Origin of the sequence: Streptomyces sp. NPDC088747, from assembly GCF_044751025.1 — a bacterium.
GTDB lineage: Bacteria > Actinomycetota > Actinomycetes > Streptomycetales > Streptomycetaceae > Streptomyces.
Genome location: NZ_JBIVKZ010000015.1, coordinates 1 through 49,611 on the forward strand (window position 1 = coordinate 1; position 49,611 = coordinate 49,611).

Sequence of the window (49,611 nt, forward strand, 5' to 3'; positions counted from 1 at the left end):
CTCGACGAGCCGGATCCGGTCGTCCGCGAGGACCTGCGCGCGGACGGTCGCGTCGAGGAGGTCGCGGCTGCCGAGGATCATGTAGTGGGACTCGTTCCAGCGGCGGAACCAGCCGTGCGGCGACAGCGCGACCATGTCGGTGGTGAGCGCCAGGCGGTGTGCCCCGGCCTCGGCGAGCCGTGCGGTGAAGCCGGGGAGGAGTTCCTCGATCGCCCGCGCGCCGCCGGACCACAGTCCGTGCGGATGCTGGGCCTGGGGCAGGCTCCTACGGGGCTCCGGGCCCTCGGGCAGCGCGTCGCGCTCGACGATCGTGACGAGGTCCGCGGACTCGGCGAGTGCGCGGGCCGCGAGCATGCCGGCGAGGCTGCCGCCGAGGACCACGGCGGACCTCACGGGCCGTGCGCCACCGGGCCGTTCGCTCAGGGGACCGGCGCTCGGGGTACTCGTACTCATGTGGCTGGCACGCTCTCTGCAGCGGCGGCCGCTCGCTCGCGGACCGCCCGGATGTCTTCGGTGTGGCGGAGAGCCCGGGACACGTCCTCGATCCCCTCCAGCAGTCTCTCCATGTCGGTGCTGTCGAGGGGGAAGCCGGCGTCACTCTCCCGGGACCGTCGCCTGGACTCGATGGCGTCCTGGATCACCACGACCCGGGCCAGCGTTCTCGCCCGGTCGGCGTCCCTGCCCAGGCCGAGGGCCGCGTCGTACGCCCGTCGGCCCAGATCCTCGTCGACGTACCGGCCAAGACGCAGCAGCGCGTCCCTGATGAACGTCTCGCGGCGCGTCAGCCGCAGTTCGGGGGTGGACCGGAGCTTGAAGGGCACGCTCTCGCCCGTGCCGGCGCGCACCAGTTCGTACAGGGGCCGCAGCCGCCGGTGGCCGCGCCGGGTGCGGCCGCGGCGGTGCAGGTACTCGCCCGCGTACGGGAAGACGAAGCCCGCCGCGATCAGGACGGCGGACACGCAGACGACCGGCGGCGCCAGGTGGGTGCTCAGCCAGTCCAGGTCGTGGCCGGTCCAGCGGGCGAGGACCGCCGTGAGTTTGGTGGCGGCGAACAGCAGATTCGTGGCGTAGCCGGCGCCCAGCAGTTTGAGGCCGCCGCGCAGCCACACGTCGAGGTTCCCGGTGCGGATCCAGCTCCAGATGAGTCTGGAGGTGATCAGACAGGCGACGGTGTGCGCGAGGAGGTAGAGGACGATCTCCTCGCGCATGAAGAGCGTGGTGGCGTAGTACGTGTCGAGGTCCCGCGGCCTCTCGGTCTCGACGTCGGCGAGCGCGAAGAGCACCCACAGCGCGACGATGACGGCCGAGTAGCCGGTGATCACCCAGCGCATGGCCCGGCGGGTGGCGGGCGAGCGGTCGGAGACGCCGTTGCGCCAGGCGATGATCAGCAGCAGGCAGGCCCCGGAGAACGCGGTGATGAGGCTGTAGACCAGCGGTGCCGAGATGTTCGGCACGCCGGTGACGCGGTTGGTCCAGGCGACGGTCGGCGGCGCCGCGAAGACGAAGATGGCGCAGGCCAGCGCCAGCAGGCCGCCGACGGCCCGGAGGAAGGGGTCCCGCCAGAGTTTGACGATGCTGGGCAGCTTGACCGCCAGGGCGGCGGTGAGGACGACCACCGGCAGCCAGAAGGCGAGGTAGGGCCCGGCGAGGAAACGGAAGGGGGTCATCGCCGGTCAGTCCCGGGGGCCGCGATAGCCCAGCGACGCCTGGATGGCCCGCCCGACGGGGTCGGCGGGCCCCTGCCGCTCGGCGCCGGGACCGGTCACCCACGAGCGGAACACGCTCGCCAGGTGCAGTCCGAAGTCCTCCGCCTCGGCCTCGTGACCGGCGTGGGATCCGTTGCGGGCGGCGACGGTGAGGGCGATCTCCTGCCAGGCGGCGCCGTGGGAGAGGGCGCTGGCGGCGGCGGTGGCGTCGACGTGCCGGTTGTGGTGGCCCTGCCGCATGTGCCACAACTCGTGTCCCAGTATGACCAGTTGCTGCACCGTCTCGGCGCGCTCCTCGATGACGACGAGGTCGAAGTCGTGGAACTCCATCCACAGTCCGGTGACCTCGAACTCGTCGGGGAAGCGCTCGAAGCGGAGCTGCACGGGACGGCCGTCGCGGCGCCCGCTCACCTCCTCGCACAGGGCGCGGGCCAACTCCCGTACGTCGACCGGGGTGTCGACCCTCCTGCGCAGCGCGCGGCCGAGATCCACCGCGAGACGCCGCATCTCGGAGTCGGCTCCGGCGGGCCGCAGCGCCGCCGTGAAGGCGCGGATCCGGCGGCCGAGGCTCATCGCCGCCCGCCGTTCTCTACGTGGCCGTTCTCTACGTGGCCGTTCTCGACGGAGTTGGTCCCGGCGTCGCTGCTCTCGGCGCGGTCCGGGCGCTCCCGGGCGATCCGCGCGTCGGAACGCGCGAGGGTCTCGGCAGGAGGCGGGGACTCACTCACCAAGGGGCTCCCGGCAGTTGACTCGTCAAGTTCTCGCACTGGCGCCGAGACTACGTGGCCGGGTCGGGGCGGCGCCACGGTTTCCGTACGATACTTCCTGGCCAGGGGTGTCCGGGCTTCCTGGCCGGGGGTATCCGGACTTCCTGGCCGGGGGTGTCCGGCCGCTACCCCCTGTTCACCGTGCGGGTCACGCCCGCGAGCACGGCCGTGGTGAGCACCCAGCCGGCGGCAATCAGCCCGTACGCCAGCCACTGCGGGCCGGTGTCCGCCCAGTACCAGTTCGTCCGCTGGCCGAGGCCGCCGATGGGAATCAGCAGGTCGAGCGTGTAGACGAACGGCTGGAACGGGGCTCCTCCGTTCCCCTCGACCTGAGTGGGGTCATGGGCCGTGAAGACCAGCGTGCCGAGCAGGACCAGTGAGAGGAGCCAGGCGCCGGCCAGCCACGGCCGGTAGCCGTATCCCACGGTGGCGTCCAGGACGTGTCCCCAGGCGCGTCCGGCCGGGCTCAGGGTGCGGCGCCGGTGCCGTTGTTTCGCCAGGAGCACCCGGCGGGCGTCGTCGTCATGGCCCACCCGCCGGTAGCAGTCGGCGAGTTGCTCGTAGGGCTGGGGGCTGTAGCCGGGGCTTCTGCCGATCCATTCCACCCGGCGGACCACGCCTTCCCGGCGGCCCACCGCCTCGGGCCGCCGCCCCGCGCCGGTCATCTCGATGGCGCCGTAGACGAAGCCGTCGAGTTCCACCACGTCGGGCCAGCTGTGCTCGTTCTCGTGGAGGAAGGAGACCTGGGCGCCCCGCACGTCGATCGCGCCGGTGGGCGGTTCGGCGAGGGACAGGTCGAGGTCGGTGGCCTGCGCCTGGAGGCAGACCAGGGAGGGTTCCGCCGCGCCGTCGCGCGCGCCCTTCAGCCGGGCCCGCGCGAAGTTCAGGTTGTCGGAGATCCGGGCGCCCCGCAGCCGTACGGTGCCCTCCGCGGTGAACCCCTCCGACAGGTCGAGCGTCGACGCCGTCACGCTGTCCGCGGCCAGTGCGACCCCGTCGGGGCTGCTGATCCGCGCCCCCCGCATGAACAGACCGCCGGGCAACTGCGCGCCCGGCAGCCGCACTCCGCCCCGCGTGGTGAGGTTCGTGCAGAAGACGCCGCTCTCCATGACCAGGCCGCCCGCGAACACGGCCCACTTCCCGTCGGCGGCTATCCGTGCCCCGTTGAGGCTCAACTCCCCCACCACATGGGCGTTGACGAGCGAGAGGCGCCCGCCTTCCAGCACCGAGCGCTTCAGGTCGAACCGGCCCTGGACGCGGGCGAGTCCGGCCTCGATGCCGGGCAGCCGGCTGTCCTTGACGCCGATCGTCCGGGTCGACGCCCCGTACAGGCTCAACGGCTCCTCGATGAAGCAGTGTTCGAGCCAGAGGACATGGTTGATCTCCGCGCCGTCGAGGTCGAGCGGGCCGGTGATCCGTGCGCCGGTGAGGCGCAGGGACGCGACGGCGGCGGACGGCTCGGGGTTGCCGCCCAGCAGCAGCGCGGCCAGTACGGCGGCCCTGACCGTGCGGTCGGCGCCCCACCGGTCGCCGCGCGCCGGATCGTCGGCCTCGGCCTCGCCGGTGCGCAGATCCACCGGCCGGCCCTCGGGAAAGGCGTCCCACACCCGGCGCTCCGGGGGCGTCAAATCGATGTCTGGCAGCACACGGGCACAGTAACGATCGACTCCGCGGGACGGTGAATCCGTACGGCGACTCGTGCGGACGGTTTCCGCCGCGCTGGTGTAGGAACAGTTCAGATGGTGCCCGCACGCTCGCATGCCCGCAGACAGTCCCCGGCTTCCGCGCGAAGCCGCCTACGACCAGGAGTACGCGTGACCTTCCTCTTTCCGGCCCTGGTGGGCGGCTCGGTCGCGGAACGGCCCGCGCTGCGGTTCGGCGAACGGTCCCTGACGTACGCGGAGCTCGCCGACGCGGCGGGGGGTCTGGCGGGCCGGCTCGACGGGGCCGGGCGGGTCGCCGTCTGGGCGACGCCGACCCTGGAGACCGCCGTCGCCGTGGTCGCCGCACTGCTCGCCGGCGTGCCCGCCGTGCCGCTCAACCCCAAGTCCGGCGAGAGCGAACTGGGCCACATCCTGACCGACAGCCGACCGTCGGTGGTGCTGGTGGAAGCGGGAGTGGAACTCCCCGACTCCCTGCGGGGGTTGGAGCGCATCGACGTGGAGGTGCGGGCGGGGGACGGTGGGGATCGGCGGGGCGCCCGGGGGGCTGGGGAGGACGTGGGGGGCTCCGGGGGGCCGGAGGGCTCGGGGGTATCGGGGGGCTCTGGGGGCTCTGGGGGTCTGGAGAGTCCGGGGGTTTCCGGAGGCCCGGGGAGCCGGGGGGATTCGGGAGGCCCGGAGAGCCCGGAGGTTTCCGGAGGCCCGGAGGTTTCCGGAGGCCCGGAGGTTTCCGGAGGCCCGGAGGTTTCCGGAGGCCCTGGGGGTCCGGGAACCCTGGAGGCTTTGGGGCGGCCGGGGTTGTCGGTGAGCCCGAAGGCTCCGGGCGCCCTGGAGGTTCCGGGGCGCTCGGGAGTATCGGGACGCCCGGAGTCCCCGGAGTCGGAGGTCCCGGGAAGCCCGGCGAACCCGGAGGTTCCCGGAGGCGCGGGGTCTCCCGAAGCCCCGGAGGCTTTGGGGCGCCCGGGGTTGTCGGTAAGCCCGGAGGTTCCGGGAGCCCCGGAGGTTACGGGACGCCCGGGAGTATCGGGACGCCCGGAGTCCCCGGCGTCGGAGGTCCCGGAGTCCCCGGCGTCGGAGTCCCCGGAGGCCCCGGAGTTCCCCGACGGCGCCGCCGCCCTCGTCGTCTACACCTCCGGTACCACCGGCCCTCCGAAGGGTGCCGTCATCCCGCGTCGGGCGATCGCGGCGACGCTCGACGCGCTGGCCGACGCGTGGCGGTGGACCGGTGACGACGTTCTGGTGCACGGGCTGCCGTTGTTCCATGTGCACGGGCTGATCCTGGGCGTGCTGGGGCCGCTGCGGCGCGGCGGATCGCTGCGGCATCTGGGGCGGTTCAGCGCGGAGGGCGTGGCGCGGGAGCTGAACGACGGCGCCACGATGCTGTTCGGGGTGCCGACGATGTACCACCGGCTCGCGGAGGCCCTGGAGGAGGACGTGGAGCTGGCGAAGGCGCTCGGCCGGGCCCGGCTCCTGGTGTCCGGGTCCGCCGCGCTGCCCGTGCACGACCACCGGCGGATCACGGCCGCGACCGGACGGCGGGTCATCGAGCGGTACGGCATGACGGAGACCCTCATGAACACCAGCGTGCGGGTGGACGGCGAGCCCCGGCCCGGCACCGTCGGCGTACCGCTGCCCGGCGTCGGGCTGCGGCTCGTCGAGGAGGACGGATCGACGATCGCCGCGTACGACACCGACGGCGTCCCCACCGGCGCGCACGACGGAGTCAGCGTGGGCGAGATCCAGGTCCGCGGACCGAACCTCTTCACCGAGTACCTGAACCGGCCCGACGCCACGGCGGACGCCTTCACCGAGGACGGCTGGTTCCGCACCGGCGACATGGCGGTCCTCGACGCCGACGGACACGTCCGCATCGTCGGCCGCAGGGCCACCGACCTGATCAAGAGCGGCGGCTACAAGATCGGCGCCGGGGAGATCGAGAACGCGCTCCTGGAACACCCCGCCGTGAAGGAGGCGGCCGTCACGGGCGAGCCCGACGACGATCTCGGCGAGCGGGTGGTGGCCTGGGTGGTACCCGAGGGCGCCCCCGGCCCCGCACTCGGCGACGAGCTCGCGGACCACGTGGCCCGCAGCCTCGCCCCGCACAAGCGCCCACGTGTCGTGCGCTTCCTGGACACCCTGCCCCGCAACGACATGGGCAAGATCCTGAAGCGGGCGCTGACGGCGAATGACTGAGCGCCGCACCGCCCGCGAGACAGTCGCCCTCGTCACGGACGGCGAGTTCGCCGAACTGACCGTCCCCGTCGCACACTTCGAGCCCGACGGCCCGCTGTCCTGGCAGGGGTACGACGACTCCCGCGCCCGCGCCGCCGCCCGCACCGGCGAGGACGAGTCCGTCGTCTGCGGCCGCGCCACCATCGGCGGCACCCCCGCCGTAGTGATCGCCTTCGAGTTCGGCTTCCTCGGCGGTTCGCTCGGCGAGCGCACCGGCGACCGGCTGGAGGCGGCGTACAGCCAGGCGCGCGAGCACCGCCTCCCGCTCGTCTCGCTCGTCGCGACCGGCGGCAGCCGGATGCAGGAGGGCATGCTCGCCCTCACCCAACTCCAGCGGGTGGCGGGGCAGTCGGCGCTCAACCGGGAGGCGGGGCTGGCGCAGATCGCCGTACTGCGGGATCCGACGACGGGCGGCGGCTGGGCCACCCTGGGCGCCGGCGCCGACGTGACCCTGGCGCTGCCGGGCGCCCAGGTGGGCTTCGCGGGCTCCCGGGTCCGCCCGCCCGACGCGGACCCGGCCGCGTACACGGCTGAGGCGCAGGTGTCGGCGGGGGCGCTGGACGCGGTCGTACCGCCCGAGGAGCTGAGGGAGACGCTGGCGCGCTGGCTGGAGCTGCTCACCGGCCCCTCGGCGGGAGCCGCGCCGCCACCGGCCGCCCTCGGCGCGCCCGGCCTGCCCGCCACCGGCTGGGACGCCGTCCGCAACGCCCGCTCCCCGCAACGCCCGCGCGCCCTGGCCTACTTGGACGCCTACTTCACCCAACGGTCGCAGATCAGCGGCGACCGCTGCGGCGGCACCGACCCCGGCATGCTGTGCGGTTTCGGCTCGCACGAGGGGCGGACCGTCGCGTACGCCGCCCAGTGCGGGACGGCCACCCGCCCCGCCGGTTACCGCACCGCCGCCCGCCTGATCCGCCTGGCGGGCCGGCTCGGCGTCCCGGTGCTGACCCTGGTGGACACCCCGGGTGCCGCGAACGACGCCGAGGCGGAGCGGCTGGGCGCGGGCCCGGCGATCGCGGACCTGTTCGCCGCCGTGGCCACCGCCCGTACGCCGGTCACCACGCTGCTGATCGGCGAGGGCGGCTCGGGCGGCGCCCTCGCGCTCGCCGCGCCCGGCAACACCTGGGCCACGCCGGACAGTTACTTCTCGGTCATCGCACCGGAGCTCGCGGCCGCGATCCTCAAGCGCCCCGCCGGTGAGGTGCGGGCCACGGCGGACCAGCTCCGCATCCGGCCGCAGGACCTGCTGGACCTCGGGCTCGTCCGGGGCATCGTGAGCGCGTAGGGCGGCGCCGGCTCCCCCTCCCAAGGGGAGCCGACGCCACCGGTACGAAGGGCCCTTCGGCCCGCGGGGCCGCTTACCGCACGCCCACCGCCCGGATGATCTCCTGGCTGACCGAGCCGCCCCGGTCGTCCTTCGCGGACGCCCGCAGGGACACGAACCCGGCGTCGCGCGGCACGTTCAGCACGCCCTTCCAGGAGGAGCCGCGTCCGGTCAGCGGGACCGCCCGCCAGGTCTTCCCGTCGTCATAGGACACTTCGAGCCGCCCGCCGCCGATGACCCCGGTGTCCGGCGCGCCCTTCACGTACTCGGCGTGGATGCCCACCGGCACCCGCCCGCCCCCGCGTATCCCACCCGCGAGGTCGGTGTCGACGTCGTAGCCGAGGTTGAGGAGCGGCAGGAAGGTCCAGCGGTCCTCCGGGGTGGCCGCCGACCTGAAGGTCCACTCGGTGTGGCCCCGGGTGGACAGCTTCCAGCGGTCCGCGTCCAGCGTCGTGTCCGTGACGACCTTGTAGGCGTGCTCGTCGGCGGGCGCGTCCCAGACGTAGGCGGCCGAGCCGAGGTTCCGGTCGACCAGTGAACCGTCCTGGTACACCTCGGTGAACTGGGTCATCCCCTTGTCCCCGCTCCACACGTCGCCGAAGCCGGTGTGGTCGGGTCCCGAGTCGCCCCAGCCCGGGGTGTTCAACTGGATCTGGTTGCCCTGGCGTTGCTGCCCCCAGCCGAGCCCCGTGCCGAGCCAGGGATGCCAGACGGGCTTGAACCAGTCGAGGTCCGGGCGGGTGCCGCCGCGGTACGAGATCACCCCGCTGCGCTCCTCCAGGGCGCTCTCCCCGAGGTCCACGGACTCGTGCCAGAGCTGCCCGGCGCCGGTGGAGACGTAGTCGGTCCGCTCGGCGGGGTAGTCGATCCGCTCCTTGAAACCGACCCCGATGGGGAAGGTGTCGGTGATCGAGTAGCGGAACTCGCCGCCGGAGACGGCCTCGGCGCCCTTCGCCGCGTGGAACCTGGTGTCGATGGCGGCGAGTTCACGACCGCGCGGCTCGTATGTCAGGTCACCGCGTGGGATCACGCCCGCGTGTCCCTCCGAAAGGTCGTACACATAGGGCGTGTTGAGCGTCCCCGTCATGTCGACGCTCCGGGCGGCCCGCAACCGTGCCGCGTCCGCCGTGTCGACCGTGGCGACCTGAAGGGGCCGGTCGGCGTAGTCGGCGGTCCCGAACCAGGCGTTGAGGCGTCCCGCGGCCCCGTCGGTCACGAACAGCGCCTCGGCGCCCGCGTCCTGGGCGGCCTGGGCGAGCGCGACCGGGTCGGCGCCCTCGGCGAGCCGCGCGAGGACGGCCTTGCCGCGCACGCCGGTGAAGGGGCCTTCCCCGACGTCGACCAGCGGCAGTCTGCCGCGTCCCTCGGTCAGTGTGGTGCCCGGCTGGACGACCGTCTCGCGAACGCCCTTGACCTCCAGGAGCGGCTTCCCGAGCCGCCACACGGTCCGGTACTCGAAGCTTCCCCGGGTGACCTTCGGGGTCGGCGCGGCGAAGATGCTGTCGTACTTCACCGGCACCTGTACGGCGCCGAAGAGGTCGGCGCCGCCCGCGTTGCGGTCGTACTCCATCAGCAGCTGACGGGTCGCGGTGCGCCGGTCGACCTTCGCCCTGATCTCGGTCAGTTTCCGTCCGTCGAGGGTGATCTCGCGGTCCTGGTCGAGGGTGACCTCGGGTGCCGTGAGGAAGCCGAGCCCGAGCGAGTCGGCGCCGTGGCTGCCGCGCACGTCGAGGAAGGTGTCCACGCTGTACGTGCCCGGCGGCAGCCGGAGTTCGAGGGTGCCGGAGTCGCCGACCGCGGCCGGGGACGGGTAGGCGTCCTGGGCGAGTCGCTGGACGACGAGGTCGGCGGCGGTTCCGGCGCCGTCACGGTCCAGGACGTGCACGGTGAGTGTGTACCGCTCCTCCTCCTTGACCAGCCCGAACACGGTGTGTGCGACGGGCGTGCCGGCCGCGGAGGCGACGATCTGCCCGGACGTGTTGCCGACGGCCGCCTTCGCGCCGTCGCCCGTCACCGTGGTGGACGCCGTCCCGTGCGCGGGCACGGTGAGCGTGGAGTCGGCGAGGGTCGCGACACCGTCGGGCGCGCCCTGCACGGCGAGACTCAACTCGACGTCCGTATCGGAGGAGTTGGCGTAGGTCACCGTCCTCGTGACGGGCTCGCTCGCCTCGTAGGGCCAGCTGTGGAAGCCGAGGTCCGCGCTGCCGGTGGCGGTGACCGCCGCGTCGATCGCGTCCGGCACGCTCACGCGCCCGGAGCCCAGCACATAGGCGGACGCGTCGAGTTGCCGCGACGTGGACATCAGCGCGTCCTTGAGCCGCGCGCCGGTCCAGTCGGGGTGCTTCTCGGCGAGCAGCGCGGCCACCCCCGCGACATGCGGTGTCGCCATCGACGTACCGCTCATGCTCGTGTAGTAGCCGTCCCCGTCGGTGAGTTGCGAACGTGCGGCGAGGATGTCGACGCCCGGTGCGGAGAGGTCGGGCTTGAGCGCGTTGTCGCCGAGGCGCGGGCCCGCGCTGGTGAAGTAGGCCGCCTGGTCCGCGGCGTCCACCGCGCCGATGGCCAGGGAGGAGTCGGCGGCGGCCGGTGAACCGATGGAGGAGGGGGCACCGGTGTTGCCCGCGGCGATGACGAAGAGGGCTCCGGTCTCCGCGGACAGCGTGTCGACCGCCTCGGCCATGGGGTCGGTGCCGTCGCTGGCCTCGGAGGAGCCGAGGCTCATGGAGATCACCCGGGCGCCCACGTCACGCGCGGCCCACTCCATGCCGGCGATGATCTGCGACTCGCTGCCCGAACCCTGGTCGCTGAGGACCTTGCCGACGGCGAGCGTGGCCCCGGGCGCGACCCCCTTCTCCAGCCCCTCGGAGGCCGCGCCGCTGCCGCCCACCGTCGAAGTGACGTGCGTGCCGTGGCCGTTGCGGTCGGCGACCTCCTCGCCCTCGATGAAGCTCTTCGTCGCCGAGACGCGTCCGGCGAGGTCGGGATGACCGACGTCGACGCCCGTGTCGAGGACGGCGACCGTGACGCCCTTCCCGGTGAGCCCGGCCTCCCAGGCCCGCGCCGTACCGATCTGCGCGTTGCTCTCCGCCATGTCGGCGGTGACGCGGCCGTCGAGCCACACCTTCTCGATGCCGTCCTGGGCGGTCAGCGCCTGCCAGAACGTCCGCCCCTTGTCGGCGTCGAGGGCGGCGCCCCCGATGCTCGGCAGCGCCCGCGTCCGCTCGGCGCCGCGCGGGGTGAGGGACCTGGCCTTCTTCTCGTACGTCACGATCAGCGGCAGCTCGGCCGTCCTGCGGTCGGTCAGCCCCTGCCGGATCAGCTCGCTCACGTCGAACAGCCGCCGGTCGAGGGTGCCCGCCCGCAGATACGGCAGGGCCTCGTCCGGTACGACGGTGACGGTGCCGTTCGCCACCTGGGTGCGCACCGCGCCGGTGGCACCCTCGGGGCGCTCGACGGTGACCGTCTTCCTCCCGCCGCCGAGGTCGGTGACGGTCACCTTGTCGCCGGTGACGAGTGTGACGGTGCGGGCGTTGTCCACCGTCCGGGCCCCGTTGTCCGCCGCGGCCGCCGACTGCCCGGATCCGGTCTCCGCCGCGGCCGCCGACTGCCCGGCGGGCAGCAGGGCGATCACGAGCCCGGCCGACAACAGTGCCGCCCCGCGTCTCGCTGGTCCTCTGGTCATCATCGCCCTTTCCTCCTCGACGTCATGCCGTGGTGCTGCGAAGAGTGTCGGTGGGCTTGTGTTTCGCGGGAGTTGACAGAACCTGGCGGAAAGACGCCCTGGCGGCTACCCGCCAGAACAGAGTCGACCTCACCGAGCGCCGCACACCGCCTTCGAGGTGTCCCGGTCGAGCCCGCCGACGTACGGGAACGCCTCCTCGACCACCCACTTCGTGCGGGAGGGTGGCCGCATCACCCGGCGCCACCCGTTGCGCCGTGCCGCGGCGGCCGAGCACGCGGTCCACGAGGGGCTGCGCGGACGGCCGGTGCCGGGTCTGTCGGTGACCTGCGCAGTACGGCTCGCGCCGGAGGCGAAGCCGTCCTTTACTGCCTGGGCGCGGAGACCGACCCCGAAACGGCGGGACCGGCGCGGTCCCTGACGGCCCCGCCGCCAAGACCACCCGTCCAGCGGCACCCCACCCGGCCCCCCACAGAAGGCGACACCCCGTCAGCGACCGCACGATGCGAGAGAGGACCGCCGTCCGGCGGAACCCCTCGGTCTGCGCTCTCGGGAGGATCTGCCATGACCGACAGTCTGGAGCAGTTGCGCCGCTGCCACTTCGCCGTCGATCTGGGCGCGGCGAGGACCCGTGTGTACGTGAAGGGCGCGGGGCTGGTCGTCGACCAGCCGAGCGTCGCCGCGATCAACACGAAGACCGGCGCGCTGATCGCGGTCGGCGAGTTCGCGGAGAAGATGACGGGGCGTACCCCCGACTACATCCGGGTCGTCCGGCCGGTGTCCGGCGGCACGGTCGTCGACATCGAGATGGCGCAGCGGATGCTGCGGCAGCTGCTCGGTGACAAGGTCCGCCGCACCCTGCGCCGCAAGCCCCGGCTGCGGGCGGCGGCCTGCACGCCGCACGACGCGGACCCGCTGGCCCAGCGCGCCGCGATCGAGACGCTCGTCGGACTGGGCGCGCGACGGGTCGAACTCGTCGACACGCTGATCGCCGCCGCCGTGGGATGCGGACTGCCGGTGGAACGGCCCGAGGCCACCATGATCATGGTGTGCGGGGCCGCCGCGACCCAGCTCGCCGTGCTCTCGCTCGGCTCGATCGTCACCGCCGAGCGCATCCCGGTGGGCGGCGAGGCCGTCGACCACGCGATCGTGCAGCACCTGCGCCACCAGCACGAGCTGATGCTGCCGAGTCAGGCCGTACGCCCGCTGCAGCTCGCGCTCTCCGGCAACGGACTCACCCCGCACGGCCCGGCGTCCACGGAGATCCACGGGCGGGACGTGGCGACCGGCCTCGCGCGTTCCGTGCGCGTCGACACCGCCGCCGTACGCGATGCCATCCAGACCCCGCTGACCGCCGTGCTCGACGGCATCGGCAAGGTGCTGCGCGCGTGCCCGCCGGATCTGGTGGCCGACCTCGCCGACCGCGGGATCATGATGGTCGGCGGCAGCGCCCTGCTCCCCGGGCTCGACCAGATGCTGCGGCACGCGACGGGCATGCCGGTGCACATCGCGGAACGGCCCGACGTCTGTGCCGTCCAGGGGCTCGGATACATGCTGGAGGGCAGGATCGAACCGCTGGTCCTGGACCCGCTGGCGGACTGACGATCCGGCGTCGGGGAGGCCCGCGTGAACGATCCCGTGCCCGGCCTCCCGCCGCTCCTCGAAGCCGTCCTCGGCGTCGGCACCGACCTCGAACTGCGGGTCACGCTCCAGCACATCGTGGACAGCGCCGCCGAGCTGACGGACGCCGGGTACGCGGCGCTGAGCCTGGCCGACCCGGGGCACGACGGGCTGGTGGGGATCCGTACGGCGGGTGACTCGCCGAAGTCGCCGGAGCCACCGGAGTCGCCGGAGTCGCCGGAGCCATCCGAGTCGCCGGTGTCGCCGAAGTCGCCCGAGTCACCGCCCGAGCCGTCTCCGGACGAGGGCGGGGCGGGTACCTCCCTCGGCGTCCCCATCCGGGTCGACGACGAGGTGTTCGGCACCCTCCATCTCGACGGGAAGAGGACGGGCGGCCGGTTCACCCAGCACGACGAGCAGCTGCTGCACCTGCTGGCCACCCAGGCGGGCATCGCGATCGGCAACGCCCGGCTCTACGAGACGGCCCGGCAGCGCGAGCGCTGGATCGAGGGCGCGGCGGCGGTCACCACCGCGCTGCTCACCGGGAAGAGCGCCGCCGAGGCCCTGATGACGGTCGCCGAACGGGCCCGGGTCCTCGCCGACGCGGCGGCCGGCGTCATCCTCCAGGCCACCCCCGAGGGCGGCATGGAGATCGTCATCGCCTCCACCCTCGACGACCCCGGCGACATCGTCGGCACCGTCATCGAGCCGGGCAGCCCCGTCCTCGTACAACTCCTGGGCGGGGAGCCCGTGTACATCGAGGACTCGGCCACCGACCCGCGCATGACCACCCACGTCCGGGCCCGCTTCGGACCGAGCATGATGCTCCCCCTCCAGGCCGACGGCCGCCTCATCGGCACGCTCGCCCTCCCCCGCCGGCGCGGCGACCGGCTCTACACCTCGGTGGAGCGCCTGCTCGCCACCCAGTTCGCCTCGCAGGCCGCGCTGGCACTGGTCCTCGCGGACGCCCAGCACCGCCGCGAGCGGCTCGCCGTCTACGAGGACCGCGACCGGATCGCCCGCGATCTGCACGACCTGGTCGTGCAACGGCTGTTCGCCACGGGAATGATGCTGGAGTCGACCCAGCGCCGCACCACGGCCGCCGGTGCCGGGCCCCCTGCCGGAACAGGAACCGACGACACCGGCACAGGCGCGGACACCGGCACCGGCACAGACGCCGACGCCGGCACCGAGGACGTACACGCCACCCTCGGACGCGCCGTCGACGCGTTGCAGTCCACCATCCAGGAGGTCCGCACCGCGATCTTCGCCCTCCAGCAGCCGCCCGCGGACGCTCCCACCAGCTTCCGCGGCAAGGTCCTGCGCGAGACGGCGGGCGCGGCGGCCACCCTCGGCTTCCAGCCGTCCGTCCACTTCACCGGCCCCGTGGAGAACCGCGTCACGGAGCCCGTCGCCGGCCACCTGCTCACCGCCCTGCGCCGCAAACTGGCCGCCGCGTCCCACCGCTCCGGGGTCTCCCGCGTCCAGATCACCGTGGACGCGGCGACCACCCTCCCAGGCGGCCGCCCCGGCCTGCTGCTGACCGTGTACGACGACGGCGCGAGGGACGACGGCGAGGGCGGCGGTACGACGGTCACGTGGCGGTCACCGCTTTGAGCAACCGGCACCCGCCGAACGCACGTCTCCCCGTTCGGGCCACCGCGCGAGCCCCGCGCCCCGGATTCAGTCTGTCGGGCCCTCTCCGATTGCAAAAACCGCAGCCTGCCACTAAGCAGGAACACAGACAACTCCGGTGTCCGGTCCAGCCCATATCCACCCGGACTCCAGGCCCCAACTGCTACTCTCCGCCTCAGCACCTGCCCCTCTTAACGAAAGCCCGAGACAAATGAACCTTTCGGTGATGCCGGCGACGCACAACTCCGCCACGTCCAGGCCCCTCCGCCGGCCGCACACCCCCCTGTCGGCCATCGACCCGATGGGGACTGCCGCCGTAAGGTCAGCCGGACGAGTGACGGACATCCCCGGACGCCGTCCGGTCAGGCCGATCACGTTCGACTCGGCGCTGTAGGGCAGACAGACTTCGACCAGGGCGCGCCAGGCGGCTCAGCACCCCCGCCAGGTGCGCCCTTGTCGTGCGCCGGAGCCATCAACGCCCTGGAGATGTAAGGGAGTTCACGGTACGCGCGACCCCTTGGCGCCACTATCGTTTCCCGGGTGAAGCTGCAACAGCTCGTCCTCAAGATCCATAGCAGATGCGATCTCGCCTGCGACCACTGCTATGTCTACGAGCACGCCGATCAGAGCTGGCAAGGGCGCCCCACCGTCATTTCCGAGGAAACGCTCAGGAAAGTCGCCCAGCGATTCGCGGCATATGCCGAATCGCATAAACTGCCTTCTGTTTCGGTGATCCTTCACGGCGGTGAACCCCTTCTGGTGGGTCCGGCCCGTATGCGAGACATCTGTGCGGAACTCACACGCACTATCTCTCCGGTCACCAAGCTCAATCTTCATATCCACACCAATGCGGTGCAGCTGAACGCCCGCCATCTCGAAGTGTTCAAGGAATTCGGCGTCCGGGTCAGCGTCTCGCTCGACGGCGACCGGGTGGCCAACGACCGGCACCGCCGCGACCGCAGGCAGCGCAGCAGCTACGACCGGGTGGTGCGCGCGGTCAACCTGCTGCGGACCCCGGAGTACCGGCACCTCTACAGCGGCCTGCTGTGCACCGTGGACGTGGCCAACGATCCGGTCGCGGTGCACGACGCCCTGGTCTCCCTGCGGCCGCCTCGCATCGACTACCTGCTCCCGCACTCCACCTGGGACAACCCGCCGCCCAGGCCCGCCGCCTCACCCGCCGCGTACGCCGACTGGCTGCTGCGGATCTTCGACCGCTGGGACCATCAGGGTCGTACGGTGTCGGTGCGGACCTTCGAGTCGGTCCTCAGCACCCTGCGGGGCGGCCCGAGCCTGACGGAGGCGATGGGCCTGGCCCCCAGCGATCTCGCGGTCGTGGAGACCGACGGCAGCTTCGAGCAGGCGGACTCGCTGAAGACGGCCTACGACGGTGCCCCCGCGACCGGCTATCACGCCTTCCGGCACAGCTTCGAGGAGTTCGCGCAGCACCCCGGCGTACGCGCGCGCCAGCTGGGTCTCGCGGGTGTCAGTGAGACCTGCCGCGGCTGCCCGGTGATCGAGTCGTGCGGCGGCGGCCTCTACGCGCACCGGTACAGCAGCGGCCGTGGCTTCGACAACCCGTCCGCCTTCTGTGCGGACCTGCGGGCCTTCGTCGACGGTGTCGCCGAGCGGATCACCGAGCACGCGCTCAGCCCGGCCGTCCACAGCGGGGAGGAGCTCCACTTCGCCCAGGGCGAGTCGATCCGGCACTGGCTCTCGCGCGTCGCGGCCATGCACGCCGGAGAGCCGGACTGGGACGAGGTGTGGCGGGCCTTCCTGAACCTGGACGGCATGGCGGGTGTCGCGCCGTACGTCGACGAGATCCTCGCCCATCCCTACCTGTACACCACGCTGAAGAGCTGCCTGCACGACCGCGTCACCACTGCGGCGCCGCTCGGCTCGGCGATCACGGCGGTCGCCGTCCGCGCGCGGGCCGACGTCAAGCTCGCCTGGGACCAGGACGAGCCGGGGCTGCACCTGCCGACGCTGGGGACGCTGACGCTCCCGAAGCCCGGCCGGGTCGAGGTCACGGTGAACTCGGGCCGCCTGCATGTGCGCACCGAGGACGGCGCGGAGTTCTCGCCCGAGGGCGCCCCGGCCGCCTGGCGGCCCCTCCGCTCCCTGGACCTCGGCGACGGCACCCCCCTGCTCATCGACGACGCCGACCCGCTCCGCGACTGCTTCCCGGTCCCCGTCGCCGCCCCTCTGGACGCCGACGACCTGGCACGGTTCACCGAACGGCTGCGTGCGGCACAGGAGTTGACGGCCGAGGGCGGACCCGGCGGAGTCGACGACGTCAACGCCCTGCTCACCACCACGGTCACCCCGCTGGTGGCGGGCTCAGGGGTGCGGCTCGGCGCCCACGGGCTGGGCGCGCTGGGGGTGGCCGTCGACTTCGAGCCGGCCGAGCTCGTCCGTGAACTGCCGCGGATCGGGCGGCTGGCCCGGCTCACCGCGCTTCGGGAGACGGTCGATCTGAACGTGCCGGGCAACCGGGCCGGGCGGCTGCTCGACGAGGCGAGCCGTGCGCTCGGCGACGCCGCGTTCCACGAGGGCGAGGCGACGGAGCGGGCCGCCGCACTGGAGCGGGCGAGCCGCGCCCTGGATCAGCTGACGGCTCTCCCGGAGCGGCAACTCACCGAGAACGGCGCCGCGTTGGCTGCCGAGATGCGTGCCGAGTCGGCCCGCTGGAGCGAGCACGGGGTGTTCCCACGGGCCACATCTTCCTGATGTGGCCCGGCAAGACGGGGAGTTCGGCACGATCGGGGGCCGACCGCCGAATGATCTCGTGAAGGAACGGGAAAATGGCGGAGAAAGTGGTGCTGCTCCTCGGGATACGGGAACGCCGTCGGCCTGACGATGGTCCAGATGTCTGGTTATCGCCAGGGTTTGACGTGAAAGAGGCGACCCGTAGGCGCCGACGGTCGGGAAGATTGTGGGCTCCGGTCGGCCGACGTCCCGTAGGGGCCGCCCGTCCACAGGCAGGGGGGCGCGTGGAGATACCTGATCGGGACCTGGAACGGGAACGGGTTTCGGACAACAGGCCCTACTTCTTCCTGAGTTACGCCCACACACCGCCCTGGGGGCCGGGCGGCGGCGACCCCGACCACTGGGTGCAGGTGCTCTTCACGGATCTCTGCGACCACATCATGGCGCTCACCGACCTCCCGGCCGGCGCGCCCGCCGGATTCATGGACCGGGAGATGCGCTCGGGAGACGGCTGGCCGGAGAAACTCAGCGAGAATCTCGCCAACTGCCGGGTGTTCGTACCGCTGTTCTCACCCCGCTACTTCACGAGCGAGAGTTGCGGCCGGGAATGGTTCGCGTTCAACGAACGCATTCTGCGTGCGCGCGCCACCGGATCCGGCGCCATGGCCTCCATCGTGCCCGCCCTGTGGACGCATATCGATTACGCCCAACTCCCCGATTCCGTACGGCATATACACGTGAACCACGCCCAGTTCGGGGACCGGTACGCGGCCAACGGCATCTACGGGCTGATCAAGCTGAACCGGCTGCGTGACGAGTACGAGGAGACCGTGCTGGGGCTGGCCCAGCGGATCGTGCAGATCGCCCACGAGTCACCGTTGCCGTCCAGCAGGCCCCGCCCCTACGAGCGGACACCCAGCGCGTTCAAGCCACGCGGCGAGGGGCCGCGCCACATCCACCTGACCGTGGCGGCACCCACCCGGCACAGCATCCCCGACCACCGTGACATGCGTCCGTACGGCGAGGACGCCCAGGACTGGAACCCGTACCACTCGGAGTCGACCCGGCCGCTGCCCGCGCTCGCCGAGGAGCTGATCCGGTCGCTCGACTACCGGATCACGGTCTCCTCCTTCGACGACGAGGACCCCGGCGAGGACCCGGTGACCGACGACGCCGAAAAGGCGGCGCCCAGTCACCCCGGGATCCTGCTCATCGACCGCTGGGCGCTCAGCGACGAGGAACGGCGGCGCAGACTCAAGGCGTTCGACACCAACGCCCGCCCCTGGGTCAGCGCGATCGTCCCCTGGAACCGGGCCGACATCCAGTGCCACGGCGAGGAGGGACGGCAGCTGGCCGAGGAACTGGAGCGGACGCTGCCGGTGATCCTGGAGCGTGGCCGGCGTACCGACTCCCGGGTCGCCGTCAACGGCGTACCGACGCTCAAGTCCTTCACCGATGTGCTGCCGGCCGTCGTCGCGCACGCGACCCGGCAGTACCTCAAGCACGCCGAGGCCCACCCGCCCCCGGGCCCGTCGCTCCGCAGGCCCCGACTGACGGGCCCCACCCACTCGCCGCCGCAGCTCGACAGCGGATCCGATCACGGAGGAGAAGCATGACGGCCGTGCAGGACGGACGCATCATCACCTTCTACTCGTACAAGGGCGGCACGGGCCGCACGATGGCCCTGGCCAACACGGCGTGGATCCTCGCCGCCAACGGCAAACGCGTCCTGACCGTCGACTGGGACCTGGAGGCACCGGGGCTGCACCGCTTCTTCCATCCCTTTCTCCCCAACGCGCTCGCGGCCACCACCGGTGTCATCGACATCATCAGCGAGTACGCGTGGGCGGCGACCACCCAGACCCAGCGCTCCGGCCCCTGGCACCTGGACTACGCGCACGTGGAGCAGCATGCCGTCTCGCTCACCCCCGAGCGGCTCGGGCTGCGCTTCCAGGAGGGCGGTTCCCTCGACTTCCTCTCCGCCGGGCGCCAGGACCGCTCGTACTCCGCGACGGTCTCGTCCTTCGAGTGGGACAACTTCTACGAACGGCTGGGCGGCGGGCTGTTCTTCGACGCGCTGCGCGACGACATGAAGGCGTCCTACGACTACGTGCTGATCGACTCGCGCACCGGACTGTCCGACAGCGCCGACATCTGCACGATCCAGATGCCCGACGTGCTGGTGGACTGCTTCACGCTCAGCGACCAGTCGCTGGACGGCGCGGCGGCCGTGGCCCGCAGCGTCGAGGCCGGATACGGCAGGCGCAAGATCCGGGTGCTGCCCGTGCCGATGCGCATCGACGAGGGCGAGAAGGAGAAGGTCGACGCCGGACGGGCGCTGGCCCGGCTGAAGTTCGACGGGCTGCCCAAGGGGCTCGGCGGCGAGGAACTCGGCTCCGAGGACCTGACCGCGTACTGGGGCAACGTCGAGATCCCCTACCGCCCGTACTACGCCTACGAGGAGACGCTCGCCACCGTCGGCGACGAGAGCGGTATCGCCAACTCGCTGCTGTCCGCGTTCGAGCGGCTCACCGCGGTCATCTCGGACGGCGAGGTCACCTCGCTCCCCTCGGTGCCGGAGCCGGTGCGGCTGCGCTGCCGTGACGCGTTCCTGCGGCGCCGGCCGATGACGACCGCCGCGGACATCGTCATCGCGTACGCGGCGGAGAACCGCATGTGGGCCGACTGGGTCGAGTCGCTCCTCCAGCGAGCGGGCTGTCACGTCACCCCGCACGACATCTCCACCGGGCCCGTCGAGCACCTGAACACGTCCACGCGCACCCTCGTACTGCTGTCCAACGCCTTCAGGAAGTCCCGGTACGCCGACGCCGTCTGGCGCGCGCTCATCGAGTCCGGCGCGGGCGCCCCGGGGATGGCGGGCGCCCCGCTGGTCCCGCTGCGGGTCGACGAGGTCCGGCTGCCCGAGGCCTACCTCGACCACAACCCGGTCGACCTGCACCGGCTCGACGAGGGCCAGTGCGTCGCCGCGCTGCTGAGCACCCTGGAACTGCCGGGCCTGGTCTCCGACGACAGCGAGTCGGGGGCCCGCTTCCCCGGAATCGCCCCGGCGATCTGGAACGCGCCGCAGCGCAACAACACCTTCACGGGACGCAACGCCATCCTGGACCGGGTCCGCGACCAGATCGGCGGCGGCATGTCGATCGTGCTGCCGCAGCCGCAGGCGCTGTTCGGGCTCGGCGGAGTCGGCAAGACGCAGGTGGCGCTGGAGTACGTGCACCGGTTCATGGCCGACTACGACCTGGTGTGGTGGATCTCCGCCGAGGACACCGGCAACGTCGTCGCCTCGCTCGCCGACCTCGGGGCCCGCATCGGCGCGCCCAGCCGTGAGGACATCAACCTGGCCAGCCAGGAAGCCGTGCAGATGCTGGCCCGCGGGGCGCCCACCAAGCGCTGGATCCTGGTCTTCGACAACGCCGACGACCCCTCGCAGCTCACCCGCTACTTCCCCAAGGGAGGCGGCGGCCACATCCTCGTCACCTCGCGCAACCAGGCCTGGGCGCAGCAGGGGGTGTCGCTGCCCATCGACGTGTTCCTGCGCGAGGAGAGCGTGGAGCACCTCATCGGGCGCGCCTCGGGGCTCACCCCCGAGGAGGCCGACCAGGTGGCGAGCGCGGTCGGTGACCTGCCGCTCGCGGTGGAGCAGGCGGCGGCCTGGCTGGCCGAGACGGCGACGCCCATCAAGGACTACCTGCGTCAGCTGGCCGAGCAGACCACCGAGGTGCTGGACCTCAACCAGCCGCCGGACTACCCCAAGACGGTGGCCGCGACCTGGAACATCTCGATAGCGCGCCTGAAGGAGCGTTCCCCGGCGTCCGTACGGCTGTTGCAGCTGTGCGCCTTCCTGGCCGCCGAGCCGATCTCCTCCGACCTGCTCTACAGCAAGGAGATGATCGACGCCCTCAAGCCCTACGACGCCGCCCTCCAGGAGAGTCTGCTGCTCGGCCGGGTGATCCGTGAGATCGGCAGGTTCGCGCTGGCCAAGGTCGACCAGGTCAGCAACAGCATCCAGGTCCACCGGCTGGTGCAGGCCGTGATCCGCTCCCAGCTGACCGAGGAGGAGCAGCGGGAGGCCCGCCATGTGGTGCACACGGTGCTCGCGGGCTGCCGGCCCGACGGTGACGAGCCGATCGACGACCCGGAGAACTGGCCGAAGTTCGCGGTCATCTGGCCGCACCTGTCCGCCTCCGACGCCCGCAACTGCACGGACGCCGGCACCCGTCGTCTCCTCATCGACCGCGTCCGCTACTTCTGGAAGCGTGGGGATTTCCCGGGTGCCCAGCAGCGCGCCGAGGACCTCCTCGCGCACTGGAAGCCGATCCTCGGCGAGGACGACGTGCAGTACCTGTACCTGCGCTGCCAGCTCGGCAACGTACTGCGCTCGCAGGGGCTCTACGTCGAGGCCCGGGAGATCAACACCGAACTCCTGGAACGGCAGCAGCGGGTGCTCGGGCGCTCGCACCCCCACACGTACGTCACCATGTCCAGCCTCGCCAGCGACCTGGCGGCACTCGGCGTGTACGAGTCGGCGGTGGAGTTCGCCCGCGAGGCGCACGAGGGGTTCAGCCAGATCTTCCACGAGTCGCACCGCAGGACACTGAGCGCCGCCAACAACCTCGCGCTCGCGCTGCGCATGGTGGGCCGCTACGGCGAGGCACGCGTCCTGGACCAGGAGACGTTCGACCGCCGTACGGAGGTCCTCGGCAACGACCATCCGTACACGCTGGCCTCGGCGGGACGGCTGGGCCGTGACCTGCGGGAGGTCGGCCGGTACGCGGAGTCCGTGTCGCTTCTCTCCCGCGCCTACGAGTCCTACAAGCGCATCCTCGGCAAGGAGTTCCCCGGCACGCTGAGCTGTGCCAAGTCGCTGGCGGTGTCGCTGCGCAGGGCGGGCCAGTTCGAGGACGCCCGCCGCCTGACGACGGCGACGCGGGCGCAGTACCGGGCCCAGTACGACGCGCACACGCCCGACTCCCTGGCCTGCGACCTGAACATGGCGGCCGACCTGTTCGCCGCCGACGAGCGGGAGGCGGCGCGTGAGGTGGCCAAGGAGACGGTCGCCGAGTACATGAAGGTCCCGGGCGAGGCCCACCCGTACACCCAGGCCGCGCTGAACAACCTCGGGATATTCCACTGGGGCTGCGGGGACTCCGACCAGGCGGAGGCGGTGTTCCGGCAGGTCCTGCGCCGCATGGGCGAGGTGCTCGGCGAACAGCACCCGCACACGCTGTTCACCGGCGTCAACTACGCCAACGTGCTGGCCGACCAGGGCCGCCTCGACGAGGCCAGGAAACTGGAGGAGAACGCCGTGGTCACCCTCCGCAGGGTCCTCGGCGCCCACCACCCCGAAACCCTGGCCATAGTCACCAACTCCGCCCTGACCATGTCCGCGCTGGGCCGCAAGGAGGAGGCCCGCCGGATGGGCGAGGAGGCGCTGGGCGAGTTGCGCACGCTGCTCGGTGACGACAACGGGATGACGCGGATCGCGACCGCCGGGCGGCGCATCTACCGCGACCTGGAGCCGCTGGCGGTGTGAGGGGCGGTTCCGCGGTTCTACGGTCATCTGCGGGGGCCGGTCCACGGGGGCCAGTCCTGGCGGGGGTGGTCGGCCGCGGGGGCCGGTCCAAGCGGGGCCGGTCGGCCGCGGGGGCCGGTCCAAGCGGGGCCGGTCGGCCGCGGGCGCCAGTCCAAGCGGGGCCGGTCGGCCGCCGGAGCCGGTCCAAGCGGGGCCGGTCGGCCACGGGGAGCCAGCCCAAGCGAGGCCGGTCGGCCGCGGAGGCCAGCCCAAGCGAGGCCGGTCGGCCGCGGCGCCAGTCCTCTGCGGGGGCCGGTCCTACGCCGGGGCCGGTCAGCCGTGGGTATGACCTGCGCGGAGGGGCTGCGGGGCGGGCTGGCCGGTCAGTCGGACGGGTCCGAGAGGAGCCAGCCGAAGACCTTCGGCAGGGCCCGCAGCGCGGCGAAGTGGGCGCCGGTCGGTTCGAGCACGGCCGTCGCCCGGGGGATCCGCGCGGCCAGCCAGGACGAGTGGGACGCCGGCGAGAAGACGTCCTTGGCCCCGTGCCACAACATCACCGGGACCTGGATGTCCGCCGGGTCGAACCCCCAGTCCCCGGTCAGCGCGAGCGCGTCGTCGATCCACCCGTAGGGCGAATGGCGGAGCGCCTCACGGTAGTTGCGCAGCAGCATCGACCGGATGGTGTTGTCCGAGACGATCTGCCGGTCGTCGTCGGTGAGTTCGCGGCGCAGTTCCTCCAGCAGCCGCGCGGGGTCGCTGCGGATCGCCGCCGAGCGCGGGATCAGCCGGGCCACGAAACGCTCGGGGTCGGTGAAGGCGGTCTTGAACTCGTTGACGTTCGACGGTGCCATCCCCGCGAACCAGTCGAGCCCCTCCGCGTCCCGCGGCGCGAGCCCGACCAGCGCGGCGGCCCGGGTCACCCGGTCCGGCAGCAGCGCGGCACAGGCCAGCGCGTGCGGGGCGCCTCCGGAGCGGCCGGCCACCGCGAACCGGTCGATGCCGAGCGCGTCGGCGACGACGGCCACGTCCTGCGCGACATCGACGACGCGCCGCCCGGCCTTGCGGTCCGAACCGCCGTACCCGGGACGGTCGTAGCTGATGAGGCGCGTACCGCACTGGTAGAGGAACATGGGCCGCGGCCGGGGCCCGACCCGGCTGCCTGGCATGCCGTGCAGCAGGAACACCGGGCGCCCGTGCGGATCGCCCGAGATCTCGACCCGCAGAAGCCGGCCGTCCGGCGTCCGCACATGGTCATGCACAGCGCTCCCCCTCCCTCGGTCCGGACGGACCGGGACAAACGCTGCCCGGACCCTGCCCATGCGCTCTCACCACGAAACGGACGCACAGGTCAACACCGGCTCATTTTCCGGCCACTTGAAACCTGCGGGAAACCTTCGCGACCTGGCGGGCCTCGGTCACGCGGCCACCCCCGCACTGTTCTACTCTGACGCGCATGAACGCACCGGGGGATCTCATCGACGGACGGTTCGAGCTGGTGGAGCCGCTCGGGACCGGAGGGATGGGTACCGTGTGGCGGGCTCACGACACCGTGCTGCACCGCCACGTCGCCCTCAAGGCCGTGCGGCCGGACGCGGCGGCCTCCGAAGCGGTACGCGAGCGGGTGCTGCGGGAGGCCAGGGCGCTGGCCCGGCTCAACCACCCGAACGTCGTGACGGTCCATCACATCGTGGACGTGGAGCCCCATCCCTGGATCGTGATGGAGCTGGTGCCCGGCACGTCGCTCCAGGACAGACTCGACCAGGGATCCCTGACCCCGGTGGAGGCGGCCGGACTCGGCCGTCAGATGCTCTCCGCGCTCCACGCCGCGCACACCGCCGGCATCCGGCACCGCGACATCAAGCCGCCCAACATCCTGCTGCGCCCCGACGGCACCGCGGTCCTCACCGACTTCGGTATCGCGGCCCTGCACGACGCGACCTCGCTGACGATGACCGGCGAACTGATCGGCTCCCCCGAATACATGGCCCCGGAGCGGATCCGCGGCCACGGCGACGAACCGGCGTCCGACCTCTGGTCCCTCGGCCTCGTCCTGTACGTCTGTGTGGAGGGCGTCAGTCCGCTGCGCCGTGACACCGCACTGGGCACGCTGGCCGCGGTGCTCGACGATCCGGTGCCGCCCCCGCACCGCTCCGGTCCGCTCGCCCCCGTCCTGGAGTCCCTGCTCGTACGCGATCCGACGGCCCGCCCCGACGCGGCGCGGCTCGACTCGATGCTCGCCGAGGTCGAGTCGGGCAGGGCGGCGCGCTGGGATTCGCGGTCGTCGACGGCCGTCGCTCCCCGTCCGCCCGCGGATCACCCGCCCACCCTGCTGAACGCGCCCGGCCCGCCGCCGGACTCCGGGGCCCGGAAACGCGACCGGAACCGTACGAAGGTCGTCGTCGCCGTGGCCGCCGTACTGGCGCTGGCCGCCGGGACCGTGCTGGTCCTGAACCTGCGGGGCGACTCGGACGACGCCAAGAAGACCGCCGGGGGCGGGAGTTCGGGCTCGTCGGCGAGTGAGGTGTCGGCGCCTTCGTCGAGTTCGGCTCCGGAGCCGTCGCCGAGCGAGACGGGCGGCCCGACGGCGAGCCCGAGCGGATCGGCGAGTTCGGACGTTCCCGTGGCGGACCGCTGGATCGCCCAGCTCTTCTCCGAACCTGTCAGCTCCGGAACCGCCGCCCGCGACAAGCGCCTCGCCGCCGTCAGGGAGTCGGTGCCCGACGCGGCCTTCGTGCGCAGCGACGAGTACGCCTCACTGACCCCCGGCTACTGGGTGATCTACGCGCCGGGCCCCTTCACCGACGGCGCCGCCGCCCTGTCGTACTGCGCCGAGCACGGCAGAACCACCGGCAGCACCTGCATCGGCCGCTACCTGAGCAAGAGCCCGAACGACTTCGCCCTCCAGTGCCACCCCCCGGTAACAGCCCCGACGGGCCGCTGCACCCGCTCCTGACGGACGTAACCCCGGAGCGCTTAAAATCTCGTCTCACATCGCGGTCGTCTCCCGCGGCCGACGAGATGCCACAGGCGTCCCGAGCGTTAAAGCGGAGTTACCACGGACCGCGTCGAGTAAAAAACTCTAAAAGATTCCACCAAAGATGGAATGTTCGACGGAGTCCGACGTCGCCTCTCGCTTCCCACAAGCGTGGTTGCGGCATGTATGTTTGGAGCAATCCGCCGTACCCGGCGGGCAACATGATGCCAGGGGGAGTGCACCATGCTGGTTACCGAACGGCAACGGAAAGAACTCGCCTCCTTTCTTCGAAACAGGCGCGAACGCCTCACACCAGAGGCCGTCGGAATCAAGAATTCCTATGGCCGACGGCGCACCCCGGGTCTGCGCAGGGAGGAACTCGCCCAGCTCGCAGGCGTGAGCGTGACGTGGTACACGTGGCTCGAACAGGCCCGCAGGATCCGGGTGTCGAGCCAGGTTCTGAGCGGACTCGCACGGGCGCTGCGGCTCGACACGACAGAGACCGGGCACCTGTTCCGGCTGGCCGGTGAACTGCCGCCCGCCGTACAGGCCCCGCGCTCCCGGGAAAACATTCCGGCGCAATATCTGACGTTCCTCGAATTCCAGGACCCACTGCCCGCCTTCATCGTCAATCACCGCTTCGACGTGCTGGCGTGGAATCATGGGTTCTGCGCACTGTTCCCCTATTTCGAATCGCTGGAACAGAGCCGTCGCAACACCCTTGTGATGATGTTCGACGAACGGGCCCGTGAAATGCACCCGAACTGGGAACAGGACGCGCTGGAGACAGCCGCACTGTTCCGCGCCCAGGCCGCCGACCAACTCGCCCAGCCCGAATACGCGAAGATGATCGACGACCTGCAGAACGAGTATCCGGAGTTCCGGGAACTGTGGGAACGTATCGATCTCGCCCCGCCCGTCCCTTCCGTACGGGTCTTCGACCATCCGACGCTCGGCCGGATCGAACTCGGTTACGTGAAGCTGCGTCTCTCCAGTGCGGACGCGACCCTGGTCGTCTACCAGCCCGTCCTGGACAGCCGCCTGCTCGCGCGCTTCCGCGATCTGGTCGAGGAGCGGATCAGGGTGCGGCTGCACTCGGCCGGGGGCTCAGTCGGACGCTCGTACCGACAGAGCGTGCCGGAAGACGTCCTGCGGGTCCCAGACGGCCTTCACCCGCTGGAGCCGGGGGTAATTCCCCTTGAAGTACAGCGCGTGCCAGGGAACTCCTGAGGTGTTCCAGCGCGGGTCGGCCAGGTCGACGTCCGGATAGTTGATGTACGACCCGTCGGTGCGTGCGCCGGAGACGGGCACCCCGCCCGTCTCCGCGTACAACTCCCTGTACAGCTCCCGGAGTCTGCGAATGTGCCGCTCGTCCTCGGCGGGATCGGTCCAGTACGTTCCGAGATAGCTCTTGAGGACCGAATCCCGCTGGGCGGCGACGGTCGCCGCCCAGTCCACGGCATTGACCTTCCTGCCGTAGGAGAACAGCACCACGGTCGTATGCCCGTCGTAGCCGGGGTCGGAGAGATACCGGAAGAGCAGCTCGGTCTCGGCGGCCGAATACGGCCGGCGCAGATAGGCGCCCTTGCTCTTGGAGCGCGTCAGCACCCCCCTGTTCTCCACGTCCCGCTGACTGACCCGAAGCCACGGCATCTCGCTGTGGGTCACCCGGCCGGTGGCCCGTACGCCATTGCCCACCGCCGCGACGTAGTCGTCAAGTCGCCTGCGTGCCATGGGAGTCGAGCCGTCGATCTGTGCGCTGAGGGTGACACGGCCGACCGCGCGCTGGTTGAGGTACAGCGCGCTGTAGAGGCTCTCGTACGCCGGGTCCGTACCGTCCTCCTCGCTGTGCCAGTCGCCGTGGTTGCGGACAAGCCTCGTGAAGTCCCCTTCGCCCAGTGACTCCCAGGGCCACTCGACGGAGACGAAGAGCGTCGTCTCCGGGGGCCGGGGCAGCAGATCACGCGGGGCGTCCGACTCCGCCTCCGAGGAACGGAACCAATAGCGTGTGACGACACCGAAGTTGCCGCCGCCCGCGCCGGTGTGCGCCCACCACAGGTCGTGATGGGGATCGGCGGGGTCCCGCGACGCCACCACGGTGCGCGCCTCGCCCGAGCCGTCGGCGACGACGACCTCCAGCGCCTCCAGATGGTCGACGATCAGCCCGTGCCGCCGGCACAGTGCGCCGAAGCCGCCGCCCTGGACGTAGCCGCCGAGCCCGACCGAGGGGCAGGTGCCGCCGGGCACGGCGACTCCCCAGTTCAGGTACAGGGAGCGGTAGACGGGGCCGAGCAGCGCCCCCGCGCCCATGCCGAAGGCACGGCGCTCCTCGTCGTAGCTGACGTCGTCCAGCTCCGACAGGTCGATGAGCGTGCGCACGGCCGGGTCGTCCACCAGACCCTCCAGTCCGTGACCGCCACCACGGACCGCCGGCCTGCACCCGTCGCGGACGGCGGCGGTGACCGCCCTGCGCACGTCCTCCGCGCCGCGCGGCACATGAACGCGGTCCGGGCTGCCGACGAAGCGCGTGTTGCGCGAGCGTGTGGTCAGGGAGGAGTAACGGGGGTCGGCACGGGTGATGGCGGGCACGCCCTGCGAGGGGACCCGCGGTGCGGCCGGCGTGGTGGCGACGGGGGTGGGGGTGGACGCGGGTATGCCAGGCAGGGATACGTCAGGCATCGGTGGCCGCAGCCGCCTTTCGTGAGGTCACGGCGCGGCGCACGGCCGCGTGGCCGAGGAGCAGAAGCAGCGCACACGCACCCGCGGCGCCACCGAGGAGGGCGGTGTCCGGCCAGCCGCCGTGCGCCCAGAGCGGGCCCGTCAGCGCGGAACCGGCGGCGCCGCCGAGGAAGTAGCAGGTCATGTAGACCGTGGTGACCCGGCTGCGCATCTCGTCGCCGACCTGGCCGAACACCGCCGTCTGGTTGGAGATGTGCGCCGCCTGGACCGCGAAGTCGATGAGGACGATCGCCGCGCCGAGCACGAGCAACGAGGAGGACAGGGCCGACACCACGGCGAACGAGACCGCGATGAGCGCGAACGCGGCCGCGCTGACGGCCCGTTGGCGCCCCCGGTCGGCGAACCTGCCCGCCAGATTGGCCCCGAGCGCACCGCCCGCGCCGAGCAGCCCCATCGCACCGATCGCCGCGGAGCCGTAGTGATAGGGGCCCTCGATCAGCCGGAGCGGCACCGCGGTCCACAGCACGGTGAACGCGGCGAAGCCCAGGGCGCCGTACAGACAGCGTTCCACGATCACCGGCCGGGTGCGGACGAGGGAGAACAGCGAGCCGATGAGCCGGGCGTAGCCGCGGGCGGTGAGGGGGGCCTGGGCGGGCTGCGCGGGCAGGATGCGGCGCAGGGTCGCGCACACCGCCAGCATCATGAACGCCGCACCCCAGAACACGGCGCGCCAGTCGAGGAGTTGGGCAACCACTCCGGCGAACGTCCGGCACAGCAGGGCGCCGAGGATGACCCCGGTCATCACCGTGCCCACCACCTGCCCGCGCCGTTCGGGCGGCGCCATCCCGGCGGCCTGCGGCACGATCACCATGGCGGCGACGCTGACCAGGCCGAGCAGGAAGAACAGCTGGCCGAGGAGGGCGCCGTGCGTCAACGGGATCACCGCGAGCACCACGGCGGCCGTGGTCACCAGGACGGTGAGGAGCCGTCTGCGGTCGACGGCGTCGCCGAGCGGCACCAGCGCGAACAGGCCGAGCGCGTAGCCGAACTGGGTGGCGGAGACGGCGGACGTGAGCGAGCCGGGGGTGCGGTGCAGCGAGGCCGCGAGTTCGGGCAGGATCGGCTGGAGGTAGTAGAGGTTCGCCACGCACAGACCGCAGGCGGCCGCGAGCAGCAGCACGGTGATCCGGCCGGCCCGCGGCCGCGGCGGTGCGGCGGGCCCCGCCAGGCCCGTCGCACCGCCGTGTGCCGCGTGGTTCACAGCGTGCCGCCGCCGTCGACGTGCAGCACCGCACCGGTCACGAAGGTGTTCTGGAGGAGGTGCAGCACCGAGGCCGCGATGTCGTCGGGCTGACCGATGCGGCCCACCGGCGTGCTCTGCGCGGTCTGCTCGAAGAGCCCGGCGCGGGCGTCCTCGGGCAGGAAGGACCACAGCGGGGTGTCGATCATGCCGCCGACGACGACGTTGACGCGCACCGGGGCGAGTTCGACGGCGAGGGAGCGGCCCATGCCCCCGATGCCGGCGTTGGCCGCGGCGGTCGCGCTCATGTCGGCGTACGACTTGAAGCCGGCCGCCCCGGCGATCAGGACGATCGAGCCCTCGCCGGAGATCTTCCGGCCGGCGTGCCGGACGCTCAGCAGCTGACCGACGATCTTGGTGTCGAGGGCGGCGCGCACGGCGTCGAGGGACACGTCGTAGACGGAGCCGACGGCCATGTCGCCGGGGCAGACGACGAGGTGGTCGAGGGAGTCGATGCCCGCGAAGAAGGCGCGCACGCTCTCCTCGTCGGTCACGTCGACCACACCGGTGGTCACGCCGTCGATCTCCTTGGCGGTCTGCTCCAGCTTTTCCTGCGAACGGGAGCCGACGACGACCTGCGCGCCGGCGGCGACGGCCTGGCGGGCCACCGCCCTGCCGATGCCGGACGAGCCGCCGATCACCACGACGCGGGCGTCGGCGAGCGAGGAGGCGGACACGGAGGAAGCGGGGGAAACGGGGGAAGCGGACAAGGTCGTCTCCTGGTCACGAGCTGTGGGGTGTCGGTCGGCCGGGGCAGAGGTGGAAGCCCGGCCACCGATGACGCTGTCAGCTCGCGCGAGGGTCAGGGAGGCGAGGATTCATGCTAGTTGGAACACCACCTGGTTAGGCCTTCGCGAGCGCGCCACCATGGGTTGTCGTCGGTCGCGACGGTTCGCCCGACGCGATGGCTGTCAGCTCGCCCGACGCCGCAATGGCCGTAGTTGCCGCAATGACTGTTATTTCCGAGGCGGTTCTCTGTGAGTACGGAAACTCCACTCCCGCACGATCCGATCCCGACGGCCCGCGGCCCGGTCGCCGCGGCAGAACTGGGCGTCACCCTCGCGCACGAACACCTCTTTGTGCTCAGCTCCGAATTCCAGTCGAACTTCCCGCATCTGTGGGACCCCGAGGCCGGAGTGCGTGCGGCCGTGGACCAGTTGGAGCAGGCCTACGCGGCGGGTGTGCGGACGCTGGTGGACATGACGGTGCTCGGCCAGGGCCGGGACATCGGTCTGGTGAGCGCGGTCGCCGAGCGCACCAGGGTGAACATCGTGCTCGCCACCGGCGTCTACAGCGTCGACGGCATCCCGCTGTTCGCCCGCTTCCGGGGTCCCGGCGCCGCCATCGAGGCCGAGGACCCGCTGATCGAGCTGCTGCTGCGCGACGTCACCACCGGCATCGCGGACAGCGGCGTACGGGCGGGCCTGGTGAAGTTCGCCTGCGAGCGCACCCCGCCGGACGGGGCCGCGCACCGGATGGCGGCCGTCGTCGCCGAGGTGCACCGGCAGACCGGTGTCCCCGTCGTCGTGCACGGCGACCCCTTCGAGGGCAACGGCGTCGCGCTGGTGCGGATCCTGGAGAAGGAGGGGGTGCCCGCGGGGTCGGTGGTGGTGGCGCACGCCGGGGACTCCGCGGACCTGGACGGGCTGCGCGCCCTCGCCGACACCGGCTGCGTGCTGGGCTACGACCGCTACGGCATGACGCCGTTCGCCCCCGACGAGCAGCGCAACGCCACCCTCGCGGCGCTCGTACGGGCTGGTCACACCGCCCAGTTGCTGATCTCGCAGGACCACGCGGTGCACATCGACTACCTGACGGCCGAACAGCGTGAACGGACGTATCCCGGCTGGAGCTATGTGCATCTCTTCGAGCGCGTCCTGCCGATGCTCCTGAAGGAGCCGGGCATCGACGACGAGACCGTACGCACTCTCCTCGTCGAAAATCCGCGGCGGCTGCTCTCCCGGATCGCCGCACCCCACCCCGCGGGCCACTCCACAGACCACCCCACGAGCCACTCCGCGGAGGCCGGCCATGCCGCTTGACCCCTGGCAGGAGCTGGGTTCCGATCTGCTCCTGGACGAGGAACACGTCAAGTGCTGGGTGGAGACCGTGCCGCCCGGCGAGCGGCGGCCCGCCCACACCCACCGTCATCCCTGGGTGACCGTCGTGCTCTCGGGGGCGCACGGTGAGTCCCTGGACGAGAACGGCGCGCTGATCAAGGCCGTGACGCTGGAGACGGGCCAGGTGGTGTACAACCGCGGCGAGTCGCTGCCCATGCGGCACTACGTCCACAACCTCTCCGACCGGACCCTCGTCATGGTCGCCATCGAACTCCGTACGCCCACGGCGCCGGAGGAAGGACCGAGTACATGAGCCGACACGAACGCCGGGCCGAGCGGAGCGGTGAGGGGCAGCCGCAGCCGAGCGCTCCCGCCCTCGTCACCGGAGCCACCTCCGGTCTCGGCCGGAGCCTCGCGCGGGCCCTCGCCGACCGTGGCTGGACCGTCCTGGTGCACGGCAGGGACGAGGGCAGGTGCGCCGAGGTCGTCGGCGAACTGCGGGCGGCCGGCGGCACGGCCTATCCGTACCTCGCGGACCTCTCCTCCCTTCAGGAGGCCCACGAACTCGGCAGGAGAGTGGCCGCGGAACATCCCTGCCTGGGGCTGCTCGTGAACAACGCGGGCGTCGGCGCGGGTCGCGACGCGCGCCGCCGCGAGGTGAGCCGCGACGGCTACGAACTCCGGCTCGCCGTCAACTACTTGGCGCCGGTGGTCCTCACCCGTGCGCTGCGGTCCCCGCTGCGGGCGGCGGGCACGGCACAGGTCCTCAACATCGGCTCGATCGGGCAGAGCCCCGTCGACCCGGACGACGTGCAGTTCACCCGCCGCTACGACGGCATGGAGGCGTACACACGCAGCAAGTTCGCACTCGCCGCCTTCACGTTCACCATCGCCGAGGAGTACGCGCGCGAGGGCATCCGGGTCAACTGCGTGCACCCCGCGAACTACATGGACACCACGATGGTCACCGAGGCCGGTGTACGCCCCTGGTCCACGGTGGCCGACGGGCTCGCCGCCGTGCTTCACGCCATCGACGACGGCGCGAGGGGGGCCGGCGGCCAGTACTACAACGAGAGCCGCCGGGCCGAGGCGCACCGTCTCGCCTACGGCGCCGACACCCAGCGGCGGCTCGCCGCACTCACCGACCGGCTGATCGCTCCGGCGGAGGGGACGGGCGGCACGGACTGGTGACGCGTGGCCACGGGTCAAGGGTGGGGCCCCGGGTGCGGACACACCCGGGGCCCCGCCCTTGACCATGCGTCAGTCTTCCTGGACCAGCGCCAGGAGATGGTCGGGGAAACGTTCGCCGGCGAAGGCGCCGACAGGGGCGATCTCGTCCACCCGGCCGAGGAGTTCGGGGGTCAGCGTGACGGCTCCGGCGGACGCGTTCTCACTCATGTGCGTACGCCGCTGGGCTCCCGGGATGGGCACGACGCCCTGCGCGACCAGCCAACCGAGGGCGAACTGAGCTGGTGAGCAGCCCAGTTGGGCAGCCAGTTCGCCGATCCTGGTGACCAGAGCCTGGTTGAAGCCGAGGTTGTCCTCGGAGAACCGGGGCAGACCGCGGCGCATGTCGTCCGCGGCCAGCTCGGTCCCGGAGATCTCCCCGGAGAGCAGCCCGCGGCTGAAGGGGCTGTAGGCGACGAACCCGATGCCGAGCTCACGCACGGTGGGCAGCACGGAGCGCTCGGGGTTGCGGCTCGCGAGGGAGTACTCGGTCTGCACCGCCGTGATCGGGTGTACGGCGTGCGCCGCGCGGATCGCCGCCGTACCCGCCTCGGAGAGGCCCAGGTATCGCACCTTTCCGGCCTCGACCAGCTCCGCCATGGCACCGACCGACTCCTCGACCGGCACGTCGGGGTCGACGCGGTGCAGGTAGTAGAGGTCGATGTGGTCGGTGCCCAGGCGCTTGAGGCTCGCGTCGACCGCCTCGTGGATGTGCCGGGGACTGGCGTCGACCCGCACACCGTCCGGGGTGCGGATGAGACCGCACTTGGTGGCGAGCGTGGCCCGGTCGCGGTGCCCGCCGGCCAGCGCACGACCGACGATCTCCTCGCTCAGGCCCGCCCCGTACATGTCCGCGGTGTCGAGGAAGTCCATCCCCCGGTCCAGGGCCCCGTGGATCGTCCGGACCGACTCCTCCTCGTCACTGTCTCCGTAGAACTCGGCCATGCCCATGCAACCGAGTCCGATCACGGACACCTCCAGGCGTCCGCCGAGCAGGACGCGGTCCAGGACGCGCGATGTGGTGGTGGTCATGCCTTCTCCTCGTGGGATACGGGGGGTACGGGCGGGATGGGGGTACGGGTGTCCGCGGGTGCGGTGGTGTCGCGGGGGTGCGGATGCGCGCGGGTGGTCCCGGGTGCGGGGGGCACGCCGGTGGTCCCGGGTGCGGGGGGCACGCTGACGTCGCCGGGCACTGGAGGCACGCCGGCGGCCCCAGGCGCCGCGGTCACGCCGGCGGCCCCAGGCGCCGCGGGCTCGCTGACGTCGCCGGGTACTGGAGGCACGCCGGTGATCCCGGGCGCCACGGGCACGCCGGTGGCCCCAGGCGCCGCGGGCACGCTGACGTCGCCGGGCACTGGAGGCACGCCGGCGGCCCCGGAGAGCGCGGGCGAACTGGTAGCCCCGGACGCGGCGGGCGCGCTGATGTCGCCAGGCGTCCGAGGCCCGCTTTCGGCCCCGGATACCGCAGGCACACCGGCGGCCCCGGACGCCGCAAGCACACTGTCGCCCTCGGATGCCGCAGCCAGCAGCCGCTCCAAGCGGCGCAGGGCGTCCGGGTCGGTGAGGGCGGCGGCAGCGGCGACGACGCCGTCCGGGCGCACGAGCACCACACCGGGACGGCGGACGCCGAGGGCGCGGGCGGTCCGGGTGTCCAAGTGGGCGCGGGCGGGCACGTCCCGCTCGGGGAAGGGGCGGCGACCCGCGAGGGCGAGCAGCACATGGTGCCCGTCGCGCAGCAGGTCGTGGGTGCGGCCGCCGCCCGGGAGGGGAATGTCCGGCAGCCGCGTTCCAGGGCCGAGCCGGCCGAGCGAGGGCCCCTCGGCGGGGTAGCGCAGGTCCATCTGAGCGAGACGGGAGGGCAGGACGCGGTCGAGGACACCGCTGCGCTCCGCGGCCGACGCCGCGACGTCGCGGGCCCGTGCACGCCAGCCGCTCCAGGTCCACAGGCGGGTCTGCCGGTCGGTGTCGTCGACCACGGCGCGAGCGACATGCCCGCGTTCCCGCTCCCACTCCCCGAGCGCGGTCTCCGGCAGCCTGCCCCGAATCACGCCGGCGAGACGCCAGGCCGCTTCGTGCGCGTCCTGGATGCTGGTGTTCAGGCCCTGGCCGCCGGCCGGGCTGTGCACATGCGCGGCGTCACCGGCCAGCAGCACTCGCCCGTCGCGGAACCGGTCCGCCACCCTGCGGTGGACCTGGAAGTGGCCCGCGCCGTTGACGGAGGCCAACTCCAGGGGAACAGGGCTGCGTTCGGCCGCGATGGCGCGCACCGTCTCCTCGACGTCCTCCGGTCCCGCCCCGTCGGGCACGCTGCCGAAGACACGGACCCGGCCGCCGGGGAGTCCGACGACGACGAGTACGCCCGTGGGGCCCATGAAGTAGTGCGCCTCGGCGTGCGCGAGCGGCGTGTCCCACTCGCCGTCGACGAGGACGAACGACTGCGGGTACGTCGGCCCGTTGAAAGCGACGCCGAGCCGCTCGCGGACCGCGCTGTGCGCTCCGTCGCAGCCAAGCAGCCGGCCCGTACGGTGGAGGGTGCCCGACAGATCGGCGTCCACCCCGTCGGCGTCCTGGGTGAGGCCGGCCAGCCGGTGCCCGTACTCGACGTGGCCGCCCGCGCCGCGCAGCGCGTCGAGGAGCAGTCCCTCCGTCTCGTTCTGGGGGAGGGAGAGCGGAGTGCCGAAGCGACTGCCCTTCAGGCCACGGAAGTTGATGCGGGCGACGCGACGGCCGCGGGAATAGTAGTTGGCGGCGACGACTGGAAGCGCCGCGTCGCGGATGCGGTCCTCCAGGCCGAGGCGGGCCATCACGTCCAGCGCGCGCGGCTGGAGGATGATCGCCTTCGCATGGGGGTTCCTACGGGCCGCGCGATCGACGATCCTGGTGTCGATACCGCGGCGGATCAGCTCGGTGGCCATCATCAGGCCGGTCGGCCCTGCGCCGACGACCAGTGCTTCGCTGTCCACGGTGATGCGTCACACCTCCTGCGTTCAGGGGGGAACAGGCATACGGGGTAGGGCGTGGGTGGTGCGCCGGGAAACCATGGTGCATGAACTCCAACAGGCCGACGTGGTGCGCCTGATACCCCTGAGCGCAGCACCACCCTGGGCGATTTTCTGGCCGGGAATCCGTGTCCCTGCGGTCGCATCGCTCATGGCGGGGCCGCCGCGAAGCCGCTCCGCCACCGTGCCGGACAGCCGGCGCTCAAACATCAACAGGCCTCGGCTGCAGCTGAATTGGCATAAAGCACGGAAAGTCAGCACACGCTGACTCCGGGTAACTGGTAGCGAATTCAAGGGTATGAGCCGCACGGGTGGCAGAAGGCTCTGGCTGGTCGCGGCGGGGCGCTCGAAGAATGTGGTCCACGAGCCCGGCCACTGCCCAAGGAGCAGCACACCGATGCCCCTCCCCCAGAGCGCCCTCGCACCGAACGCGGCCACAACCGCCCCGGTTCTCTCCTATCGCCACACGATCGACCGCGGTGACGTGCACCGCTGGGCGGTCAGCGAGGTCTTCCTCACCGACTACGCCGACCTGACATCCGACAACTACCTGGCGGCGGCGCAACTCCCGCCCGCCCACCACTACTTCGGTGACCACACCGGACCGGCCGCCGATGTCCCCGACAGCATGCTTCTCCTGGAGTGCTGCCGACAGGCCGCCACCTGCATCGCACACCGCGGCCTCGGCGTCGCCCGGGACAGCGCCTTCCACGTCACCGACTGGACGCTCGAACTCGTCGGCGGCACCCCGCCGCCGGCCCACGGCAGGCCCCGCGAGCTGGACATCCGGGCCGCCGTCACCCGAAGTCGGGTCCGCTCGGGAACGGTTCGCGCCGCGCTATACGTCCTGGAGCTGTCGCACGACGGCGAGACGATCGGGCGCTGCGACATCTCCGCCCGCTACTCCCCGGCCCAGGAGGCGGAGCTCGTCCGTCGCCACCACCGCAGGTCGGCGCCTCCACTGTCGAGTTCGCTGCCCTCGGTGCCTGCGGGCAGGTGCGTACCGCCCGCCGATGTGGGCCGACGGGACCCCGCCAACGTGGTGCTCGCCGACGCGCGCCGGGCGGCCGGCGGTGTGGCCGCCGTGGTGGCGGTGCCGTCCGGGCACCGTACTCATTTCGACCACCCGCAGGACCACTACACGGCGATGATCCTCATGGAGGCCGCCCGGCAGGCCGCGCTCCTCGCGGCGGGCCCCGGTGTGCGGATCACCGGCTACCGTTCGGCGTTCGCCAGATTCGCCGAACTCGACGCCCCTGTCCGGGTGTCGGCCGTGCGGCGCGGCTGCGACGAGGTGGCCGTGCGCTTCAGGCAGAACGGCACCGTGGTCAGCGAGATCGGCGTCGGCGTCTCGGAGGTCTTCTGATGACGGCGGCGACCGGGCCGGTACGCGCGGTCTGGACCGACTACGGCGGGGTGCTGACGCCGCCGACGGCTCAGTCGATGGAGTCCTTCAGCGCCCGGCTCGGCGTACCGTCGGCCCAACTCCTCGCCGCCATGCGGCAGGTGTCCCGCGACTGCGGGGCGGGCGAGGACCTCATGGCACCGCTGGACACTCCGCTGCTCACCCAGGAGACCTGGGAGCGCCGGGTCGAGGAGGCCCTCGCGGCACACAGCGGCATCCGTGTCGACCTCAGCGACTACCCCGCACGCTGGTTCGCCGACCGCGCCGTCAACCAGCCGTGGCTCGACACCCTGTACCGGCTGCGCGGGCGCGGCGTGTTCGTCGGCCTGCTGTCGAACATGCCGCCCGCCTGGGACCGCCACTGGCGCCTCGCCGTACCCCCCGAGGATCTCTTCGACGCGGTGGTGCTCTCCTACGACTCCGGCTGCCGAAAGCCCGAGGAGGAGATCTTCCGCCTCGCGGCCGAGCGGGCCGGGATGCGCCCCGAGGAATGCGTGCTCGTCGACGACCTCGCGGTCAACTGCGCGGGGGCGGTGCGGGCCGGCTGGCACGGTGTCGAGTTCACCGGCGCCGCGACCGCCACGCTCCGGGTCGACGCGCTGGTGACGGCGGGCAGCGTTCTGGTCCCCGGGGGCGAAGCGTGAGAGCCGCCGTCATCAGCGGCATCGGCGCCTGGCTGCCGCCCGGCGTCGTCACCAACGACGACCTCGCCGCCCGCATGGAGACCTCCGACGAGTGGATCCGCACCCGCACCGGCATCAGCACCCGGCACTTCGTGTCCGCCGGGATGCCGACCTCCCGGCTGGCCGCCGAGGCCGGGGCGCGGGCCATGGAGTCGGCGGGCTCCGCGGACGTGGACGCCGTGGTGCTCGCCACCACCACACCCGACCGCCCCTGCCCGGCCAGCGCCCCCGAGGTGGCCCGCCGCCTCGGCCTCACCGGCCGCCCGGCCTTCGACGTCTCCGCCGTCTGTACGGGCTTCCTGTACGCCCTCACCACCGCCGCCGGGATGATCGCCTCCGGGGCCGCCGACCAGGTTCTCGTCATCGGCGCCGAGGCCTTCAGCACCCTCATCGACCCCCAGGACCGCTCCTGTGCCGTCGTGTTCGGCGACGGTGCGGGCGCGGTGGTGCTGCGCGCCGGGGAGCCCGGCGAGCCCGGCGCCCTGGGCCGGATCGTGCTCGGCAGCGACGGATCGCTCGCCGACCTGATCACGGTGCGGGCCGGCGGCTCCGAACACCCGCACCCCGGCGCCGACCCCGGCCGCACCGACCCGGCCGACCGCTACTTCTCGATGCGGGGCCGGGAGGTCTTCGGACACGCCGTGACCCGTATGTCCGAGTCGGCGCGCGCCGCGCTCGCCCACACCGGATGGGGACCGGACGATGTCGACCGCTTGGTCGGCCACCAGGCCAACCTCCGTATCCTGCGGGCCGTCGCCGAGCAGCTGGACATCCCGGCGGACCGGCTCGTCATCCACCTCGACCGGGTCGGCAACACCGCGGCGGCCTCCATCCCGCTCGCCCTGGCACACGCGCACGGCACCGGCGAACTCGTGCCCGGGTCGCGCGTCGTCCTCGCCGCCTTCGGAGGCGGCGCCACCTGGGGAGCCACGGCACTGACCTGGCCCGCGCTCAAGTCCGCTCGACCGTAGGACCGTTCACGACGATCGCCTCACACACCCGAACCCACAGCCGGAAGGCGGCAACAGCCATGAGCACCTTCACGCCCCCCACCTTCGAGATCCTCTCCCGGATCCTGGAGGAGAAGTTCGGCGTCCTGCGCGCCGACATCAGGCCCGACACCGTGCTGGAGGACATCGAGCTGGACTCTCTCGCGCTCATCGAGGTCGCGCTGACCCTGCAGAAGCAGCTCGGCTTCGCGATACCCACCGAGGATCTCAACAGCAGCGGCACCGTATCGGACCTCTACGATCTGGTGAACACGGCCGCGGAGAAGGCCTGATGGCCGAGCGCACCGGACAGGACACGCCCGTCGCGATCACCGGGATCGGCCTCGTCACCCCGGCCGGCATCGGAGTGGCCGCGAACTGGGAGCGGGTTCTGTCGGGCCGCCCCACCGCACAGCGCGACCCGGCGCTCGCCGGGCTGCCCGTGGACATCTCCTGCCGGGTCCCCGGTTTCGACGCCGACGCCCTGCTCGGCCGCTCGACGGCCTGGCGCCTTGACCGGGTCGGCCAACTCGCCCTGGTGGCAGCCGAGGAGGCCCTGTCCGACGCGGGCCTGGACCCCGAGAAGTGGGACGGCACCCGGGTAGGTGTCGTGATGGGCAACGCCCTGGGCGGCACCGCCTCCTACGAGGACGCCCACACCGCGTACCACCAGGGGGGTGCCGACCAGGTCTCCCCGCTGGTGATGGTGAACTGGCCGGTCAACATGATCTCCGGGTATCTCGCGATGCGCTGCCGGGCGTTGGGCCCGAACCTGGTGGTCGCGACCGCCTGCGCCTCCGGTGTCACCGCGATCGGTACCGCACGGCAGATGCTGCGGTCCGGCGTCTGCGACGTCGTGCTCGCCGGCGCCTCGGAGGCACCGCTGAGCCCCACACCGATGGCCGCCTACCACCGGATGGGCGCGCTGTCCCGGCGCACCGACGACCCGGCCGGGGCGTCCCGTCCCTTCGATGCGGACCGCGGCGGTTTCGTGGCCGCGGAGGCGGCGTCCGTACTGGTCCTGGAGCGCGAGCGGGACGCACGGGCCCGGGGCGGCACGGTCCGTGCGCTGGTCTCCGGCTACGGGGCCAGCGCCGACGGGCACCACGCCTCCGCACCCGATCCGACCGGCGCGGGCGTGGAGCGCGCCCTGCGCTCGGCGCTCAGCGACGCGGACGTCGCTCCCGACGCCGTCGACCACGTCAACGCCCATGGCACGTCGACCAGGTTGAACGACCTGATGGAGTCCCGGCTCATCAACCGCGTGCTTGTCGGGCGGCCCTCGGTGACCTCCACCAAGGGCGTCACCGGACACGCGCTCGGCGCCGCGGGCGCCATCGAGGTGGCGTACACGGCCCTGACCATCGAGCACGGTCTGGTGCCGCCCACGGCCAACCTCGACAAGCTCGACCCCGAGATCGACCTCGACGTCGTCAGCGGTACCCCACGTGAACAGCGGGTCACCACGGCGACCAGCCACTCCTTCGGGTTCGGCGGGCAGAACGCCGTCCTGGTCCTCCAGAAAGCAGGCACACCATGACCGGCGGCCGATCCGTCTTCGTCACCGGCGGCAACCGGGGGATCGGTCTGGCCATCGCCCGCGCCTTCGCCGCACAGGGCGACCGGGTGGCGGTGGGCCACCGGTCGGGCGAGCCCCCCGAGGGCTTCTTCGGCGTACGCTGCGACGTCACCGACTCCGACTCGCTGGACGCGGCGTACGGGAAGATCGAGGCCGAGCACGGTCCGGTGCAGGTGCTGGTGGCGAACGCCGGGATCATGCGGGACAAGCTGGCGCTGCACACCACCGACCAGGATTTCCTGGAGATCCTCGACACCAATCTGGTGGGTGCCTTCCGGTCCGCCCGGCGGGCCATCCCCGGGATGCTGGAGGGCCGTTGGGGACGGCTCGTGTTCATCTCCTCCTTCTCCGGAATGCTCGGCTCCCCCGGGCAGGCCAACTACGCGGCGTCGAAGACGGGCCTCACCGGTCTGGCCCGCTCGCTCGCGCGCGAGCTGGGACGCCGGGGCATCACGGCGAACGTCGTGGCGCCCGGCTTCATCGACACCGACATGGTCGCGGGCGTCACCCCCAAACGCCGGGCCGAGTACCTCTCCATGACCGCGCTCGGCCGCCCCGGCACCCCCGAGGAGGTGGCCAACGTGGTGCGCTTCCTCGCCGGCGAGGACGCCTCCTATCTCACCGGCGCGTTCCTGCCGGTGAGCGGCGGGCTCGGGATGGGCGTATGAGCACGGGGCCGAAGGGCGTGGGACTGCTCGCCGGGAAGCGGCTGCTGATCACCGGCGTGCTCTCCGACACGTCGATCGCCTTCCACGTGGCCCGGATCGCCCAGCGGGAGGGCGCCCAGGTGGTGTTGACCTCGTTCGGGCGGGCGCTGCCCATCACGGAGGCGATGGCCGAACGGCTGCCCGCCCCCGCCCCCGTGATCCGGCTCGACGTCACCGATCAGGGCGACCTCGACGCGCTGGCGGACACGGTCACCGACCGCCTGGGCGGCCTCGACGGCATCGTGCACTCGATCGCGTTCGCTCCGCGGTCCGCGCTCGGCGGCGCCTTCCTCCAGACGTCGTGGCAGGACGCGGCGACCGCGCTGGAGGTGTCGGCGTACTCCCTCAAGGCCCTGGTCACGGCGTGCCTTCCGCTCCTCGATGAGGGCTCGTCCGTGGTGGGTCTCGACTTCGACGCGGCCCTGGCCTGGCCCGGCTACGACTGGATGGGCGTCTCCAAAGCCGCGCTCGAGTCGGTCAGCCGCTACCTGGCGATGTACCTCGGCGAACGGCGCGTCCGCGTCAACCTCGTCGCGGCGGGCATGGTCCGCACCCTGGCGGCTCGCTCGATCCCCGGGGTGGAGCGCATGGAGGAGATCTGGCGCACCCGCCCGCCGCTGGCCTGGGACGTGCACGACCCGGAACCGACGGCGAAAGCCTGCGCGGTGCTCCTCTCGGACTGGCTGCCGGCCACCACCGGCGAGATCCTCCACGTCGACGGGGGCCTGCACGCGGTCATGACGTGACAGGCACCGACACGTTCCCGGCCGCCGCCGCACCGACGCCGCGGCGGCCGGGCCACGACGACGTACGCCCCGCACCGGTATCCGGAACGGAGCAGCCCCAGCCCCGTACCGCACCCCCTCACACACTCTCCAAACCGCCGACCAGCGCGCGCCCGCCCCGGGCCTCCCCCGCGGGTCGTCGTCCATCAGGAGCCCGCCAGGTACCGGCCGGGGGCGATGATTCCGTCCGGGTCCCAGAGCCTCTTCAGGCCGCGGAGCGGACCGTCCTGGAAGTCGGCCGAGCGGTCGGTGATCTCCCACGGCTGCTGGTCGATGTTGGACCGGTAAGGCGGGAACCCGGCGCGCAGGAAGGAGTCCCGGGCGGTGGCGCGCAGCACGTGCGCCCGCTCGATCGAGTCCGGCTCCCGCAGGAACGGGATCTGCGTGACCATGTTGGTGGAGTGCTGGGAGATCACGTTGAACTCGAGCATCCCGGCCGTCCCGTGCCGTTCGGACTCGATCGCCATCAGCTCGACCGCGGTGACCAGGCTCACCGGGTGGAGGGGGACCACGGGCAGGAACATCAGCCAGCCCACGGGGGCCGCGTCCGCCTGGGCGCAGGTGTCGACGCGCAGGCCGGCCCGCAGCGCCTCGCAGGTCGGCGTGCCGCTCGCGAACCGGGTGCGTGCGTAGAGGGGGTCGTCCTCCGAGGTGGTGGCGGTGTCCAGCGCCCGGATCTCGATCGGCTTCGCGAACTGCCGGAAGACGTCACGGATACCGCGTTCGGCGTCCTGCACGGCCGCTCGCGTGCCGAGCAGCGGAACCTGGATGGTGATCGTGTTCGGGTCGGCGTTCTCGGGGACGGCCGCGGAGCCCTCGTCGGGGATGACGAAGAGGTCCTTGAGGCGCAGCATGCCGTGGGCGGGTACGCGTGACCTGCTGATGCGGACCATGGCATCGGCGGCGGCGCCGAGCGCGTCGCGGGCGAACGTCGCGTGGATGAGAGTGATCGCCTCGGGCCGCGGGATGAGGCTGACGGCCATGGCCGTGACGACGCCGAGGTTGGACTGCACGAAGGTCCGGGTCAGGTCGGGTCCGGCGACCGTGCCCGACCGCCTGCCGTGCCGGTCGAGGCCGCCGGTGGTGAGGATCTCGCCGGTGCCGAGTACGACCTCCAGGCCCAGCAGATCCTCCGCGCGGGCCCGGATCGTGCCGTCCCCGCGTTCGAGGGTGTTGCCGACGACACCGGCGTCCGCGCATCCCGCGGTCACGTTCAGCATCCAGGGCGTACCCTCCAGCAGCTCACTGAGCTGACGCTGTGTCACCCCCGGTTCGACCACGGCGTATCCCTCGTCCAGGTCGAGGGTGCGAATGGCGTCCATCCGGCTCAGGTCGAGCACGGTGCAGTCGCCGACCACCGGCGACCGCGACCCCATGCCCCAGTTGCGGCCGGTGCTCAGCGGGTACAGCGGGGTTCCCTCGGCCCGCGCGACGAGCACCTGCCTCCTGACCTCCTCGACGGTGTCCGGGAACCGGGTCGCCCGGACCTTCCTGGGGCGGTGTTCGCCCAGGTCCGGCTGTGGGCACAGGGCCGCGCCGACCGCGTCGGCACACGCGCCGGCCGGCCTGGAGGTCTCCTCCGTGATTGCCATCTCTGCTGCTCCAGGTGACTTCTGAAGAAAGGGCGTCGGGCTGCGACGGCGGTTCCTCCTGCCGTCCAACCCCGACAACGGAAGCCGGAGTTGACCGGATCACCTGGAAGGGCACGAATGTGTGCGGATCTCGCTACGAAGGGCGGGCACCGTCCCCGCGACCGGTGCCCGCATGTGCGCCGGGATCCCTGTCCCGGCACGAACTCGTAGCCTGACCGGCCGTCAGCAGGACTGGTGGATATAGCCCTTCGTCCCCTTGGGCACGACGAGTTCGTCGCGGCGGATGACGCTCAGGGTGCTGCTCCAGTCGGGGCACACCTGCGACAGGCCCTTCGCCGTGTACTCGACGATGAACACGTTGTTGTCGAACGCGTCGGCGAACTGGCCGCACTCGTTCCACTCCGCGCAGCCCTCCACCACGGCGAAGTCCAGCCCCACGGACTCACGGTCGGTCACCAGGTCAAGGGTGTTCTTCTGCGCGATGGCCAGGCCCTTCTCGTGGGCGTGCGTCGACAGAAGCTTCATGAGCGCCTTGGCCTGGCTCGCTTCGAGGTAGTCGGGGAAGCGGGTGAAGCTGTCGTAGTTGTCGGGCTCGACGGCCTTGTAGCCCTTCGCCGCGCACGCGTCGATCCAGGAGTTCACCTGCGCCGCGACCCGCTTCCGCTTGGCGTCCGTACGGATGTCGAGGACGGCCTCGTTCCAGACCTCGTCGTAGACGACCTTCCCGGCGTCGTCACGCAGCAGCAGGTCGGAGTCCCACTCGTCCGCCGCGCCCTCCTGCACCAGGAACGCGTTGATGTTGCAGATGTTGTAGACACCCCGCGCGGGCGCGTCCTGCCAGTCGCGGCTGACCACCCGCACACCGGCCGGCGGGGGGTACGCGCCGCCGATCTGGTAGTCCCACCGCACGTGCTTCGGCGGCAGCGTCACCGTGGCCGCGCTCACGGACGAGGGAGACGAAGGGGACGAGGGGGACGAGTCCGCGGACGCGTCGTCGGACGGACTCGTCGACGACGGTGTGGGCTCGGGCGCGTTGGCCGACCGGGAGGGCCTGTCCTGGCCCGACAGGGTCTTCACGGCGGTGATGCTCAGCCCGGTGACGACCACAACCGCGGCGAGGCCGACGAGCACCCGCCGCCGCCCCCGTCGTTTCTGACCGATCCGGGTGAGGTCGGCGGCCCCCGCTCCACTGGAGGTGACAGGCTCCGGCAGAACGGAGTCCGTACGGGAGACCTGGCGCCCGGGTGACACGTGGGCGGCCCCGGCCCCCGCCCCGGATTCGGCCGCCTCCGCCCCGCGAGACTCCGCGCCCTGAGTTCCGACGCCCTGAGCCCCGGCGTCTTGAGCCCCGGCGCCCTGTGCCTCCGCCGCACGAGACCCGCCCCGAGCCTCCGCCCCGCGGACCTCGACCGGGTCGCCCTCGACCGGGTCGCCCTCCTCCGCAGCGGCGGAGTCCCACAACGTCCGGAACACACCGTGCAGTTCGGCGAGTCCGGGCCGGGCGCCCGGATCCTTGTCCAGGCAGCGCTCGGCGACGCTCCGCAGGGGTTCCTGGACCTCGTCAAGGGCCGGGGCCTCGAACATCACCTGGTAGCCGGTCAGGTACGGGCTGCTGCCGTCGAACGGACGGTTCCCGGTGGCCGCGTACACCAGCAGCGAGCCCAGCGAGAACACGTCCGACGCCACGGTGACGTCACGCGGCGAGGCGAACTGCTCGGGCGACATGAACGGCGGCGTGCCGATCAGCCGCCCGGTGACGGTGAGGGCCTGGTTGTCGACGGCGTGCGAGATGCCGAAGTCGATGACGCGGGGCCCGTCCTCGGCCATCAGGACGTTGCTCGGCTTCAGGTCGCGGTGCACCACACCCACCCGGTGGATGTCCCGCAACGCCTCGACCAGACCGAGCGCGAGCGCGTACAACTCACGTCCGTGCAGGGGACCGTCGTTGGACACGACGTCGGCAAGGGTGCGACCGGGCACGTACAGCGTCGCCATCCACGGCTGCTCGGCGTCCGGGTCGGCGTCCACCACCGGGGCCGTGAACGCTCCGCTCACCCGCCGGACCGCCGCGATCTCCTGCCGGAACCTGGCCCGGAACTCCTCGTCCTGGGCGTACTGCGCGTGCACGACCTTGACCGCGACCCGCCGCCCCGAGGTCGAACGCCCCAGGTAGACGACACCCATACCGCCGCTACCGAGCCGGTCGATCAGCGTGTAGTCGCCGATCGACTCCAGATCGCCGGGCCTCAGCGACATCGCTGATCACCTTTCCCATGTGCCCCGTATCGAAAAGCTGTTCAGGGACATCAGACTAGTACTGAGGTCTGTCGGCATGTTGTGCAACCTCCTTGCGGATCGCACGCGAGGTCAGCTCCCCCAACGGCCCGCCGTCAGCCGTGCCGTGACCGTCTTCGGCCGCTGGAACTCGTGCAGCGCGAGCGCGCTCAGATCCGTCCCGTGGCCCGAGGATCCCCGGCCGCCGTGCGGAAGTTCGGCGGTCTGTACGAGGTGGCAGTTGAGCCAGGTCTCGCCGGCGTCGAGGCGGGCGGCCAGCGAGAGGCCGGTGGACAGGTCGCCGGTCCAGACGCTGGCGGCGAGGGCCTGGGGAACGCCGTTGGCGAGAGTGACGGCGCCGTCCAGGTCGTCGGCGGCCTGGACTGTCAGCAGCGGGCCGAACACCTCCTCCACGACCGCCGGATCGTCGTCCGGCAGATCGGCCAGGACCCGGGCGGCACGCCAGAAGCCGGACTCCTCCCCGGAGTTGGGCGCGATGTCCCCGGCGACACTCCGCTTGGCGGCGGAGGCGGCGAGGATACGGTCGTAACGGGCTGCCTGGTCCGGGTTGTTGAGCGGCCCGAAGTCGCGACCGGCGACGCGGGCGGACAGTGCCTCGGAGAGTCGCCGCACGGCGGTCTCGTAGTTCTCGCGGAGGGTGATCACGCGGGCTGGCGCGGCGCAGCTCTGACCTGCGTTGTAGGTGCAGGCGCGGGCCAGCTCGGCCCAGGTGTCCTCGGGCGCGTCGGGGAGGACGAGCACGGGGGCGTTCCCGCCGAGTTCGAGACTGACCCGGCGGCCCCCGGCGCGGGCCGCGACATCGGCGCCGGCCCGGCCGCTGCCGGTGAAGGCCACCATGTCGACGTGGTCCTCGACCAGGAGCCGGCCGGTCCGCCGGTCGCCGGGCAGGCACTGGAGGACGTCGGGACCGAGGACTCCGGCGGCGTGTTCGGCGAGGAGCCGCAGGCTGTCGGGGGTGGTCTCGGCGGGCTTGGCGACGACCGTGTTACCCGCGGCCAGCGCGGGCGCGCACCGCCAGGCGGCCATCAGCAGCGGGTAGTTCCACGGGACGATCACGCCCACCACCCCGACGGGCTCCCAGCGCACCCAGCTCTCGTGTCCGTCGACGAGCCGTCCGGCGGCGGGGGCCGACTGGGCCCGTACGGCCGAGGCGTAGAACCTGAGCAGGTCGGCGAGTTGCTCGACCTCGCCCGCCGTCTCCGCGTCCGGCTTGCCGGTTCCGGCCCGCTCGCGGGCGACGTACTCGGCGGAGTGCTCCTCGACCAGCGCGGCCAGCCGCTCCAGCCTGCGGGACCTGTCCTTCGGGGTGAGCCCACGCCAGCCGGGCAGCGCGGCACGGGCGCCGGACACGGCCGAACGCACCTCGCCCTCCCCGGCGATGGGAACGGTTCCGCGTTCACGGCCGGTGCGGGGGTCCACGAGAACGGTGTTCATGCTGATGGAGGTCTCCTTGGTGAGGCGAAGAGGGTCACAGCCCGTACGACCGCAGCCACAGCTCAAGAGTGAGGACGAGCCACAACTTGCCGCCCTGGCGCGGCAGTAGCGTGCCCTCCCCCTTCATCCAGGTGCGTACGGTGTCGGACCGGAACAGCCCGCGCTGCCGGGCCGCCCGCCCGAGCAGCAGGTCCCCGCCCAGGTCCCGCAGCGGCCCGCTCAGCCACTGCTGCACGGGAACCCGCATCCCGCTCTTGGGCCGGTCCACGACGGTGGCGGGCAGCAGATCGCGTACGGCCTCCTTCAGCACCCATTTCTCCGCCGTACCACGGAGTTTGAGGGCGGGCGGTGTGGCGAAGGCGCGGTCCACGACCCGCCGGTCGAAGAGCGGGGAGCGGCCCTGGATCCCCTGGGAGGCGGTGAGCCGCTCGACCTTGGTGAGGATGTGATGGGCGCCCTTGGTCCGCAGATTGCAGTGCAGTAGCTGGTTGAGCAGGTACGTCATCCGGTCCGGTCCTGTGAGATACGGCTCGACGAACCGCTGGAGCGGCGGGGCGTCCTCCAGGGCGCGCAGGGCGCCGGGGGTGAGCAGCTCGGGTATGTCCGTCCAGCATTTCCGGTACGACCGCAGATAGGCGGTGGCACGGTCCTCACCCCCGACGGAGGATCCGCCGGAGGACCTCCCGGAGGCCCCGATGGATCCCCTGGATCCCCCGACGGATCCCGCGGCGGCCCCGTGATGCATCTCGTGCACCAGCAGCGGCAGGTTCTTGGGCCCCCCGAAGACCGGGTCACCGCCCTCGCCGTTCAGCACGACCCGCAGCCCGTCGCCCGCCACCGCCTCGGCGAGCATCAGGTTGGGCACCGTCAACGGGTCGCCGACCGGGCTGTCGAGCAGTGCCGCCGCCTCGGCGAGCCTGGCCGCGACGGCGTCGCCGGAGACGCTCAGGACGCGGTGCCTGGTGTGGCAGTGGGCGGCGACGAGGCCCGAGTAGCCCAGTTCGTTGGGGAGTTCGTCGCCGAAACTGATGGAGTAGGTGTGCACCGGGTGGGCGTGCAGCTTGGCGGCCAGCGCGGTGACCAGGGAGCTGTCGATGCCGCCGGACAGGAGCACCCCGACGCCCTCCGCCTCCGGGAGCCGGCACGCGGTGGCCTCCTCCAACAGGGCGCGCAGGGCGAGGACATGGCCAGCGGGATCGTCGTACGCGAGGTCCGCGGCGTCCGCGAGGTGTTCACGCGGTTCCCAGTACACATGCTCGGTGACGGTGCCGTCCGTCGCGAGCCGCAGCACCCGGCCGGGCAGTACCTCCCGTACGCCCCTCAGCAGCGTCTCCTCGCCGGGCAGATAGGCGAAGGTCAGGAAGGAGCGCACGGCGGCGAGGTTCAGGCCGGTGCCGAGTGCGGGCCAACGGCGCAGCGCCCGCAGGGAGGTGGAGGCGGCCCAGGCGTGGTCGGCGCGGGCGTAGAAGAGGGTGCGGGCGCCCACGTGGTCGCGGATCAGCACGAGTTCGGTGCCGTCGAGGACCGCGAGCGCGAACATCCCCTCCGCCAGGGCGACTCCGGGCGCGCCGAGCCGGGCCCAGCAGCGCAACAGGAGTTCGCCGTCGGGGCAGTCGGGCGGCGCGGGGGCGCTGTCCGCGGCCAACGCGGCGTGCAGCCGGGCCCTGTTGTGCAGGGTGACCTCGCCGACGCCGGTCAGCCCGTGGACAGTGAACGGCCCCTCCGCGTGGCCGGGTTCGTCCTCGACCAGCGCGAGACCGGGTGTCCTACCGGGGGCGGCGCCCATCGCGGCGAGGTGATCCTCGGCCCGCGCGGATACGGGCGCCAGGCAGGCGCAGAAGCGCGCCATCAACGGCTCCTTCCATGTGCCGAACTGCGACAAGTCCAGGTGCGAGGGCGGGCGAACGGACGGTCACCCGGGCGCCCGGACAGTCGGATGTACGGGAGTACGGGAGTACGGGAGTACGGGAGTACGGGAGTACGGGAGTACGGGAGTACGGGAGTACGGGAGTACGGGAGTACGGGAGTACGGGAACG

General features: G+C 72.1%; 34 protein-coding genes and 3 pseudogenes. 21 read left to right on the top strand and 16 right to left on the bottom strand.

Annotated elements, in window-relative coordinates; translation table 11 throughout:
* The 5 genes and pseudogenes from ACIP79_RS30020 to ACIP79_RS30040 all read right to left on the bottom strand — a co-directional run.
* Nucleotides 1-354, bottom strand: a pseudogene (locus ACIP79_RS30020) (pyridine nucleotide-disulfide oxidoreductase); the annotation flags it as partial.
* Between the two features lie 95 nt (nt 355-449).
* Nucleotides 450-1,667, bottom strand: coding sequence for an MAB_1171c family putative transporter (locus ACIP79_RS30025; protein WP_401228153.1), 1,218 nt, complete (start codon nt 1,665-1,667; stop codon nt 450-452).
* 6 nt (nt 1,668-1,673) lie between these two features.
* Complete coding sequence (locus ACIP79_RS30030; RefSeq protein WP_401228154.1) at nt 1,674-2,279, bottom strand: toxin-antitoxin system, toxin component; 606 nt, start codon at nt 2,277-2,279, stop codon at nt 1,674-1,676.
* On the bottom strand, nt 2,276-2,434 hold the full coding sequence (locus ACIP79_RS30035; protein WP_401228156.1) for a hypothetical protein: 159 nt from the start codon (nt 2,432-2,434) through the stop codon (nt 2,276-2,278). The genes ACIP79_RS30030 and ACIP79_RS30035 overlap by 4 nt, the downstream gene beginning before the upstream one ends.
* 164 nt (nt 2,435-2,598) lie before the next feature.
* On the bottom strand, nt 2,599-4,119 hold the full coding sequence (locus tag ACIP79_RS30040; RefSeq protein ID WP_401228157.1) for an oxidoreductase: 1,521 nt from the start codon (nt 4,117-4,119) through the stop codon (nt 2,599-2,601).
* Between the two features lie 93 nt (nt 4,120-4,212).
* Here ACIP79_RS30040 and ACIP79_RS30045 point away from each other — a divergent pair.
* The 3 genes and pseudogenes from ACIP79_RS30045 to ACIP79_RS30055 form a co-directional block, all read left to right on the top strand.
* Nucleotides 4,213-4,575 (top strand): annotated as a pseudogene (locus tag ACIP79_RS30045) (AMP-binding protein); the annotation flags it as partial.
* 333 nt (nt 4,576-4,908) lie between these two features.
* Nucleotides 4,909-6,327, top strand: coding sequence for an AMP-binding protein (locus ACIP79_RS30050; protein ID WP_401228455.1), 1,419 nt, complete (start codon nt 4,909-4,911; stop codon nt 6,325-6,327).
* Nucleotides 6,320-7,651, top strand: a complete 1,332-nt coding sequence (locus tag ACIP79_RS30055; protein ID WP_401228159.1) for a carboxyl transferase domain-containing protein — start codon at nt 6,320-6,322, stop codon at nt 7,649-7,651. The genes ACIP79_RS30050 and ACIP79_RS30055 overlap by 8 nt, the downstream gene beginning before the upstream one ends.
* Nucleotides 7,652-7,724: 73 nt before the next feature.
* Here the strand turns inward: ACIP79_RS30055 and ACIP79_RS30060 are convergent, their stop codons facing one another.
* The gene (locus ACIP79_RS30060; protein WP_401228457.1) at nt 7,725-11,372 is read right to left on the bottom strand and encodes a S8 family serine peptidase; all 3,648 of its coding nucleotides are present in this window, start codon (nt 11,370-11,372) and stop codon (nt 7,725-7,727) included.
* A gap of 157 nt (nt 11,373-11,529) precedes the next feature.
* On the opposite strand from ACIP79_RS30060, the gene ACIP79_RS30065 reads away from it, so the two are divergent.
* From ACIP79_RS30065 to fxsT, 6 genes are all read left to right on the top strand, one after another.
* The gene (locus ACIP79_RS30065; protein WP_401228161.1) at nt 11,530-11,790 is read left to right on the top strand and encodes a hypothetical protein; all 261 of its coding nucleotides are present in this window, start codon (nt 11,530-11,532) and stop codon (nt 11,788-11,790) included.
* A 143-nt stretch (nt 11,791-11,933) separates the two neighbouring features.
* Complete coding sequence (locus ACIP79_RS30070) at nt 11,934-12,971, top strand: rod shape-determining protein (RefSeq protein ID WP_383680342.1); 1,038 nt, start codon at nt 11,934-11,936, stop codon at nt 12,969-12,971.
* Between the two features lie 24 nt (nt 12,972-12,995).
* Entirely contained in the window at nt 12,996-14,606 is a 1,611-nt protein-coding gene (locus ACIP79_RS30075) for a GAF domain-containing protein (protein ID WP_401228163.1), read from the top strand.
* Between the two features lie 558 nt (nt 14,607-15,164).
* A complete protein-coding gene (fxsBH, locus tag ACIP79_RS30080; RefSeq protein ID WP_401228165.1) occupies nt 15,165-17,354 on the top strand; it encodes a radical SAM/SPASM protein FxsBH, inactivated beta-hydroxylase extension form in 2,190 nt (729 codons plus the stop codon).
* 263 nt (nt 17,355-17,617) lie between these two features.
* Entirely contained in the window at nt 17,618-18,949 is a 1,332-nt protein-coding gene (locus tag ACIP79_RS30085; RefSeq protein ID WP_401228167.1) for a TIR-like protein FxsC, read from the top strand.
* Nucleotides 18,946-22,887, top strand: a complete 3,942-nt coding sequence (gene fxsT, locus ACIP79_RS30090; protein ID WP_401228169.1) for an FxSxx-COOH system tetratricopeptide repeat protein — start codon at nt 18,946-18,948, stop codon at nt 22,885-22,887. The genes ACIP79_RS30085 and fxsT overlap by 4 nt, the downstream gene beginning before the upstream one ends.
* Before the next feature lie 362 nt (nt 22,888-23,249).
* On the opposite strand, the gene ACIP79_RS30095 is transcribed toward fxsT, so the two are convergent.
* On the bottom strand, nt 23,250-24,125 hold the full coding sequence (locus tag ACIP79_RS30095; protein WP_383680350.1) for an alpha/beta fold hydrolase: 876 nt from the start codon (nt 24,123-24,125) through the stop codon (nt 23,250-23,252).
* 194 nt (nt 24,126-24,319) lie between these two features.
* Between ACIP79_RS30095 and ACIP79_RS30100 the strand changes: the two genes are divergently transcribed.
* On the top strand, nt 24,320-25,819 hold the full coding sequence (locus tag ACIP79_RS30100) for a serine/threonine-protein kinase (protein WP_401228171.1): 1,500 nt from the start codon (nt 24,320-24,322) through the stop codon (nt 25,817-25,819).
* Between the two features lie 264 nt (nt 25,820-26,083).
* Nucleotides 26,084-26,857, top strand: a pseudogene (locus ACIP79_RS30105) (helix-turn-helix transcriptional regulator); the annotation flags it as partial.
* A 90-nt stretch (nt 26,858-26,947) separates the two neighbouring features.
* Here ACIP79_RS30105 and ACIP79_RS30110 read toward each other — a convergent pair.
* Genes ACIP79_RS30110 through ACIP79_RS30120 form a run of 3 tightly spaced genes read right to left on the bottom strand, consistent with a single transcriptional unit; the run spans nt 26,948 to nt 30,529 of the window.
* A complete protein-coding gene (locus ACIP79_RS30110; RefSeq protein WP_401228173.1) occupies nt 26,948-28,519 on the bottom strand; it encodes an FAD-binding oxidoreductase in 1,572 nt (523 codons plus the stop codon).
* Nucleotides 28,512-29,780 (bottom strand): MFS transporter, encoded by a 1,269-nt coding sequence (locus tag ACIP79_RS30115; protein ID WP_401228174.1) that lies wholly within the window; start codon nt 29,778-29,780, stop codon nt 28,512-28,514. Before ACIP79_RS30115 ends, ACIP79_RS30110 begins: the two co-directional genes overlap by 8 nt.
* Complete coding sequence (locus ACIP79_RS30120; protein WP_401228176.1) at nt 29,777-30,529, bottom strand: SDR family oxidoreductase; 753 nt, start codon at nt 30,527-30,529, stop codon at nt 29,777-29,779. Before ACIP79_RS30120 ends, ACIP79_RS30115 begins: the two co-directional genes overlap by 4 nt.
* A gap of 267 nt (nt 30,530-30,796) precedes the next feature.
* On the opposite strand from ACIP79_RS30120, the gene ACIP79_RS30125 reads away from it, so the two are divergent.
* Genes ACIP79_RS30125 through ACIP79_RS30135 form a run of 3 tightly spaced genes read left to right on the top strand, consistent with a single transcriptional unit; the run spans nt 30,797 to nt 33,070 of the window.
* A complete protein-coding gene (locus tag ACIP79_RS30125; protein ID WP_401228178.1) occupies nt 30,797-31,861 on the top strand; it encodes a phosphotriesterase in 1,065 nt (354 codons plus the stop codon).
* Complete coding sequence (locus tag ACIP79_RS30130; RefSeq protein WP_401228179.1) at nt 31,851-32,192, top strand: cupin domain-containing protein; 342 nt, start codon at nt 31,851-31,853, stop codon at nt 32,190-32,192. The genes ACIP79_RS30125 and ACIP79_RS30130 overlap by 11 nt, the downstream gene beginning before the upstream one ends.
* On the top strand, nt 32,189-33,070 hold the full coding sequence (locus ACIP79_RS30135; RefSeq protein WP_401228181.1) for an SDR family NAD(P)-dependent oxidoreductase: 882 nt from the start codon (nt 32,189-32,191) through the stop codon (nt 33,068-33,070). Before ACIP79_RS30130 ends, ACIP79_RS30135 begins: the two co-directional genes overlap by 4 nt.
* Nucleotides 33,071-33,139: 69 nt before the next feature.
* On the opposite strand, the gene ACIP79_RS30140 is transcribed toward ACIP79_RS30135, so the two are convergent.
* Together ACIP79_RS30140 and ACIP79_RS30145 are read right to left on the bottom strand one after the other, a co-directional pair.
* A complete protein-coding gene (locus tag ACIP79_RS30140) occupies nt 33,140-34,138 on the bottom strand; it encodes an aldo/keto reductase (protein WP_401228183.1) in 999 nt (332 codons plus the stop codon).
* A complete protein-coding gene (locus ACIP79_RS30145; RefSeq protein WP_401228185.1) occupies nt 34,135-36,069 on the bottom strand; it encodes an FAD-dependent monooxygenase in 1,935 nt (644 codons plus the stop codon). The genes ACIP79_RS30140 and ACIP79_RS30145 overlap by 4 nt, the downstream gene beginning before the upstream one ends.
* A gap of 433 nt (nt 36,070-36,502) precedes the next feature.
* Between ACIP79_RS30145 and ACIP79_RS30150 the strand changes: the two genes are divergently transcribed.
* Genes ACIP79_RS30150 through fabI form a run of 7 tightly spaced genes read left to right on the top strand, consistent with a single transcriptional unit; the run spans nt 36,503 to nt 42,214 of the window.
* Complete coding sequence (locus ACIP79_RS30150; RefSeq protein WP_401228187.1) at nt 36,503-37,471, top strand: AfsA-related hotdog domain-containing protein; 969 nt, start codon at nt 36,503-36,505, stop codon at nt 37,469-37,471.
* Nucleotides 37,471-38,154: an HAD family hydrolase gene (locus ACIP79_RS30155; protein WP_401228189.1), complete on the top strand. Its 684-nt coding sequence runs from the start codon at nt 37,471-37,473 to the stop codon at nt 38,152-38,154. Before ACIP79_RS30150 ends, ACIP79_RS30155 begins: the two co-directional genes overlap by 1 nt.
* On the top strand, nt 38,151-39,164 hold the full coding sequence (locus ACIP79_RS30160; protein ID WP_401228190.1) for a beta-ketoacyl-ACP synthase III: 1,014 nt from the start codon (nt 38,151-38,153) through the stop codon (nt 39,162-39,164). Before ACIP79_RS30155 ends, ACIP79_RS30160 begins: the two co-directional genes overlap by 4 nt.
* Nucleotides 39,165-39,223: 59 nt before the next feature.
* Nucleotides 39,224-39,475, top strand: a complete 252-nt coding sequence (locus ACIP79_RS30165; protein WP_401228192.1) for an acyl carrier protein — start codon at nt 39,224-39,226, stop codon at nt 39,473-39,475.
* Nucleotides 39,475-40,722 (top strand): beta-ketoacyl-[acyl-carrier-protein] synthase family protein, encoded by a 1,248-nt coding sequence (locus ACIP79_RS30170; RefSeq protein ID WP_401228194.1) that lies wholly within the window; start codon nt 39,475-39,477, stop codon nt 40,720-40,722. Before ACIP79_RS30165 ends, ACIP79_RS30170 begins: the two co-directional genes overlap by 1 nt.
* A complete protein-coding gene (locus ACIP79_RS30175) occupies nt 40,719-41,429 on the top strand; it encodes an SDR family oxidoreductase (RefSeq protein ID WP_401228195.1) in 711 nt (236 codons plus the stop codon). The genes ACIP79_RS30170 and ACIP79_RS30175 overlap by 4 nt, the downstream gene beginning before the upstream one ends.
* On the top strand, nt 41,426-42,214 hold the full coding sequence (gene fabI / locus ACIP79_RS30180) for an enoyl-ACP reductase FabI (protein WP_401228197.1): 789 nt from the start codon (nt 41,426-41,428) through the stop codon (nt 42,212-42,214). Before ACIP79_RS30175 ends, fabI begins: the two co-directional genes overlap by 4 nt.
* Before the next feature lie 185 nt (nt 42,215-42,399).
* Here the strand turns inward: fabI and ACIP79_RS30185 are convergent, their stop codons facing one another.
* The 4 genes from ACIP79_RS30185 to ACIP79_RS30200 form a co-directional block, all read right to left on the bottom strand.
* Nucleotides 42,400-43,845, bottom strand: coding sequence for an FAD-binding oxidoreductase (locus ACIP79_RS30185; RefSeq protein ID WP_401228199.1), 1,446 nt, complete (start codon nt 43,843-43,845; stop codon nt 42,400-42,402).
* Between the two features lie 222 nt (nt 43,846-44,067).
* Nucleotides 44,068-46,101 carry an endo alpha-1,4 polygalactosaminidase gene (locus ACIP79_RS30190; RefSeq protein WP_401228201.1) on the bottom strand — a complete coding sequence of 678 codons (2,034 nt, stop codon included), beginning with the start codon at nt 46,099-46,101 and terminating at the stop codon, nt 44,068-44,070.
* A gap of 111 nt (nt 46,102-46,212) precedes the next feature.
* Complete coding sequence (locus tag ACIP79_RS30195; RefSeq protein WP_401228203.1) at nt 46,213-47,574, bottom strand: aldehyde dehydrogenase family protein; 1,362 nt, start codon at nt 47,572-47,574, stop codon at nt 46,213-46,215.
* A gap of 34 nt (nt 47,575-47,608) precedes the next feature.
* Nucleotides 47,609-49,423 (bottom strand): asparagine synthetase B family protein, encoded by a 1,815-nt coding sequence (locus ACIP79_RS30200; RefSeq protein ID WP_401228205.1) that lies wholly within the window; start codon nt 49,421-49,423, stop codon nt 47,609-47,611.
* Nucleotides 49,424-49,611 lie beyond the last annotated feature (188 nt).

Excerpts from the sequence above, each read along its gene's own strand:
- ACIP79_RS30070 (WP_383680342.1), top strand. The coding sequence starts at position 11,934 with ATGACCGACAGTCTGGAGCAGTTGCGCCGCTGCCACTTCGCCGTCGAT.
- ACIP79_RS30060 (WP_401228457.1), bottom strand. The coding sequence starts at position 11,372 with ATGACCAGAGGACCAGCGAGACGCGGGGCGGCACTGTTGTCGGCCGGG.
- ACIP79_RS30170 (WP_401228194.1), top strand. The coding sequence starts at position 39,475 with ATGGCCGAGCGCACCGGACAGGACACGCCCGTCGCGATCACCGGGATC.
- ACIP79_RS30175 (WP_401228195.1), top strand. The coding sequence starts at position 40,719 with ATGACCGGCGGCCGATCCGTCTTCGTCACCGGCGGCAACCGGGGGATC.
- ACIP79_RS30200 (WP_401228205.1), bottom strand. The coding sequence starts at position 49,423 with ATGGCGCGCTTCTGCGCCTGCCTGGCGCCCGTATCCGCGCGGGCCGAG.
- ACIP79_RS30195 (WP_401228203.1), bottom strand. The coding sequence starts at position 47,574 with ATGAACACCGTTCTCGTGGACCCCCGCACCGGCCGTGAACGCGGAACC.
- ACIP79_RS30110 (WP_401228173.1), bottom strand. The coding sequence starts at position 28,519 with ATGCCTGACGTATCCCTGCCTGGCATACCCGCGTCCACCCCCACCCCC.
- ACIP79_RS30185 (WP_401228199.1), bottom strand. The coding sequence starts at position 43,845 with ATGGCAATCACGGAGGAGACCTCCAGGCCGGCCGGCGCGTGTGCCGAC.
- ACIP79_RS30140 (WP_401228183.1), bottom strand. The coding sequence starts at position 34,138 with ATGACCACCACCACATCGCGCGTCCTGGACCGCGTCCTGCTCGGCGGA.
- ACIP79_RS30150 (WP_401228187.1), top strand. The coding sequence starts at position 36,503 with ATGCCCCTCCCCCAGAGCGCCCTCGCACCGAACGCGGCCACAACCGCC.
- ACIP79_RS30025 (WP_401228153.1), bottom strand. The coding sequence starts at position 1,667 with ATGACCCCCTTCCGTTTCCTCGCCGGGCCCTACCTCGCCTTCTGGCTG.
- fabI (WP_401228197.1), top strand. The coding sequence starts at position 41,426 with ATGAGCACGGGGCCGAAGGGCGTGGGACTGCTCGCCGGGAAGCGGCTG.
- ACIP79_RS30135 (WP_401228181.1), top strand. The coding sequence starts at position 32,189 with ATGAGCCGACACGAACGCCGGGCCGAGCGGAGCGGTGAGGGGCAGCCG.
- ACIP79_RS30130 (WP_401228179.1), top strand. The coding sequence starts at position 31,851 with ATGCCGCTTGACCCCTGGCAGGAGCTGGGTTCCGATCTGCTCCTGGAC.
- ACIP79_RS30165 (WP_401228192.1), top strand. The coding sequence starts at position 39,224 with ATGAGCACCTTCACGCCCCCCACCTTCGAGATCCTCTCCCGGATCCTG.
- ACIP79_RS30100 (WP_401228171.1), top strand. The coding sequence starts at position 24,320 with ATGAACGCACCGGGGGATCTCATCGACGGACGGTTCGAGCTGGTGGAG.
- ACIP79_RS30190 (WP_401228201.1), bottom strand. The coding sequence starts at position 46,101 with ATGTCGCTGAGGCCCGGCGATCTGGAGTCGATCGGCGACTACACGCTG.
- ACIP79_RS30030 (WP_401228154.1), bottom strand. The coding sequence starts at position 2,279 with ATGAGCCTCGGCCGCCGGATCCGCGCCTTCACGGCGGCGCTGCGGCCC.
- fxsT (WP_401228169.1), top strand. The coding sequence starts at position 18,946 with ATGACGGCCGTGCAGGACGGACGCATCATCACCTTCTACTCGTACAAG.
- ACIP79_RS30055 (WP_401228159.1), top strand. The coding sequence starts at position 6,320 with ATGACTGAGCGCCGCACCGCCCGCGAGACAGTCGCCCTCGTCACGGAC.
- ACIP79_RS30155 (WP_401228189.1), top strand. The coding sequence starts at position 37,471 with ATGACGGCGGCGACCGGGCCGGTACGCGCGGTCTGGACCGACTACGGC.